Genomic DNA, 57,671 nt, shown 5'->3' with positions numbered 1-57,671 from the left:
ACGCCCCGGTGGGCCTCGGCGCGGGCCCGCTCCAGGTCCGCCAGGCGGATGAGCGCCTCCACCCCGTCGCGCGCGGCACCCACGTCCTCCACGTGCCGCAGCAGCGCCTCGGGGGACGTCAGCCCGTCCTCGCGCGCCCAGCTCCGGTTGAGCACGAAGCCCGCGAAGGGCAGCCCCTTCTCGTGCAGCATGTCCCGGAAGAAGGACGCCTCCGTCAGCGAGGCCCCCTCCGGCGACGTCACCAGCAGGAAGGCCGCGTCCGGCGACGTCAGCCGCGAGCGCAGCCGATCCGCCCTCAGCCGGATGGCCGAGAACAGCCCGCTGAAGGCCCCCATGAAGGTGCGCATCTCCTGCGTGAAGCTCTCGCCGAAGACGCTCCCGAGCACGTTGCCCAGCAGCTGCGACGTCTTGCGCCACAGCCTCCCGCTCCGGCCCTTCTCCTCCGGCAGGAAGAGCGAGACGATTCTGTCGTCCAGGAAGCGCGCCAGCCGGCCCGGTGCCTCCAGGAAGTCCAGCGCGTGGCGGCTCGGCGGCGTGTCCAGGACGATGAGCTCGTAACGGCCCTCGTCCAGGAAGTTGTCCAGCGCCTCCGCCGCGGCGTACTCCTGCATGCCCGCCACCAGGTCCGACAGGAAGCGGTAGAGGCGGTTCTCCAGGATGGTGCGCGCCGCCTCGGGCGAGGGCGACAGCCGCCGCACGAAGCGCTCGAAGACGACGCGTGGATCCAACATCCACACGTCCAGCCGGCCCGTTCCGGGCTCCTGGCCCGCGAAGAGACGCTCGGGGGAAATGGGGGTGGGCTCCGCGCCGCCCTCGGACAGGCCCATGGCCTCGGCGAGCCGTTTGGCGGGGTCGATGGTCAGCACCAGCACCTTGCGGCCCGCGCGCGCCGCCGCCACGCCGAGCGCCGCCGCCGTCGTCGTCTTCCCCACGCCGCCCGCGCCACACAACACGAGGACACGTTTCTCCCGCAGCAGGGACTGGAGGCTCATGAATGGGCTCCGGCGCGCGCGCTCCGGGGCGGAGACGCGGTGGGACGGGTGAGGTACCTGGCGAGCCGCTCCACCAGCTCCGGGCCGCTGCCGGGCAGCTCGGGCAGGGTGAGCAGGGGGGCCGGAAGGTTGCCCGCCAGCCGGGCCTCGGCCTCGCGGGCGCGATCCAACCGCCCCAGCGCGCGCTGTCCCAGGTGGGGCCCGTGCTCATCCAACAAGCGCTCCACCGCGGCGCGTCCGTCCGGTGAGAAGGGATTGTCCGGCATGCGGTTGAGCACGCCCGCGGCGATGGGAATGCGGTGGCGCTGGATGGCGGTGGCCAGCTCCAGCGTCTCACTCACGGGCAGGGGCTCGGGCAGGGTGACGAGCAGGGCCCCGGTGAGCCGTGGATCCCTCAACAACGTGAGCCCCTCGCGCACCGAGCGGCCGATTGGCCCGCCGGGCATGACGGACAGCAGCGTGTCCGGCAGCGCGGCGATGGCCAGCGCGTGGCCAGTGGCCGGCAGATCCAGGAGACACAACGGGTACAGGGGGCTGCCATCCGGGCGCGTGCGGCGCACCAGGTGGAGCATCTGGAAGAGGACGCCCATCTCCCGGAGGGCGGGAGCGGCCTCGAGGAAGCGGCGCAGGGCGCGGGTGCGCATGGCGGCCTCGGCCATGACACGCAGCGGCAAGACGTCCTGGAGGAAGAGGCGCTGGCCCTCCACGGCGGACAGGCGGACGAAGGACAGGCCCGGAGACACCTCGCGCACCTCGGGACCGGAGACGCGCGGGGCGCCCACCAACGCGCCGAGGGCGGAGGGGCTGTCCTGCTCCTCGGAGCCCACCTCCACCTCGGCCAGCAGCACGCGCCGGCCCGCGGCCACCGCCGCGCGCGCCAGGGCCGCCGTGAGTGTCGTCTTGCCCACTCCCCCCTTGCCCGAGACGAGCAGCGCCCTCCGTTCCCACAGTGCGTCGAGCAAGGCCGTCGCCCCTCCCAAGGTGGCTTCTTCCAAGGTGTCGTGCAGGAAGCCAGTCATAACGACCGTTTCCCGCGACGACAAGGGAGGCCACGGGGTGGGAGTCACCCGGCGGGCAGGCCCGGGCGTCCGCGGCCCGTCACTGCATGGGCCAGCGGGCGGCGATCTCCTCGCACGCGCGCTGCACGTCGCACAGCCGGCGCACCCGCGCCTTGGGCGGCAGGAACTCCTTGCCGGCGAACACGTCCACCAGGCGCACCAGCCTCGGCTCGATGGGGCCCAGCGTCGCCAGGTGCTGGTCGGCGAAGGCCTGCAGGAGCGTGGCGATGTACTGCCCGGAGCGCTCGTCCAACGGGTGGTGCTTGGAGAAATACAGCTTCATCACCCCGACCTTGTTGTGGCCGGTGCGGTCCACCGACTGCAGCACCACCTGGGGCCCGACGCGGATGGTGACACCGGCCATCTGCAACGCGGGCGGGTCCTCGCCCACCGCGGTGGCCAACACGCCCTGCAAACCCAGACGCGGGTGCAGCTTGCGGTAGTGCTCGAGCGCCTCGATGCACAAGCGGGCGCGCTGCGTGTCGAAGTCATCCGAGAAGACACTGGTGGCCAGACGGTGCTGGTGCTGGCGGAGGATGGCCTCGTCCTGGCCGCGGCACAGGAAGTCGGTGATGGCGTGCGCGGCCTCGGGGTAGCGCAGGTACTGCGGATCCGGCGGGTGCTTCTGGGACTCGATGAGCCGCTTGCGGAGCGCGGGCGTCGCCGTGAGGTAGCGGCCCAGCTTGTTCACCGACACATGAGGTGACTCCGGAAGTCCGTTCATGAAGTGCCTCCCTGAGAAGTCGAGATGTGAAGACATTAACGGATGGGTCTGACATCTGCCGGGGGCGGAAGTCCGAGGGGAAAAGGCCGTCTCTTGCCCTCGTGGAGGCGCGTGGACATGGGTTGGAGGAGAGGTGCGAAATGAACGGACCATCCATGCCTGGGCCGGCCGCGCCGCCCGTGCTCCTGGAGGCCGGCGCGGCGGTGGGCGGGACGGCCCGGCAGCTGACGAGACTGGGGCAGGGAGACCATGTCTGCCTCGTCTACGAGCGGCCCGAGGAGCATGTGGTGGCGCTGGTGCCGTACATCCGGCAGGGGCTCGAGCGGGGCGAGCGCTGCGTGTACGTGGTGGACGAGCACGGGGTGGGGGAAGTGGCCGCGATGCTGGAGGCGCACGGGGTGGAGGTGGAGCGGGAGCGGGAGCGGGGGGCGCTCGTCTTCCTCACGAAGCGGGAGACGTTCCTGCGCGGAGGGCGGTTCGAGCCGGAGGAGATGATCGCCTATTTCCACCGGGTGGAAGAGGAGTCAGTGGCGGCGGGCTTCTCGGGGGTGTGCGCGACGGGGGAGATGAGCTGGGCGTTGGGGCCGGAGCCGACGCGGGAGGATCTGCTGCGGTACGAGACGCTGCTCAACGACTACCTGCCCGGCAGCCGGGCGATGGCCAACTGCCAGTACCACCGGAGCCGTTTTCCACCGGAGATCATCCAGGACGTGCTGCGCACGCATCCGCGGGTCATCCTGGGGGACGAGGTGCACGAGAACCTCTTCTACGAGACGCCGGAGATGTTGCTGGGGGAGGAGTCGGCGGCGAAGCGGGTGGAGTGGATGGTGCGGCAGCTGAAGCGGGTGCGGGAGTCCGAGCGCGAGCTGGTGCTGATGGGCCTCCGGCTGTCCGAGCAATCGGTGGAGAACCGGAGGCTGTACGAGGAGGCACGTGAGGCGGTGCGGGCGAGGGACGAGTTCCTCTCGGTGGCGTCGCACGAGCTGAAGACGCCGCTGACGCCGTTGAGGCTGAGGCTGCAGGGGTTGAGGCGGGAAGTGGAGGGGAGCGGGGGCGAGGTGGTGCCGCGCGAGCGGGTGGTGAGTGCGGCGCGGGGAGCGGAGCAGCAGTTGCACAGGCTGGCGGTGCTGGTGGACGCGCTGCTGGACGTGTCGAGGCTGACGCAGGGGCGGCTGGTGCTGACGTGGGAGGCGTTGGACGTGGTGGAGGTGGTGCGGGAGGTGGTGGAGCGGTTCGCGCAGCAGGCGGCGAAGATGGGGAGCGAGGTGGAGGTGGTGGCGGATGGGCCGGTGGAGGGGAGGTGGGATCGGCTGAGACTGGAGCAGGTGGTGACGAACCTGCTGTCCAACGCGCTGAAGTATGGGGCGGGCCGGCCCGTGCACGTGGCGGTGGCGGAGGAGCGGGGGCAGGCGGTGCTGGTGGTGCGCGACGAGGGGATAGGCATCGGGCCCGAGCACCAGGAGCGCATCTTCGGCAAGTTCGAGCGGGCGGTATCGGGGCGGCACTACGGAGGGCTGGGGCTGGGGCTCTACATCACGAGGCAGATCGTCCAGGCGTTGGGAGGGACGATCGAGGTGGAGAGCGAGCCAGGACGGGGAGCCACGTTCCGAGTGGTGTTACCGCGAACCTCCTCTCCCTCTCCCCTCGGGAGAGGGTCGGGGTGAGGGTGCCTGTTACCTGGGTTGGCGCCGTGAGGCACAGCGCACGAATTGGGCGGTGCGCCACGAGTCTGGTACGACCCGGTCCTCATGCGAGTCAAACGAATCGTGGCCAACGTGGTGAGCCCGAAGCCAGCGGAAGCCGCGCGCTTCTACCAGGACATCCTCGGGCTCGACCTCCTGATGGACATGGGATGGATCGCGACCTACGGCTCCGAGGAGGAGATGCAGGTTCAAATCAGTTTCATCTCGGAAGGGGGCTCGGGAGCACCGGCGCCAGACCTGTCGATCGAGGTGGACGACCTGGATGCGGTGCTGCGCCGGGTGAAGAAGGCGAAGATTCCCGTGGAGTATGGCCCGTGTGACGAGCCGTGGGGCGTGCGCCGGTTCTTCGTGAGGGATCCGTTCGGCAAGTTGGTGAACATCCTCGTTCACGCCTGAGGACGATCAGGAGTCTGCTGCATCGTCGTCGGCTTCCTTGGGACGCAGGGCCTCGTACAGCTCGGTCATGCGCTGCAGTTGCTCGAGCCGCTCAGTCGGAGTGAGGCGGAGATTCTCCTCGAGCAGGGAGACGTCCACGCCTGCGTCGATGGCCGCATCCCAATCCGGCCCGTAGCTCGGGAATGCCTTCCGGAGGAGTTCACGCGGGTCGTCCATGCCAGAAGTCTAAGCTGGATTCTTCCAGGCCGCAGGTTCGTCGAACCGCGTCCGTCCGCTCGTCAGCCCTTGAGCGCCGGTTGCTGGCCGTACGTCTTGAACTTCTCGATCACCCGCGCCATCTCCTCCGCGTCGAGCAGCACGGGCTCGCCCACCTGCAGGGCTCGCCAGTACATGGCCGCCAGCGTCTCCACCTCCACCGCCAGCTTGAACGCCCCCGCCAGGTCCTTCCCCAGCGCCAGCATCCCGTGGTTCGCCAGCAGGCACGCCTTGCGCCCCTCCAGCGCCTCCACCGCGTGGTGCGACAGCTCCTCCGTGCCGAACGTGGCGTACGGCGCGCACCGGATGTCCGCGCCTCCCGCCGCCGTCACCATGTAGTGGAAGGACGGAATCCCCCGCCGCAGGCACGCCAGCGTCGTGCAGAACATCGAGTGCGCGTGCAGCACCGCCCCCACCTCGGGCCGCCTCGCCAGGATGTCCCGGTGGAAACGCCACTCGGAGGACGGCGCGCGCCTCCCCTCGTGGCTCCCGTCGAAGCGCATCAGCACGATGTCTTCCGGCACCAGCGCGTCGTAGTCCATCCCCGTGGGCGTCAGCAGGAAGCCGTCCTCCACCCGCTGGCTCAGGTTGCCGCTCGTCCCCTGGTTCAGCCCCGACGTGTTCATCCGCCGCGCCGTGGCGATCATCTGCTCACGCAGCGCCAGGTGTCCCACCGTGCTCACGTTCCCGTCTCCTTCACCGGCCGGCGCTCGGGGAAGAGTGACAGCAGGCCCTCGGTGCTGGCCGCGCATACGCCGCGCTCCGTGACGAGCGCCGTCACCAGCCGCGCCGGGGTCACATCGAAGCCGTAGTTGGCCACCGGGCTCCCCTCCGGCGTCACCCGCACCGTCACCACCTCGCCCGAGGGCAGCCGCCCGCTCACGTCCGTCACCTCGCGCCCGTCCCGCTGCTCGATGGGGATGTCCCTCACCCCGTCCTCCAGCGTCCAGTCGATGGTCGGCGACGGCAGCGCCACGTAGAAGGGCACCCCGTTGTCCTTCGCCGCCAGCGCCTTCAGGTACGTGCCAATCTTGTTCGCCACGTCTCCGCGCGCCGTCGTGCGGTCCGTTCCCACGATGCACAGGTCCACCTGCCCGTGCTGCATCAGGTGCCCGCCCATGTTGTCCACGATGACCGTGTGCGGCACACCGTGCTGTCCCAGCTCCCACGCCGTCAGGCTCGCGCCCTGGTTGCGTGGCCGCGTCTCGTCCACCCAGACGTGCACCGGAATGCCGCTGTCGTGCGCCTGGTAGATGGGCGAGAGCGCCGTGCCCCAGTCCACCGTCGCCAGCCAGCCCGCGTTGCAGTGGGTCAGCACGTTCACCCGCCCCTGGCGGCCCTTGCGCTCCCACGCCGAGGCGATCAGCCCCAGCGCGTGCTCGCCGATGGCCCGGTTGATGGCCACATCCTCGTCCGCGATGGCCGCCGCTCTCTGGTACGCCGCCGCCACCCGCTGCCCGGGCCCCAGCGGCCGCAGCGTCCGGCGCATCTCGTCCAGCGCCCAGCGCAGGTTCACCGCCGTGGGCCGCGTCTCCTGCAGCAGCTCGCACGTCCGCTCGAGCGCCCCGTTCGAGGCGTCCGCGCGCAGTCCCAGGCACACCCCGTAGGCCGCCACCGCGCCGATCAGCGGCGCCCCTCGCACCTGCATGGAGCGGATGGCGTGCGCCGCCTCGTCGAGCGTCGTGAGCCGCAGCGTCACCAGGGCGTGCGGCAGGTGCGTCTGATCGATGATTCCCACCGACCAGCCGTCGGCCTCGACCCAGACGGTACGCATCGGCTTTCCGTGGACCTTCATGCGGCGGTGTCTCCTCGCGAGCGGGTGCCCAGGGGGCACGGGACAGTAGAACCCATCCCCTCACCCCGACCCTCTCCCAGAGGGAGAGGGAGGAGGGGAACGGGCGCCCGTTCGGCGGGCGTGTGAGACCCTAACCTCAGCTCCTGACCTGGCGCTTCAGGACCCGGCCGGCCACCGCGTCGAGCCGCTGGACCACGGTGGGATCCATGGCCTCGGGAGCGGTGATGAAGGTGTTCTCGAGCGCCGTCTGGCACCCATGCTGGCACGGGCCCGCGTGCTGGCCGAGCCTCGGCACCACGGCCTTCACCAGCGCGCGCGCCTTGCCCGCGTTGGCCGTCAGCATGTGGACGACCTGCTCCACCGTGACGGCCTCGTGGCCCGGGTGCCAGCAGTCGAAGTCCGTCACCATGGCCACCGTCGCGTAGCAGAGCTCCGCCTCCCGGGCGAGCTTGGCCTCGGGCATGTTCGTCATGCCGATCACGCTGCACCCCCAACTCCGGTACAGCTCGCTCTCGGCGAGCGTGGAGAACTGCGGCCCCTCCATGGCCAGGTACGAGCCGCCGCGCTTCGCCGGAATCCCGAGCCCCTGCATGGCGCCCATCGCCGCGTCTCCCAGCCGCGAGCACACCGGCTTCGCCATGGACACGTGCGCCACGCACCCCGTGCCGAAGAAGCTCTTGGTGCGCGCGAACGTCCGGTCGATGAACTGATCCACCACGACGAAGGTGCCCGGGGGCAGGTCCTCGCGCAGGCTCCCCACCGCCGACACGGACAGCACGTCCGTCACCCCCGCCCGCTTGAGCGCGTCGATGTTGGCGCGGAAGTTGATGTCCGAGGGCGACAGCCGGTGCCCCCGGCCATGCCGCGGGAGGAACACCACCGGCGTGCCCTCGAGCCTGCCGAAACACAGCTCGTCCGAGGGCTCTCCGAAGGGCGAGGCCACCTTGCGCCAGGTGACGTCCTGGAGACCATCGATCTGATAGAGGCCGCTGCCTCCGATGATGCCAATGACGGGAGGGGACGGGTGCGCCATGGGAGCTCCAGGGGAGGGAAGGGACGAGCCCTCACTCTACTCCGTGGAGGCGACAGCGAAGGGCGGCGATCAGCTCGCGGGGACGGCGTACTGGGTACGGATGCGCGTGGCGGCCTGGGTGAGGCCCACTTCCTGGAAGCGCTCGGCGGACCAGGCGGCCGCGGCCGGCATGTTGGGGATGACGACGAAGGGCATGGTCATCCGCGCCACGTGGCGCATGACACTCACCATCATCTGCACCGCGGGAGACTGGCAGACGTACGCCGTGCCCAGCGTCCAGCGGCGCAGCTCCGCCTCGTGCTCGCGCAACCAGTCCGAGTAGCGCTGGCGCAGACACGCCGGGGGCATGTGCACCTCGCGCGCATCCACGATGCACACGTGCGGCTCGCACCGCGCCAGGTACGAGGCCCGCTCGGCCAGGTACGTCTCCAACTCCTGCATCGTCCCGCCCCGGCTCAGCTTCACCACCAGCAGAGGCCACAGCCGGCCATCCACCGTGACAGGTGACACCACATCGCTGGGAAGCGCGAAGGAGATGGGGAAGGACAGAGGCATTCCGTCCTGCGGGGGGTTGGAGTGAAATCGGAGCAAGGGTGGGATGATGTACCGCAATTCGGGAGGAAAGTTGAGTGGAATGCGATGGTAATGGAGGCTCGTCAACACCGCTCGCACGCACGGACAGGAGCCTGAGATGAACTTACGGTGCCAATCATGTGGGGCTGATCTCGTGGTGGCGGAAGAATTGCGCACGACGGTATGCCCCTACTGCGCGGCGCCGTCGGTGGTGGAGCGGCCGCCGAGCGTGGACAGGCCGGAGCCGTCGTTCGCGCTGGGCTTCGCGATGACGCAGCCGTTGGCGGCGGAGCGGGTGAAGCACTGGCTGCGCACGCGCCATCCGTGGAGCCACTCGGGATTGAAGAAGGCGCCGCTGCAGGACGTGCGTGGCATCTACGTGCCGGCGTACCTCTACAGCGCGCTGGCGCAATCGGAGTACAGCGCCTCCATCGGTGAGAACTACACCGAGACGGAGACGTACACGACGACGGAGAACGGGAAGACGGTCACGCGCACGCGCACGGTGACGAAGACGGAGTGGCGCTCGCTGAGCGGGCGGCATGCCGAGTACGTGCCGGACGTGTTGGTGACGGCCTCGCGCGGGCTGTCCAACGTGGAGTTGGAGCACATCGAGCCCTTCGACCTGCGCATGCTGGCGCGCTACGAGCCGGCGATGGTGGCGGGGTGGATCGCGGAGGAGCCGTCGCTGGCGCGCGAGGAGTGTCTGCGGATGGCGCGCGGCGAGGCGATGGAGAAGGTGAAGCAGCGGCTGGACGCGTTCATGCCGGGGGACTCGCACCGGATGCAGGACGTGGACACGCAACTGAGCGAGGAGTCGCTGGAGGTGTGCCTGGTGCCCGTCTGGGTGCTGGCGGCGCGGTATGACCCGGAGAAGCCGCCGCTGCGGGTGGTGGTGAACGGGCAGTCGGGCGAGGTGCACGGTGAGGTGCCCATCTCCTGGGTGAAGGTGGTGCTGACGGTGGTGGCGGTGGCGGTGCTGGCACTGGCCGTATACCTGATGAACCAGGGAGGCCGGTCATGAGCGCGACGGTGGTGGCGGGGTGCCAGCGGTGCGGGAGCGCGCTGGAGCAGGGGGACCTGCGTTGCCCCATCTGCGCGCTGTCGGTGGACGAGTCGAGCACGCGGGGCGTGCAGCTGCAGAAGGTGCAGGCGAAGGTGGTGCGGTGCGTGAACTGCGGGGCCTCGCTGGAGTACTCGGCGGAGCTGAAGGCGCCGCGGTGTGCTTTCTGCGCCTCGGTGATGAAGGTGGAGACGACGGCGGATCCGCTGGAGCAGGCGGAGTCCTTCCTGCCCTTCACGGCGGACGAGGCGGCGGCGCGCGAGGCGCTGGGGCGCTTCCTGGGGGAGAAGCGTTTCTTCCGGCCGTCGGACCTGGCGACGGCGGCGGCGCTGGAGTCGCTGAAGCCCATGTGGTGGCCGGCGTGGGGCTTCACGGCGGGGGCGCGGGTGAGCTGGACGGCGGACTCGGACGCGGGGAGCCGGCGCTCGGCGTGGGCGCCGCACTCGGGCCAGGAGACGATGAGCTTCCAGAACATCCTCGTGTCCGCGTCGAAGGGTTTGTCGGAGCGCGAGTGCGATCAATTGGCGGCGCACTACCAGCTGGGCAGCGAGCAGAAGGCGCCGCGCGGGCCGGAGGACGCGCAGGTGGAGCGCTTCGACGTGACGCGCTCGGGAGCACGCAAGCAGATATTGGCGGCGGTGGAGTCGCTGGCGCGCGAGGAGATGAAGAGCGAGCACGTGCCGGGCAGCCGGGTGCGCAACCTGCACGTGGCGGTGGTGCTCTCCAGTCTGGAGACGAAGCGCTACGCGTTGCCGGCGTACGTGCTGGCCTACCAGTACAAGGGGAAGGTGTACCGGGTGGTGGTGCACGGGCAGGACGCGAATGTGGTGCTGGGGGACGCGCCGCTGTCCTGGGCCAAGGTGGTGCTGGTGGTGGGTGGTGTGCTGCTGGCGCTGGTGCTGCTGGTGCTGATCTTCTCGCGCTGAGGGGAGACTGCCAGGCAGCCGGTTGAGGGCATATCCCCTCTCCCCTCGGGAGAGGGTCGGGGTGAGGGTGCCTGTTCCTGTTCTCAAACCCGTGGCCCCCAAGTGGGGACAGGGGGTTCAACCCAAGATGCGTGGCACCCTCACCCCGTCCCTCTCCCGGAGGGCGAGGGGAAATGGCCGCGTTGGCAGCAGCTGTGCACAGGGGCGCTCCTTCACGGACATGCCTGAAGGGGCTTAGTGTGGGGATACCCGGCGAGGCCGGGCCGGAGAGCACCCATGAAGAGCAGCAAGAAGCGCGGGCCCCTGGCGCGTGTGGCGCGGTGGACGGGACTGCTGGGCGTGGCCGCGCTCACCTCTATCGCCGTCGACGCATGGCCCGCGCTGGGGAAGAAGGCCCAGGGCGAGCGGCGCGCGAAGATGGAGCGCTCGGCGCAGTGGCAGGACGGCCACTTCGAGAACCCCCAGCCGCTCTACAACGACTGGTGGGGCTCGACGAAGGCCATGTTCGCCGCGAGCCCCTACACGGGCCCCTCGGAGCCGTTGCCCACGGTGCCCGGAGATCGCCGCCGCTTCGAGACGCCTCCCGCCACGGGCCTGCGCGTCACGTGGCTCGGCCACTCCTCGGCGCTCATCGAGCTGGATGGCCACCGTATCCTCACGGACCCCGTGTGGAGCGAGCGTGCCTCTCCCTTGAGCTGGGTGGGCCCGAAACGCTGGTACGAGCCGCCCATCGCGCTCGCGGAGCTGCCGCCCGTCGACGCGGTGGTCATCTCCCATGACCACTATGACCACCTCGACTACCCGACCCTGGTGGCGATGAAGGACTGGAACACCACCTTCATCGTGCCGCTCGGCGTGGGGGCGCACCTGGCCTCCTGGGGCGTGCCCGAGTCGCGCATCGTCGAGCTCGACTGGTGGGAGCGCACGCGGGTGCGCGAGCTGGAGGTGGTGGCCACGCCCGCGCGTCACGCGTCGGGGCGCACGGTGCTCGACAAGGACGCGACGCTGTGGGCGGGCTTCGCGCTGCTGGGCCCGAAGCACCGCGCGTACTACTCGGGTGACACGGGACTGTTCCCCGCGATGAAGGACATTGGCGCGCGTCTGGGGCCCTTCGATGTGACGATGATCGAGGTGGGCCAGTACCACAGCGCATGGCCGGACTGGCACATCGGCCCCGAGCAGGCGGTGCTCGCGCACAGGATGGTCCAGGGCCGCGTCCTGCTGCCGGTGCACTGGGGCCTCTTCACGCTCGCGCTCCACGGCTGGACCGAGCCCATCGAGCGCGTGCTCACGGCCGCGGCGCAGGCGGGGGACGCCGTCGTGGTTCCCCGGCCCGGCCAGAGCATCGAGCCCGAGGCTCCGCCCACGCGCGAGCGCTGGTGGCCGGAGGTGCCCTGGGAGACGGCGGCGCAGCACCCCATCGTTTCCACGCGAATGGACTGACATCCACCGGGCTCGAACTCGAGCTGGGAGGGTTCAGGGATGGATGCGCCCCCGCAATGCCATCAATTCCCGGAAACTGATGGCATGAATAGGTGTCCCTGCCCGGAGATCGAGGGCCGTCTTGTTGCGAGAAGCCTGGCCGCTGGAGTTCAATGTCACTCGCACGCAAAGCGGAAGGTGAGTGACACATGGCGAGTGTCTATGAATTGGCCCAGTTCTCCGAGAACGTCTACTCCCCTGGCGCCAGACCCGTTCCAGGTTGGACTTCCGCGCTGGGCAGACTCGGCAACCCCAAGGACGGTTTCTACGCGGAGTACTTCAAGCACACGAAGCGGGCGGAGATCGTCATCAGTTATCGCGGCACGGATCCCGATCAAACGAAGGATCTCGTTTCCGATGTGCAACTGGCGCTTGGCTCCGTTCCGGAACAGTTCGGTCACGCCGAGCGGATGTTCAAGGCGCTCAAGAATCAGCTGAAGGGCCACTCCGTCTATCTGACGGGGCACTCGCTGGGTGGGGGATTGGCGTCCCTGGTCGCGGCGGTCCATGGCGTGCCCGTCGTGACCTTCAACGCGCCCGGAATGAAGAGGGTCCTCCTCTCCATGCAGTCTGGCGCATCACCCGCGTCGATGCTTGCCTCCCCCGGTATCATCCCGATGCATTACGCCACGCTGGGCATGTATCCCGGTTTCCCGGGCCCCCACAAAGTGGTTCAACAGGCCCTGAGCCGACAGCAAGCGGAGAAACTGCTCAAGAGTCTGGATACCTCCAAGATGCTGAACATCCGCGCATCGGATGACCTGGTCAGCGTGGCGACCGGGCCGGCCATTGGCCGGGTGGCGTCCATCAAGGTCTCGGGGTGGAAACCCTCGGCCGCCAAACAGGTGCCGATCACCACCGCCGACTACATCATGTTGACGATCAATCCGGGCTCCCTGGTCGCGAAGACCACCATCAATGAGGCCTCCAAGCTGGGCAACAAGGTGAGCAACGCGGCGGGCTACGTGCTGTACCAGCACGGCATCGACCACATGGTCGCGGCCCTCAAGAAGCTCGGCCAATACCAGATGGATCTCGGCTGGGTCAGGACCTTCTCGAGCGCTTCCACGAAGCCCGGGAGCGCGGCTGTCGCCTCCGTCAAGAGCAGCGCCGGCCGGGCCCGGAGCGGAGCGTAGCGCGTCCTGGGCCGCGGTCTCGGCTCTCCGTCTCAGCTCTCCATGACGGCGCGCCAGGCGTCGCCGTACTCGCCGTCGAGATGGTTCTGCAGCTCCTCCTCGGTGAGCACGCCGGTCTCGAGGGCCGCGTCGATGGCGGCCCTGGCGCCCTCGTAGTCCATGTCGAGCCCGAAGTGGGCGATGGACTCGACGAAGATGTCCAGGGTGCCCTCCTCCTTCATGCGCTCGATGAACCGGCTGGTGTAGGCCGGGTCGTCCTTGTGCTGCTCGCACAGCCGCGCGTACGTGTTCCACAGGTCCGTGCTGCCCGCGTTCAGCTCGTAGTCGCGGTCCGCCTGCAGGCGCGATTCCGCGTCCTCCCCGAAGACGTCCGGCGCGTTCTCCGTCGCGTGGGCGTAGGCGCTCGGGAAGTTGCTCTGCACGAAGGCGCGCCAGCCGTCCTCGGTGGCCGTCGGGTTCGTGCCATCGCCCTGGAGGAGCGGCTTCACGCCCAGCAGGTCCCACGCGAAGTTGGGGTTGTCCTCGGCCAGCTTGTCGATGAACTCCACCGCGTCCTCGCCCTCCATGCCGCAGGCCTTGGCCGCGTCGATGACCGCCCCGCCCAGGCCCGGGGCGTCGAAAATATCCGGGTGGTTCTTCGCCAGCTCCTGGATCTGCTCGGGCGACAGGCCCAGGTCGTCCGCGAGCTGCTGGGGCTGGTTGTCTCCGTGGGCGAGCGTCTTCGCCACGTCCGGGTCCATGCCCATCTCCAGGAGGATGGCCTCGGACTCGTTGTCGAGCCTCTCCTGCTCCTCCTTGCCGACGAGCAGCTCGCCGACGGCGGAGAGCACCAGGCCCACGCCCTCGACGATGTGCCCCACGCCGGGGAGTACGGTGCCCAGGCCCGCGCCCACCACGGCGATGGCGTCACCGAAGGCCCGGATGCCGCCGCCCACGGTCGGGTCATCCACGAAGTCCATGAAGTGGTCCGCGAGGATGACCGCGTTGGCCACCACGCCGAACGCCGGGGCCAGCCGCCCGAGGAACGCCGCCGCCTTCTCGCCCGTCGCCGCGGCCACCCGGCCGGACTCGCCGAGCGTGCGCATGACGTAGGCCGCCAGCTGCGCGCCGCTCCGGCCCGCGCCGGCCAGGTCCTTGACGACGTCGCCCCACTCGCCCCGCTGGGCGTCGGTCACCGCGCTCGCCAGTCCGAAGACGACGCCCGCGCCCGCCAGCGCGGCGCCAATCTTGCTGCTCTCCGCCAGCTGGCGCAGCGGCGCCGGATTGCCCGAGGCGATCGCGTTCTTGATGGTCTCGATGCCCGTCTTGATGGCCGCGCCGCCCTTGCCGAGCGGGACGAGCGGCTCGGTGATCTCCGTCAGCGCCGCCAGCGCGGCCTCGACATCACCGTCATGCTCGGTGAGCAGCTGGCCGGCCACGGTGGAGATGGCCGTCGGGATGACGTCGTCGTTGATCTTCTCCTCGAGGCCCGCGAAGGCGGTGCCCGCCGGCCCGTTCGGATCCTGCGCCTTGGCGGCCCACTCGAGCGCTCCCTTGGCCTCGGGCGAGCCCGCCAGGTCCGTCGCGGCCTCGACGCACTCCTCGGCGATGTCCGGGTTGCCGCGGGCGGCCTCCATCAGCTTCGGATCGTTGAGGGCGGTGTTCAGCTCGCGGGCGGCGGCGGCCTCGGCGGCGTACTCGTCGGGGTAGCGCTCGCGGAACTCCGCGACGTACTGCTGCTTCTGCTCCTCGGTGAGCCCCGGTCCGAGCTTGGCCAGCTCCGAGTTGAGCTGCGCGTTGAGCTCCTCGGTCCTCTTCTGGGCCTCGTCGTAGGCCTCCTGGGCGTTGACCAGGTTCTGGTGGGCCTCCTCGGGAGAGCTCGCGGCGCGGGTGGCCTCGGCGGCGGTGGTGGAGCGGGTGGAGTCGGTCGCGGCGGTCTGCTGGGGACCGCCCGCGTCCTGCACGCCGAGCGGCTCGTTGGCGAAGCGGGCGAGGGTGGTGCTCCCGTCCAGCGGGCCGAAGGGCGACGCCTTCCCCTGGGTGTCGGCGGAATAGGTGTCCGCGATGCCCGTGGCCGTATTGCGAGCGGGGCCGGCGAAGGGCAGCGGCCTGCCGGCGTCGCGAGCGGTGTCATTGGCGTGCTGGATGGCCTTCTGCGCGGCCTTGCCGAGCTCCCGGGCCTGCGTCTCGGCCACGAGGACCTTCTGCTCCAGCTTCGAGCCCTGGACGTTGTTCTGCCCCGCCGGCTGCTTCGCCTGGGAGAAGGACTGGGCCTGGAGCTCCGAGCGGGCCTGCCGGGCCGCGGCCGCCGCTTCCCGGGCCGCGCGCAGGGCCTCCGCCGCCGCCTGCCGGGCCGCCTCCGCCGCTCGCTGCGCGGCCTGCTGCGCCGCGTCGGTCGTCGACTTGCTCGACGTGGAAGCGGTCTGGGGGGCACTGCTGGTGGTGCGGATCGTCATGGGGGGTCGTGCTCCGGAAGGGCGCGGCGGTGGGGAAATTCTCGCCGCTCGGGAATTATCGGACGGACCGGAGGAAGGTTGCTATCCCCCCTGATCGGCCTGGCGCCAAACCCCGAGACGGCGTGAGCGGGGTTGAACCCGCGTGGAGGGGGCATAGGCTGGCGCCCCGTGTCCCCGACCCCTCCGTTGCTGGATGACATGCTCGTGTTCGCCGAGGTGGTGAGCGCGGGAGGCATCACCGCGGCGGCGGCGCGGCTGGGGCTGCGCAAGTCGACGGTGAGCCGCAGACTGGCGGCGCTGGAGGAGCGGCTGGGGACGCGACTGCTCGAGCGCAACACGCGGCGGCTGCGGCTCACGGAATCAGGGCGCGAGTACCATGCCCACTGCGCACGGCTCGTCGCGGAGGCGCGGGCGGTGAACCAAGCCGTCAGCGAGTCACGGGGCACACCCCGGGGCACGCTGCGGGTGGCCACGTTCTCGCTGCTGGGCGAGCTGCTCACCCCGGTGCTCTCTGAGTTCCTCCTGCGCCACCCGCAGGTGCGCGTGCAGTTGTCGCTCGCCCAGGCGCACGTGGACCTCATCGCCGAGGAGTACGACCTGGCGTTGCGCACGGGGCCGCTGATGGACTCGTCCATGGTGGCCAAGCAGCTCGGGCACGTGCGCACCGGGTATTACGCGAGCCCGGCCTACCTCAGCCGGCGTGGCACGCCCCAATCGCCGGAGGCACTCGAGGGCCACGAGTGCGTGCTGATCGCCGAGCCGGGCACGGACGAGGTGTGGTTCTTCACGGGCCCTCGAGGCGCGCACACGGTGCCGGTGAGCGGGCGGTTGCAGGTGCCGAGCGTGCGCGCCGGACATGCGGCGGCGCGAGCGGGACTCGGACTGGTGCGCCTGCCCACGGTGCTCGTCGCGGACGACGTGCGCGCGGGCGTGCTCGTCCCGGTGCTGGAGGCGGTGACGCCGCCGGGCCAGCCCCTCTACGCCGTCTACCCGAGCAGCCGGCAGCTACCGCCCAAGGTGCGCGCCTTCCTGGACATGCTCTCCGAGCGCCGCGCCGCGCTTCCGTGGGAGGCGAGCGCCGCACCACCGGGCGCTTCGAGGTCAGCCTCCCGGGCGCGTTCTTCCTGAACTTGTCCAACAGTTGGACAAGTTGTGGAAGACCGGGCCCGGAGGGGCTCTTCGCGGAACAATCCATTGCGTGGCGGGCTCTCGTCGGCCCGGGCCGTCGCCGTTAAGTCTTTCCGTGAGAGGTGGGGCGAGGGCCATGGAGGCCAGGACGCACCCGCCCGAGAGGGACACGCCATGACCACGGACATCATCGACCTGAGGGACCCGGACTTCCGCCGCGAGGTGTTGGAGGCGGAGGAGCCGGTGCTGGTGGACTTCACGGCGCAGTGGTGCGGACCGTGCCGCGCCATGAAGCCGGCGCTGGAGTCGCTCGCCTCCGAGTTCAAGGGCCGGGTGAAGGTGACGCGGCTCGACGTGGACGACAACCTGGTGACGGCGCAGGAGTACGGTATCCGCTCGATGCCCACCCTGCTCTTCTTCAAGAAGGGCAGGGTGGTGGGCCAGATTGTCGGCGCGGTTCCGCGAGCGAAGCTGGCGAGCGCGTTCCAGCAGGTGCTCTGAGACTAGAGCGGATCACACGGCGTCCGGCACGAGTTGCCGATGAGGGACTTCGTGCCGGCGATGTTGCCGGAGCAGGCCGCGTACTCGCGGACCCGCATGCCCGCCTTGCGCAACACGATGCACTCGCCGCAGGTCCCGTACTCCTCCCAGTAGATGGTCTGCTCACCCGGGAGACAATGGGGCACGGGTTCCACGTGCTGCTCGACGCTGGAGAGGTCCTCGGACGGCAGGACCTCGTCGGCGGACTCGGTTCCACCACAGGCGGCGAGGGTCAGCGACAGGCAGGCGGCGGCGAACAGTTTCGACAGACGCATGAGGGGCTCCTTGCTGTTGAAAGGGGGACTTCGGAGTATGGCCTACGGCTCGGGGTCCTGCCAGGAGGTGCCCGTCCCGGGTGCCCGTGAGGAGTCCTCCCTGCCCAAGATGCTCGCCCGCCTCCAGCGCCGGGCCAGCCGCCGCCGGGAGCGCGCGGCTATGCGTGCAGCCGGCACCAGTGGAGCAGGAGCTCATCGCCCAGCTCGAGTGAGTCGGAGTCCTCCAGTGGCGTCGTCTCGATGTGCGAGGCGCCGCGCCAGGTGCCATTGGTGCTGGCGGTGTCGATGGCCAGCAGGCGCGCGCCCACCTGGACGAGGAGCAGGTGCACGCGGGAGATCTGCCCGAGCCCCGCGAGCAGGATGCCGCAGCGCTCGTAGCGGCCCAGCAGCACGCCCTGCTCCAGACGCTCGAGGGAGACACGGTGCCGCTCCTTCTTGTTCTCGCTCTCGAGCCGCAGCTCGCCCCAGGCGGCTCCGGGGCCCTCGTGTTCGGCGAGCAGCAGCCGCAGCGGGCCCAGGCGGACGATGTTCGTGTAGTCGCCGCGCTCCTCGGCCATCTGGCTCCGGGCGTGGCGGAGGCGGGGGGCTCCGGGGCTTCGCCGGTCGATGAATTGTCGCGGGGGGAGCGCATGCCAGGCCTGCTCGGCGCGCTCGGGCCAGGGCGGCTCGGAGGGGCCGCGGGTGGGGAGGAAGAGGAGCGCGTACTCGCCCACGGAGGCGTAGAGCAGCCCCTGGGCGCTCACGGCCACGTTGGGTTGACCGTCCTCGGTGAGGAAGGGCTGTTCGGTGTTGAGGTCCCACAGCCGGATGACGGGGGCGGTGCCGGGAGCGTCGGACTGCGCGTGCAACACGAGGTGGCGCAGGGACACGTCGCTGGACGTGAGCCGGAGCCCGCATCCGGTGTGCCGGCCGATGACGAGCGAGTGGCCGGACTCGACGATGACGGCCTCGATGACGCGTGCGTGGCTGTCCACGGCCACGGCGAGCACCGCCGGACGCCGGGCGATGTAGGCCAGTCCTCTCAGCCGGTCATGAGCGGAGATGAACGCGTCATGCGCATCGAGTGGAGACAGGCGCGGCAGCAATTCGCCGAGCGCGGCGACGCGTGTCCTCTCATTGTTGTCCGGCATGCGTGAAGCCCCCCCAGCGGAGGATGAGTCTACTTGAGGGGGATGTCGTCCCGGTGAGACAAAGGGCGACTGATGGGAAACGTACGATTTCACTCCTACGAAGAAGTTCGCGAGCGAGCTGAAGAAGCTTTTCGCGGACACCACGCGCGGCTGTCATCGCTGTTGCCGTACGCGGACATCCAGCACGTGGGGAGCACGGCGATTCCGGGAGCGAGGACGAAGGGAGACCTGGACATCCAGGTGCGGGTGCCACCCGGGCGCTTCGCGGAAGCGGAGGCGTTGCTGGCGGAAGCGTACGCGAGGAACGAGGGGAGTGAGCGCACGTCCGGATTCGCGAGCTTTCAGGACGAGACGTTGGAGGTGCCGTTGGGAATCCAGCTCACGGCGATGGGAGGGAGCCACGACTTCTTTTCACGGGCGAGGGACCTGTTGCGCGCGGACGCGGAGCGGCTGGCGGAGTACGACGCGCTGAAGGCGAGGTGGGAAGGCAGGCCGATGGACGCGTACCGGGAGGAGAAGGCGGCGTTCTTCGAGAGGCTGCTGGGCTCGGTGCGGAGCGAGGGCTGACGGCGGTAGGTTCCAGCGGAGGTGCCATGCGGATTCCGGATTTCAAGCTCGAGCGGTACTTCGCGAAGTGGGAGTTCAACGCGCCCTACCTGCTGTGCTCCTCGGACATCGAGGGCTGGCGGATGAGCGAGCTGCTCGCGTTGGCGGACGAGGACGGGCGCGAGCGCTGGGAGCGGTTGTCGCTGGGCTACACCGAGTCCACCGGCCTGCCGGCGCTGCGCGAGGAGATTGCCCGCATGTACCCCGGCCTGGAGCCGCGGCACGTGCTGACGTTCGGCGGGGCGCAGGAGGCCATCTTCGTCCTGACGAACGTGCTGCTGGGGCCGGGAGACCACGCGGTGGTGACGTGGCCGGGCTACCAGTCGCTGTACGAGGTGGCGCGAGCCACGGGCGCCGAGGTGTCGTTGCTGCGGCTGCGCGAGGAGGACGGCTGGACGCTGGACCTGGAGGCGCTGAAGCGCGAGCTGCGGCCCCACACGAAGCTGCTGGTGGTCAACTTCCCGCACAACCCGACCGGAGCCCTCCCCGGCGCGGCGGCGTGGAAGGGCCTCTTCGACCTCGCCGGGGAGCGCGGCATCCACGTGCTGTCGGACGAGGTGTACCGGCTGCTGGAGTATGACCCGAAGGACACCCTGCCCGCGGCGGCGGAGCTGTCGGCGCGCGGCGTGAGCCTGGGCGTCATGTCCAAGGCCTTCGGGCTGGCGGGGCTGCGCGTGGGCTGGCTGGCGAGCCGGGACACCGCCCTGCTGGAGCGCTGCGCGGCCTACAAGGACTACACCACCCTCTGCAACGCCGCCCCGAGCGAGGTGCTCGCCCTCATCGCGCTCCGGGCGAGGGAGCGCGTGCTGGCCCGGAGCCGCGAGCTCCTCTCGCGCAACCTCGCGGTGCTGGATGACTTCTTCGCCCGGCGCGCGGACACCTTCCGCTGGGTGCGCCCGGCCTCGGGAAGCGTGGCGTTCCCGAAGTTGTTGAAGGACATGCCGGTGGCCGGCTTCTGCCAGCGCCTGGTGGAGACCGAGGGCGTGCTGCTTCTGCCCGGCGACGTGTACGACTTTCCGGGCAACCACTTCCGGCTCGGCCTGGGCCGGACGAACATGCCCGACGCGCTCGCGCGGCTGGAGCGTTTCTGCGACGCGCTGGGGCGCTGAGCATCTCCTCCTCGCGCACTCTGTACGTCGCCCGACAGATGGACACGGCCTTGTGGTAGCTGGAGCCCGGGTGTGTGAAGCCGGGGTCCTGCGTCGGGACGCCCATGGTATGGACGGTAGCTGGCCTGGAAGGAGCAAGGGCGAGATGAGCGAGTCGAACACGGAGCGGCCTCAAGACAGGATTCCCACGGGGGTGCCCGGCCTGGACACCGTCCTGCATGGCGGTCTCCTGCGCCGGGGCGTGTACATGCTCCAGGGCCGTCCGGGCGCGGGGAAGACGATCCTCACCAACCAGATGTGCTTCCACCATGCCTCCCTGGGCGGCCGCGTCCTCTACGCCACGCTGCTGGCGGAGACCCACGAGCGCCTGCTCTTCAACCTCGAGCCGCTCACCTTCTTCGACACCTCCCGCATCCCCGAGCAGATTTCGTACCTGAGCGCCTTCGCCACGCTCGAGCAGGGCGGCCTCAAGGGCCTCATCGAGGTGCTCCGGCGCGAGGCCCGGGCGCGCAAGGCCACCCTGCTCGTGGTGGACGGCCTGGTGACGGTGGAGGAGAGCGCCCAGTCGAAGCGGGACTTCAAGAAGTTCATCCACGAGCTTCAAATCCACGCCAACCTCGTTGGCTGCACCATCCTGGTGCTCACCAGCTCCGGCGAGGAGCCGGTGGGGCCCGAGCACACCATGGTGGACGGCGTCATCGAGCTGACGGACAACCGGTGGGGCCGGCGGGCGGAGCGCGAGCTGGAGGTGAAGAAATTCCGGGGCAGCAGCTACCTGCGCGGCGGCCACGCCTTTCAAATCACCGATGATGGCATCGCCGTGTTCCCGCGCATCGAGGCACTCCTGCAGGATCCCTCTCGCGAGGACCCCTGCAAGGCGAACCGGGTCTCCACGGGCATTGCCCAGCTGGACAAGATGCTCCACGCAGGCCTTCCGTGCGCCTCCACCAGCGTCCTCTTCGGCCCCACCGGAGCCGGCAAGACGACGTTCGGGCTGCACTTCCTCGATGAGTGCAGCAAGGCGGAGCCCGGCCTCCTCTTCGGCTTCTACGAGACGCCGCCGCGCCTGCTCCTCAAGGCCCGGGCGTTGGGGCTCGACCTGGACAAGAAGCAGAAGCAGGGCATCTTCGACATGCTGTGGCATCCGCCCACCGAGCGCATCCTCGACTCGCTCGGCAACAAGCTCCTCGAGGCGGTCCGTGAGCGGGGGGTGAAACGGCTCTTCGTCGACGGAGTGGATGGTTTCCGGCAGTCGGCGGCCCACCCCGAGCGCATCAGCCACTTCCTCGCCGCGTTGAACAACGAGCTGCGGGTGATGGGCGTCACCACCCTCTACACCAGCGAGCTGCAGGAGATGTACAGCCAGGAGGTGCGGCTGCCCATCAGCGGCATCTCCAGCCTCGTGGAGAACATCTTCTTCCTGCGCTTCGTGGAGCTGCACTCGAAGCTGCACCGGATGCTGTCCGTGGTGAAGATGCGCGACAGCGACTACGACTCCTCCCTCCAGGAGTACCGCATCACGTCCCGGGGCATCGAGCTGGCCGACACCTTCCAGGGCGCCCACTCAGTCCTCTCGGGGGATGCGAAGCCGCTCACCCCGCCCAGGCGCAAGAAGGGCCTGCTCAAGAAGCGGAGCCGGTAGCCGTGAGGACCCTCCTCGTGGTGGACGATGAGGTAGGCATCACGGAAGCGCTCAACGACTTGTTGAGCGAGGAAGGCTTCCACGTGCTCGTCGCGCCCAACGGCAGGGTGGCCCTGGAGCGCATGGCGGAGAAACGGCCGGACCTCATCCTGCTCGACTACATGATGCCGGTGATGGATGGGCGCGAGGTGCTCCTGGCCCTTCAGCGCGACGAGGCGGCCCGGGACATTCCCGTGCTCCTGATGAGTGCCGTGCCCCGCTCGAGCCTGCCCCTGGAGTGCAAGCCCACCGCCTTCCTGCGCAAGCCCTTCACCATCGACCGGCTGCTCACGGAAGTGGGCCGGTTGCTCGGGGGCCCGGCGAAGCCCTGAGTTCCCGCGGGGAACGCCCGGGAGCGCATTTGAATGATGGACCCGGGGGCGCGGGTCATGGATGCTCGCGAGGCCGTCCCGGGTTGGGAGTAGAGGAGGATGGCACCCATCCGTGAGGGCTTCTTGGACAACAATCAGCACCGCATCGCGCTGTTCCTCGACTTCGAGAACCTGGTGACGAACACCGGGTTCACCGCCGGCAACTTCGATCTGCAACCGGCGATGGACCGGCTGCTGGAGCGGGGCAAGGTGGTGTTCCGCCGGGCCTACTGCGACTGGTCACGCTTCAAGGAGGCCAAGGGCAACCTGCACGAGTTCGGCGTCGAGCTCATCGACGTGCCGCCCTCGACGCGCTCGGGGAAGAACGGGGCGGACATGCGCCTGGTCATCGACGCGTTGGAGCTGTGCTACGCGCGCGAGCACATCGACACGTTCGCCATCGCCTCGGGAGACAGCGACTTCTGCCCGCTGGCGTACAAGCTGCGCGAGAATGGCAAGCAGCTCATCGGGCTCGCGGTGAAGGAGGCGACGAGCCCCCTCTTCGTGAAGGCGTGTGACGAGTTCATCTACCTGCGGCCACGCACGCGCGCGGAGAAGGACAAGGAGAAGCGCGCCCAGGAGCACGAGGAGGCCGGGAAGGGGCGGGGCGGCAAGCACGGCAAGGGGCACGGGGAGCGGCAGGGGAAGGATCAGGCGCACGGGCACAAGGGCAAGGCCGAGGGCTCGAAGACCGAGGTGCCGGAGAGCGTGGTGGAGGTGGTGCAGCGGCTGCTGGCGAGGACGACGGGGACGCTCAATCCGTCTCTCATCAAGGAGGCGCTGGTGCGCAAGGAGCCGGACTTCGACGAGCGCGACCACGGCTTCTCCTCGTTCACCAAGCTGCTGTCGGCGCTGGAGCACGAGGGGGTGCTCAAGCGGGTGCAGCAGGGCCGGCAGTGGTACGTGGTGGCGCCGGACGCGGCGCCGCTGGAGCCCTCGCCGGGCCGCGGCCGGGCCGCGCGTGCGCCCGTGGAGGAGGAGGACGAGGAAGAGGTCTACCCGGATCCGGTGGACGACTTCTGAGTCACGTCTCCAGCACGTCTGAGAGGCTCTTGGCGAGCAGGGCCCGCTCGAACCAGCGGTTGAGCGTGGCCATGCTCCTGCATTTCAGGATGCGTTGGCGGGACTGCTTATCCACACGCAGCCCGCGAAGAGCGAGGAGTCGAAGCACCACCTCCGCCAGTTCTTCCCGCCGTCCCTCCGCCCGGAGCCGCTGACCCTCCGTCCACATCGGTTCCTCCGCCCACTGGTTCTGAGTCACGCCTCCAGCACGTCCGAGATGCTGTTGGCTTGCAGAGCTCGCTCGAACCAGCGGTTGAGCGTGATCATGCTCCTGCATTTCAGGATGCGTTGGCGGGACTGCTTGTCCACACGCAGACCGCGAAGGGTGAGGAGCCGAATCACAGCTTTAGCTTGGTTTTCCCGCCGTCCCTCCATGCGTCCCTCCGCCCGGAGCCGCTGACCCTCCGTCCACATCAGTTCCTCCACTCGCTGTTCCCGCATCAAACAAGCTAACACCGCCGGGTGACTTTTCCAGTCGCCTTCGTCCCACGTTCCCGAAGGTAGTAAACGACTGCCTCCAGTTCCCGTTCTCCCTCTGGCGAAGCGTGGACTTCCCTGAACAGGTCTACCTGCTGCATCAGGCGCTTGTTCAACTCCCGGGTGCTGGGCAAGCGCAGCAACACCAGTGCGAGTCTCACCAGGGGCGGGCAGGCGAGCGTCTCCAGGCCATCGCGGATGGATGCCGCGAAAGCCGCGATGTCGGCCCCCAGCTTCTTCAAGCGCGCCTCATCGGCATGCTGCGCCTGCAGGGCCATGGCTCGAGCACGAGTCGCCTGAAGGGAGGCTTCCAGCCGCTGGCGTCGGTCCTTGAGCTCGTCTACCTCAATGGCGCCCTGTTGGTAGGCATCGACGAGACGGTCTATCTGTCCCTGCAGGTGTCGGCACGCCCCCTCCAGCCGCGCAGTCTCCTGATGTGCAGCCTGAGCGTTCTGCTGGCTCAGCTGCCAGGTCTCTACCTCCTTCTGCAGCATCTGGGGCTGCTTTAGCCACTCGCACAGCGCCTTCCACACCACCGCATCCAGTTCCAGGGCTCGGACGCGTCTGGCGGGGCAGCGCTCGGGGCGGCCCGTGTCCGTCGGCGATTTTCGCCAGCATGCGTAGTAGAAGTATTCGTAGGGGAGGCTGCCGCGGGTCTGGCGGATGCAGGCCATCTTCCAACCGCACTGGCCACACACCACCAGGGTGCGCAGCAGGTACTCATGGCGGACATTGCGCGGGCTGAGCAGCTTGTGGTGCGACAGACGCTCGAGCACCTGGGCCTGTTGCGCCGGCTCCACCAGGGCGGGGACCGGCACCTGCAGCCACTGCGCCTTGGGACGAGCCCGGCTGCTACTCCTGTAGGTCTTGCGGTACGCCCCCGGGTGACGGGGCCGTGTGGGCTCCACTGGCTCGCGTCTGCCGTAGGTCGCCAGGCCCGCGTAGGCCGGATTGGTGAGCGTCTTGTACACCGTCGACTGGCACCACAGGCGCGCCTTGCGTGGGCGGATGCCTTGGGCATTGAGGCGTTTGGCGACCTGGCGCGCACTCAGGTCTTCCTCCAGCACCCACTGATACATCTGCTGCACATTCGCCGCCTCCACCTCGTCCTGGACAATGACTCCCTGAGGCAGTTGGGACGTGTGCACCAGCCGATAGCCATACGGCGCAATGTTGAAGGGCAGCATCTGCCCGTTTCTGACCTTGTGCAGGCGCCCGCGGCGGGTGCGCTCCAGAATCTTGGTGCGCTCGTACTCGGCAATCACGCCCTGCATCTGCACCAGCAGCAGGTCCTCGGGGTTGTCGCTGATGGGCCTCTCCAGGAAATGCACCTGCACACCTCGCTTGCCCAACTCCTCCAGGAGAATCTGCTGGTGGACGTAGTTGCGTGCCAGTCTGTCCGGAGCACACACCAGCACCAGGTCGAGCAGGCCGTCAGCGGCTGCGTCCCGCAGTGCATCCAGGCCGGGCCTGTCCAGGCGTGAGCCGCTGTAGCCCTCGTCCACGTAGTGATGCTCGGCGGGCACCAGCACCCCCATGCTCTCAGCGGCCTTCTCCAGAACCGCCACTTGCGAGGCTACCGTCCTGTCCTCCTGCTGGCGCGTCGTCGACACGCGCGCATACAGCGCCGTCCTCTGCGTCATGACCCACCTCCTGGGCGTGCTCCACGCCCCTTGCCTCCTGGCCGCATGGTGCGGCCCCGGGGCCTATCGCGCTTGCCGATGAGGCGCCGCGGGCTGCTTCCAGCAGCAACTTGATGGCCCTGCTCAGCCGCTCCTCGCCGTCCGGGGCTGGACGCGCATTCCACTTCACCTTCCAAACACGCTTGCCCATCCAACTCGCTTGGGGACCCCTGTCGCTGAGAGCAGAGGCTGCCTGGCCGATTGGCTACGCGCGAAGAAGATGGGCGCCTGGCGCGCTTGAAGACCCGGCGGTGGAGCGAGAAGCGGATGAGGTTTTTCTGGTTTGCGTCTTCGCGACGTCCACGCGGGATTGGTGCTCGACGAGGATGAAGGCTCGCCGCGAGCCGCCGCGCAGCCGGACCGAGAAGAGCAGGTCACTCCGGCTCTCCCGGATGGCGGTGTCCACGATGGTGGGCGACTGACTTCGCAGGGTGGACCAGTCCACCCGGGCGGCGAACCCCGGGGGCAGCAGCGTGTGCAGCAAGGCCGCCGCCCGCTCGGGGTGCTCCAGCACGTAGCGGATGAAGCGGTCGTGAGGTCCGGACATGGCCCTCGGCTCTGAGCACGAGCCGGGCCAATGCCACTGGAGAGGGAATCACGGTCCGGGCACCGTCCACGCGGATGGAAACCGTCTCCGCGCGAATCGTCCGGACACGTGCGCGGCTACTTGCCCTTCTTCTCCGTGCGCTTCTTCTCGTGGGCCTCGATGCGGTTCTTGAAGTCGTCCATCAGGTCGTTGGGAATGGGAATCGAGAGGTTGTACTGGGCGATCTTCCAGGTGCTCCCATCCTTCACGAGCACGCCCGAGCCGCGCGCCGGGCCCATGTTGGGCGTGGAGAGCGCCTCGTCGAACCAGGCCACCGCGCCGTCCTTCGAGAAGCTCACGTGGCGCGACACGGCGGTGAAGCTCCAGGCCTTGCCCTTGGAGAAGTAGGGCTTCGCCCAGGCGCGGAACTCATCGCGCGTCCAGCGCTCGGTGCCGTCCGTGCCGAGGTAGACGGCGTCGGGGGTGAAGTAGCCGAAGTAGCGGGCCTCGTCCGCCTGGGCGGCGGCCTTGTGCCAGTCGTCGAGCACGGCGTTCACGGCGGCCGTGTGCGTGGCGGGAGTTCCCGTCGCGAGCGTGGCGGTCAGCAGGGCGAGGCACAGCAGGGTCAGGGTGGGCATGTCGGGCTCGGAGTTGGACAACGTGTGGTGTTGCCAGACTTGTCCAACAGTTGGACAAGTTCATGAAGAATGCGCCCGGGAGGCGGATACACCCACCCCTGAATTCGTTCACTGCTCGAGCGAGCGCGGCATCGGTGGGGACGCCATGGAGGCCGTGAAGCACCTGCCCTGGTGCTCGTAGAGGTCTTCCGGGCATGGTGCCTTCAGCTCGTGCGGCACCCAGCAGGCGCCGATGAGCTCCACCTCGATGCGGGGCTTGCAGGGCGGGCGCCGCTGCCCTTTGTAGGGCTTTTGCGGAAGAGGACGGGCGAGCACGCCCCCATCCTGCTCGGTGTTCCAGATGGAACCGCTCGTGGGGAAAGGCTCGATGTCCGTTGGTACCTCCTGTGGGATGGACGCGGACGGGGTGCTCGCCCAGGGCTCCGAGCTGTCGGGTGGCGGGGATACGGATGCCAGGTGGAGCAGGGCGAAGGCCAGGGCGCCCACCGCGGCGGCTCCCGCCAGTGCCAGTCCCCGGCGCCACACGGGGACTGGCTCCTTGTCCTCGGGGAGGGCCCGGGACATGAGTCCCACTGCGTCGCGCACTTCCTCGAACAGGGACACCAGCGCCTCCGCGGAATACCTGTCGGGAGCGGTGGCCCAGCGCGAGTCCTCCACCTCCAGGGCCACGTAGCCCGGTGAGGCCGAGGAGGTGCACCGCACCCGCCAGTCCTTCAGCGGTGCCGTCTCGTCCCCGGTGGAGGGCACGAGCACCAGGGCCTTCGCCCCGCTCGTCTCGTGCGTGGCCCGGTAGAGCCCACCCAGGCCGTGCGCGTCCTGATCCACCTGCTCGTGGAGCTGGTACGGCCCCATCTGCTCCAGCTCCTCCCCACTCGACTCGGACTTCTTCCCCTCGTCCACGCGTGCTCCTCGCTGGCCTCCGCACCCGCACGAGGCCCGAGGTCCCTGTCTGCACCGGGCCGGGACACCGCTCCAGGAGCTACACGGTGGCACCTGCGAATCCTACTGACCGGGTGATAGCACCCGGCATACCTGGAGCGTCTTGCCCTTGGCCCTGTCGGGGAAGGTGCGTTGGTGCGTCCCTTGTCGCCGTGTGCCCGGGTGGGGGATCGTGATGGGGCTGTCCAGGAAGGAGACCCTCCATGGCCCCGAATCTTTCGTCTCAGACGGCTGGGCGCGTCGCACCCGTGCCCTCGAAGCAGACCGCCCGGGATGTCATCAACATCGTGGTCATGGTGGGCGGCACCGTGGATCCGATCAACAGCGATCCCAAGGCCCGCTCCGCCAGCTACCGCAATCCCAAGGTTCCGCCGCCCCCGGATCCGAAGAAGGACAACGATCCGGACTGGTACTGGGGGCTCAACAAGCCGCTCCGCGAGGAACTGGAGAAACTCCAGAAGAAGTACCGCAACCTGCACCTCTTCGTCGCCCATGGGTGGACCGGCGATAACTCGCCCACCAACCGGCGCATCGCCGGGGCCTACCTCGCGGACCGGTTGTGTGGAGCCAATGGAGAGAAGGCCTACTACCAGGGCTACCTCCACAGCGAGGTGTCCATCCACCTCATCGGCCACTCCCACGGCGGCAACGTCATCAACGAGTTCACCCACCGGGCGGCCACCTCCAAGCAGTGGCCCAAGAAGTGGAAGATTCGCAGCATCACCTATCTGTCCACGCCGTTCTTCAAGCGGCTGCACCCGGTGGACACCGGCGCCTTCCACAAGGAATGCCGCATCCTCAATGTCTACTGCAAGTACGACCTGACCCAGCGTGTCATCGCCGACTTCTCTCTCTTCCCTCTCAATGATGTGCTCAAGCAGGTCCGCGCCTCCGAGCTCATGGAGCGCATCGCCGAGGTGAAGTTCGACACGGGGCTCCTCCAGAGCGCCATGCTGTCCGTGGATGTTCAGCTCACCGGACGCAAGTGGTACGTGCCCGACCCCAAGGTGCTGATGGACGCGGAAGAGGGCAAGAAGCTCTACGACGGAGTGCTCGCCACCTTGAAGCAGGTCCACGCCGTGTTCGACAAGGCGCGGGAGATCATCGACAGGTTCAACCAGGGCATCGACTACCCGGTTCCCAAGGAACTGGACGCGAAGCTGACGAAGCATCGCCAGGTGATGAGCAACACGCTCGCCTCGAAGTTCCGCTTCCGGTTGGACCAGATCGAGCACGGGCTGGACAAGACGGAGAAGGCCTTCCAGGCCCGCCGCAAGAGCGGCAAGTTCCCGCATCAAGGTTTCTTCGAGGACCTGCACGTCACCGCCTTCCTCCTGCCGCTGGTCCAGTTCCTCTCGGTGGATCGCGCCAGTCTGAGGGGGCCGCTGTGGGATCTCGTGTATGAGTTGCTCAAGGATCAGGTCCATGAGTTCGACAACACGGAGACCACCCCCGCCGCCCAGCTCCGGGGGACGCCGTTCGCGGCCCGCATCGTGGATCTGCCCATTACGGAAAAGGACACGTTCTTCGGCCTGGGCAAGGATGCCGCCTTCAACAAGTTCATCTCGCGGCTGGAGGGCATCGAGGATCGCTTGACGGAGTCCCTCTCCCAACACGCGGTGATGGATCTGCTCTTCACGCTCATCGCCCAGATGGAGCCACTGAGGACCGCGGTGTCGAAATGGGCGAGCGCGGTGGACTGGTACGAGGGGATGTTGCGCAGCCAGGCCTGGGTGAAGTCGAAGCTGGGAACCCAGACGGATCAGGACAAGCTGGTGCTGCGGTTCGTGCAGATGCTGGAGAGCTATGCGCTCATCTTCAAGGAGCGCGACTGTGGGCCGATGCAGGTGAATGACCCCCGGTTGAAGCAGGAGGAGGGCGAGCCTCTCGTGGGCAGCATTCCCTACTTCGCCATCAAGGCGCACTCCACCAGCCGAAAGGACTTGTATCCGAAGGTGAAGGCAGCCCTGGAGGGCCAGTTCGATACCTTGCCGCGGGCGGGACGCTGAGAGGAGGCGTGCGGCTCACCGGGGGCGGGTGGGAATGCACCGCCCCACGGAGCCCTTCGCGCACTTGCTGTAGTCAGTCCAGGTGGCGCCCGACAGCCGCGCCTCCGTGAGGTCCGCCCCGTCCAGGTTGGACAACTCCAGGTTGGCGTCGCGCAGATCGGCGCCTCGGAGGATGGCTCCCTCGAAGTTGCAATTCGCCAGCGTGGCGGCTCGCAGGTTGGCTCCCGAAAGGTCCGCGCGCATGAGAAGCGCGCCTCCGGCGGGGACGTCGTAGAGATACCTCTTCTCGGAGCGGCGGTAGGGCCCGTCCGGCCCGTGCAGGCTACTGTCCTCCAGGTTGATGCCGCGCAGGTTGGCCCCCTCGAAGTTGGCGGACTCGCGGGTGACGGCGTTGCGCAGATCCACCCCTTCCAGGTTGGCTCCCTGGAACTGTGTGCTCCACAACCGGGTATCGTCGAGCCGAGCCCCGCGCAGGTCCGCTTGCCTCGCATCTGCTCCCTCCAGGCCGGCGGCTGTGAGGTCGGCGTTGCGTAGGCTCGCGCGGGACAGCTTCGCGCCCAACAGTCTTGCCCCCTTGAGGCGAGCGCCCTCGAGGTTCGCTCCTTCCAGCGAGGCGTCCGTGAGATCGCACCCCTCGCACTCGCGTGTCTCCAGCAGGCGCCGGACGGTCTTCTCGCGCTCGCTGAGGCACCCGGAGAGGGTGGGGCCCAGCAGGAGGACGAGGGGGAGGAGCCGTCCGAGGCGCATCGGGTGTCGCATGGCTCGGAGTCTACCCCGAGGGCTCACTTCTCGCGCAGCAGCAGCCCGCGAGAGAGGAGGCGTGCCGCTCACCGGGGGCGGGTGGGAAGGCACTGCCCCACGGAGCCCTTGCCACACTTGCTGTAGTCGGTCCAGGTGGCGCCGGACAGCCGCGCCTCCGTGAGGTCCGCTCCGTCCAGGTTGGCCTGTTCCAGATTGGCGTCGCGCAGATCGGCGCCTCGGAGGATGGCTCCTTCGAGGTTGCACTTCGCCAGGACCGAGAACCGGAGCTTCGCTCCGGTGAGGTCCGCGCGCATGAGAAGCGCGCCTCCGGCGGGGACGTCGTAGAGATACCTCTTCTGCGAGCGGCGATAAGGCCCGTCCGGACCGGTCAGGCCACTCTCCTCCAGGTTGATGCCGCGCAGGTTGGCTCCCTCGAAGTTGGCGGACTCCTGGAAGAGGGTGTTGCGCAGATCAACCCCTTCCAGGTTGGCCCCCTGGAACTGTGTGTGCCCCAACCGGGTATCTTCGAGCCGAACCCCGCGCAGGTCCGCCTGCCGTGCATCCGTGCTTTCGAGAAAGGCGCCGGTGAGGTCGGCATTGCGCAGGCGCGCGCGAGCCAGCTTCGCCCCCGACAGCTTCGCCCCCTTGAGGCGAGCGCCCTCGAGGTCCGCTCCCTCCAGCGAGGCGTCCGTGAGATCGCACCCCTCGCACTCGCGCGTTTCCAGCAGGCGCCGGACGGTCTTCTCGCGCTCGCTGAGGCACCCGGAGAGGGTGGGGCCCATCAGGAGGACGAGCGGGAGGAGCCGGCCGAGGCGCATCGGGTGTTGCATGGCCCCGGAGTCTACCCCGAGGGCTCACTTCTCGCGCAGCACCATCAGCCCGCGCGAGGTGTCCACCACGTAGATGTAGCCATCGCCGGGGATGCGGATGCCCATGGCACCATCGAAGTAGTCCCCCCGGCCCGGGTCGCTCTCGCGCCACGTGTTGTAGTACGCCACCTGGGTGGGTTGCGTGGGGTTGGAGACGTCCAGCACGCGCACCCCTTCCTGGTACCAGGCGACGTAGAGCTTCTTGCCCACCAGCAGCATGTTGTGGATGGAGATGGGGGCCCGGAGCTGGAACGAGCCAATCTTCACGATGTTCGCCGGGTCCGTGATGTCGAGCACCCGCAGGTGCTCGCCGGCGCCCTCGCCCCCCATGAAGGAGATGGTGCGGCCCGCGAAGGTGCCCACCGCGTTGTGGTGGCTGTACTGCCAGGGGTAGCTGAAGTTGCCGAGCGTGCGCAGGTCATTCGGGTTGCTCACGTCGACGATCTCGTAGCCCATGTCCGCGTAGTTCACGTAGAGCCGGTCCCCGATGGCGAACACGTCGTGCGGGTAGTACGGCAGGTGGGTCGCGTAGCGGTTGAGCTCCACGGGCGCCAGCGGCGTGGTGATGTCGAAGAGGGCGATGCTCGAGTTGGCCGTGGCGTAGAGCCGGTTGCCGTCGACGAAGACGGTGTGCGTGTAGAGTCTGTCGCCGGGCGCGCTGAGCACGAACCGCGGGTCCGCCGGGTTGCTGATGTCGAAGACGTTCACGCCCTTGGTCGAACTGGCCACGTAGAGCGCGTCCCCCTTGGCCCACACGCCATTCCAGTAGTTGTCGCCCGGCAGTTGGATCGTCTTCACCTTCACGGGCGCGGCCTTGTTGCTCACGTCGAAGACGGTGAGGCCGCCGGGCTTCGAGGCCACCATGGTGACGGAGACGACATAGGCGTGGCCCTTGGTGACGTAGATGTCCACCGGGTAGCCGATGTCCACGCGGCTCTCGGAGACGAGCTCCAGGCCCGAGGCCTCGCTCTCCCCGGCGCGCCAGGTCAGCCGGTCGGACTTGACGGTGGACGTGGAGACGAGCCTGCCGTTGCGGCAGAAGGCGTAGCAGCCGGTGAACTCGGGCGCCTGGGGCGACTCACAGGTGACGAGCGCCGTGCGGCGCGTGCCCCCATCCGCGAGGGAGACGTGGTTCGAGTACAGGCGGACGTTGCCCTCCCGCTCCTCGGTCATGGGCAGGTTGCCGAGGAGGGGGGTTCCACCATCGGTGGGGAGTTTGAACGGGATGGCGTTGATGAAAGGGGGGTCGCCCGCGGCCGGGCCCTCATCGCGGGAGGTCAGCAGGTAATGGCCCTCGGTGCCCGCGTTCACGAGCGAGTCCGTGTCGCACGCCGAGAGGTCGAACGTGCTCAGGTCGCAGGCGCCATTGCCGGGAACGAAGGTGCAGGCCGAGAGGCGGCCCAGGCCGCTCCAGTTGCCCGTCTCCTCGAGCGGAACGTAGCTCCCATCCCACTCGTAGCCGGTGGAAGCGTCGGGCCCTCCGGTGGACGCGTCCGGAGGGTCCGTGGGGCCCGAGGGCGGCGGGCAGCCGAGGAGGGTGAGGGCACTGGCGAGAAGGATCGTCCGGCGGGAGTGGGTCCAATTCATGGCGCGCGGCTCCGTATCGAGAAGAGACGCGCCATGCTTCCGGGAGGCATTTGCCCCATGCAAACCAGGGCTTCATCCGGCAAGTGTCAAGCTTTCCCCCTCGCCTTCTGTTGGCTCACTTCTCGCGCAGCAGCAGCAGCCCGCGCGAGGTGTCCACCACGTAGATGAACCCATCACCGGGCACGCGGATGCCCATGGCGCCGTCGAAGTAGGCCCCCCGGCCCGGGTCGCTCTCGCGCCAGGTGTTGTAGTACGCCACCTGGGTGGGTTGCGTGGGGTTGGAGACGTCCAGCACGCGCACCCCTTCCTGGTACCAGGCGACGTAGAGCTTCTTGCCCACCAGCAGCATGTTGTGGATGGAGATGGGGGCGCGGAGCCGGAACGAGCCGATCTTCACGATGTTCGCGGGGTCCGTGATGTCGAGCACGCGCAGGTGCTCGCCGGGGCCCTCGCCACCCTCGAAGGCGAGGGTGCGGCCGGCGAAGGTGCCCACCGCGTTGTGGTGGCTGTATTGCCAGGGGTACGTGAACGAGCCGAGTGTGCGCAGGTCATTCGGGTTGCTCGCGTCCACCACCATGTAGCCGCGGAAGGCGTAGTTGACGTAGAGCTGGTCCCCCACGGCGAACATGTCGTGCGGCTGCCCGGGGAAGGGCGCGTAGCGGTTGAGCTCCACGGGCTCCAGGGGCCTGGTGACATCGAAGAGCAGCACGCCCGAGTTCGACGCGGCGTAGAGCCGGTTGCCCTCGACGAAGACGGTGTGGACGTTGATGGCACTGCTTCCGCCAGGCAGGTTGCGGATGAGCTTCGGGTCCGCCGGGTCGCTGATGTCGAAGACGTTCACGCCCTTGTTGGCGCTGGCCACGTAGAGCGCGTCCCCCTTGGCCCACACGCCGTTCCAGTAGGTGTCTCCCGGTATCTGGACCGTCTTCACCTTCACGGGCGCGGCCTTGTTGCTCACGTCGAAGACGGTGAGGCCGCCGGGCTTCGAGGTCACCATGGTGACGGAGACGACATAGGCGTGGCCCTTGGTGACGTAGATGTCCGCCGGGTAGCCGATGTCCACGTAGCTCTCGGAGACGAGCTCCAGGCCCGAGGCCTCGCTCTCCCCGGCGCGCCAGGCCACCCGGTCGGACTTGACGGTGGACGCGGCGAGGAGCTTGCCGTTGCGGCAGAAGGCGTAGCAGCCGGTGAATTCGGGCGCCTGGGGCGCCTCACAGGTGACGAGCGCCGAGCGGCGCGTGCCCCCATCCGCGAAGGCGGTGTGGTTCGTGTACAGGCGGACGTTGCCCTCCCGTTGCTCGGTCAGGTGCAGGCTACCGAGGTTCGGGGTTCCCCCATCGTTGGGGAAGTTGAACTGCATGACGTTGGTGGCGAGGTAGCCGCCGGCCGGGTCCTCATCCCGGGCGGTCAGCATGTACTGGCCCCCGGTGCCCGCGTTCACGAGCGAGTCCGTGTTGCACGCCGAGAGGTCGAACGTGCTCAGGTCGCAGGCGCCATTGCTGGGAACGAAGGTGCAGGCCGAGAGGCGGCCCGGGTCGCTCCAGTTGCCCGTCTCCTTGAGCGGAACGTAGCTCCCATCCCACTCGTAGGCGGTGGAAGCGTCGGGCTCTCCGGTGGACGCGTCCGGAGGGTCCGTGGGGCCCGAGGATGGGCAGCCGAGGAGGGTGAGGGCACTGGCGAGAAGGATCGTCCGGCGGGAGTGGGTCCAATTCATGGCGCGCGGCTCCGTATCGAGAAGAGACGCGCCATGCTTCCGGGAGGCATTTGCCCGATGCAAACCAGGGCTTCATCCGGCAAGTGTCAAGCCGCCTCCCGCGCCTTCTGTTGGCTCACGGCTCGCGCAGGATGAGCAGTCCGCGCCAGGTGTCCACCAGGTAGATGAACCCATCACCGGGCACGCGGATGCCCATGGCGCCGTCGAAGTAGGCCCCCCGGCCCGGGTCGCTCTCGCGCCAGGTGTTGTAGTACGCCACCTGGGTGGGCCGCGTGGGGTTGGAGACGTCCAGCACGCGCACGCCCTCCTGGTACCAGGCGACGTAGAGCTTCTTGCCCACCAGCAGCATGTTGTGGATGGAGATCTCGGGGCGGAGCTGGAACGAGCCGATCTTCACGATGTTCGCCGGGTCGGTGATGTCGAGCACGCGCAGGTGCTCGCTGGGGCCCTCGCCGCCCTCGAAGGCGATGGTGCGGCCGGCGAAGGTGCCCACCGCGTTGTGGTGGCTGTACTGCATGGGGTACGTGTACTTGCCGAGCGTGCGCAGGTCATCCGGGTTGCTCGCGTCCACCACCATGAATCCGCGGTTGGCGTAGTTGACGTAGAGCCGGTCCCCCCTGGCGAACATGTCGTGCGGCAGCCCGCTGTGGGGCGCGTAGCGGTTGAGCTCCCTGGGCTCCAGGGGCGTGGTGACGTCGAAGAGCAGCACGCCCGAGGACGACGCGGCGTAGAGCCGGTTGCCGTCGACGAAGACGGTGTGGACGTTGATGGCGGTGCTGCCGCCAGGCAGGTTGCGGATGAGCTTCGGGTCCGCCGGGTTGCTGATGTCGAAGACGTTCACGCCCTTGGTGGAGCTGGCCACGTAGAGCGCGTCGCCCTTGGCCCACACGCCGTTCCAGTAGGTGTCTCCCGGTATCTGGACCGTCTTCACCTTCACGGGCGCGGCCTTGTTGCTCACGTCGAAGACGGTGAGGCCTCCTTCCTTGCCCAGGCTGATGGTGGACACCACATAGGCGTGGCCCTTGGTGACGTAGATGTCCGACGGGTAGCCCGTGTCCACGTGGCTCTCGGAGACGAGCTCCATGGCCGAGGACTCGGACTCACCGGCGTGCCACTTCAGCCGCTCGGCCTTGAAGGTCTCCATCACGAGGAGTCTCCCGTTGCGGCAGAAGGCAGTGCAGCCGGTGAAGGCGGGCGCCTGGGGAGCCTCGCAGGTGGCGAGTAGCGTGCCGAACCAGCCCCCATCCGGGAAGGTGCGCCTGGACGCGTAGAAGCGCGCGTTCCCGTCCCGCTCCTCCTGGGTGATGGGCTCGGCGTTGAGGTACTGGGTGCCGCCGTCACTCCTGAGCACGAGGCTCGCGGTGAAGAGGGAGGGGGGCTCGTCCACGGAGCGGGTGGTCAGCATGTACTGGCCATCCGTGCCCGCGTTCGCGAGCGAGTCCTTGTCGCACGCCGAGAGGTCGAAGACGCTGAAGTCGTTGCAGGGGCCGCCGTAGTCGGCGGTGGTGAAGGTGCAGGACGACAGGGAGCCCGGGTCCGGCCATGGATTGCCCGTCTCCTCGAGCGGGACGTAACCCCCATCCCACTCGTCGCTGGCGTCGGGAGTGGAGGCGTCGGGAGTGGAGGCGTCCGGCGTGCCGGGTGTGGGCGATGGACAACCCAGAAGCGTGACGGCGCAGACGAGCAGGGGGGCCCAGGAGAGGCGATTCCAGGTCATGCGGACAGCTCCCGTGGTGAGGGGGTCTCACATGGTCCGGGATATGTGCTCTCCCGCGCAATCGGGCGAGCCATCTGGCCCGTGTCGATCCGGGCCCTTTCCCGGTCCCTCTCTTTCTTGCTCTTTGTGAAAGGCTGACGGACTGCACGTCCTGGCTGGAAATGATGGGTTGATTCCTGTTATTCTTCTAATTTCCGTCATTGCGGGAATCCTCTTCTCATTGCCCTGGAGTGGCAGTCCATGCTGCGTCGTTCTTCTTTGTTGTTTTCCGCGCTCCTGTTGTTCCAGGCGTGCAACCCGGTGACCGAGGAGTCGCCGGCCGCCGCACCCGAACCCGTGGCCGCCGCCGAGCAGAAGCTGGCGGTGCCGGGCTTCGCCGAGCTGCACCACCACATGTTCGCCGAGGAAGCCTTCGGCGGCGGCTGGTTCCACGGCAGTCACACGGGCACGCTGGTGAGCTGTGACGGAGGCGCGCCCGAGAGTGACCATGCCCGCGTGCGCATGGACCTGAGCAACATGCTCAACCTGTGCCCCAACTCGGGGTCGGTGAATCTGGGCGGCGTGCCGCTGCTGTCGGCGCTCTTCGGTGTGGGCGGGGCGGTGGCCTCGGAGTTCATCGGGAAGATCGAGGGGACGGAGGGAGACACGGGCCTGCACCTGGGCCGCAAGGAGCTGAACACGCAGTGGCCGCGCTGGGACACCATCGCCCACCAGCAGGCGTGGGAGGGCTGGCTGCGGCAGGCGCACCAGGGAGGTATGTCGCTGGTGACGGTGTCGCTGGTGAGCAATGGCTTCCTGTGCAGCGCCCTGCCCTACCAGAACCTCAACCGCCCCTGCGACGAGATGGCGGACGTCGAGGTGCAGCTGCAGATGGCGCGTGACTTCGACGCGCGCACGGACTGGGCGGAGATCGCCCTGTCGCCCGCGCACGCGCGGCAGATCATCGGGGCCGGCAAGCTGGCCATGGTGCTCTCCATCGAGGTGAGCAAGCTGTTCGGCACGAAGGACTGGCGCTCGGAGCTCAACCGCTTCTACTCGCTGGGGGTGCGCTCGCTGCAGCCGGTGCACCAGCTGGACAACCGCTTCGGCGGCGCGGCGCTGCACAACGTCATCTTCCAGGCCGCGCAGTTCCTGGAGAACTGCTACATCGACTACGACTGCGGTGCCACGGGCAACGGCTTCACGCTGGGCTTCGACGTGGACGCCAACTGCCGCAACACCAAGGGCCTGACGGCGGAAGGCAAGGCGCTGGTGCAGGAGATGATGGCCAAGGGCATGCTCGTGGACATCGCGCACATGTCCGAGCGCGCCGTGCAGGACACCTTCGCGCTGGCGCAGGCCAATACCTATTACCCGCTGTACGTCTCGCACGGCCACTTCCGCGAGGTGATGAACCCGGAGCTGGCGAAGACGGAGAAGACGACGCCGGCGTGGGTGGTGCGCTACCTGCGGCAGACGGGCGGCATCTTCGGCCTGCGCACGGCGCATGACGAGACGCGGACGTACACGCGGACATCCGTGGCCAACAGCTGCCAGGGCTCGACGCGCTCGCTGGCGCAGGCATACGAGTTCGGCCGGCAGGGCCTGAAGGTGCCCATGGCGTTTGGCGCGGACTTCAACGGCTTCATCCAGCAGACGCGGCCGCGCTTCGGCGACCACGGGGCGTGCTCGGCGGGCTTCAAGGCCGAGGCGGACGCGCAGGCCAACCAGCAGCGCCTGACGGGGCCGGCGCGCCTGGGCACGGACTTCGACGTGTACGGCCTGGCGCACGTGGGCCTGCTGCCGGACGTGGTGCGCGACCTCAAGCAGTTGGGCGTCAACACCACGGGCCTCGAGGGCTCCTCGGAGTCCTTCCTGCGCACGTGGGAGCGCGGCCTGTCCGTGCGCTCGGGCATGGCGGACGCGGCGGCGGACATCGACACCAGCGGCGTGGAGGCCTACGTGGAGAAGTCCACCCGCGAGGCACAGTACCCCACGGTGTGCGGCAAGGCGTACGCGCCGGACTCCAAGCTGCTGGGCCAGACGTGCCGCTTCAACGAGGAGTGCGTCAGCGACAAGTGCACCTCGCTGGATTGCGGCAACATCAAGGGCACCTGCATCTGCGATGGGGACAACGACTGCGCCAGCGGCCAGTACTGCGGATGGGGTCTCAACACCGGCATCTGCCAGAACAAGAAGGCGCGTGGCGCGCTCTGCGCGGAGAACCGCGAGTGCCTCTCGGGCACCTGCCGCTGGACGTTCACGTGTGGCTGAGCCGGTCATGAGCGGCTTGAAGGACAAGGTCGTCATTGTCACGGGCGCCAGCTCGGGCATCGGCTGGGCCACGGCCCTCTCGCTCGCGTCCGAGGGCGCCCGGGTCGTCGCCAGCGCGCGGCGCGAGGCCCGGGGCCAGGCGCTCCTCGCCCTCATCCGCGAACGGGGGGGCGAGGCCACCTGGGTCACCGCCGACATGCAGTCCGAGCGTGACGTCCAGGCACTCGTCCAGGCCGCCGTCTCCACTTACGGCCGGCTGGATGGGGCCTTCAACAACGCCGGGAGCAGCCTCACCCGGCCGCTCCTGGAGATGACCAACGCGGACTACGACGCCGTCATGAACACCAACCTGCGCGGCGTCTTCTGGTGCATGAAGTACCAGCTCCAGGCCATGCTCGCGGGCGGCGGAGGCTCCATCGTCAACTGTGCCTCCGTGAGTGCCTCGCGCGCCCTGCCCGGGCTCTCGGCCTACAGCGCTTCCAAGGCGGGGCTCGTCGCCCTCACGCGGAGCGCCGCCGTCGAGCTCGCGCAGAAGGGCATTCGCGTCAACGCGGTGAGCCCCGGCGTCGTCGAGTCGGAGATGGCCACCGAGGGCTGGCGTCTCCACGAGCGCATGGGGCGCACCTTCGCCGCCTCGCTCCACCCGATGAACCGCGTGGGTACTCCCGAGGAAGTGGCCTCCCTCGTGGCCTTCCTCCTCGGCGACAAGGCCTCCTTCATCACCGGTCAGGACATCGCCGTGGACGGGGGCTTCTGCGCGGCCAGCGTCGCCGCCACCCTCATGGCCCGCGGCCGCTGACGTGCCCCGCCCCCGGCCCCGCCACCCGCTCCTTCCGGGCGGCGGGGTCCCCGGCCTCCTTTCTCATATTCTCGCAAGACGCACCGCGTCTACATCGTCTGCTTTTGTGCGCTATTGTGGACTTGCGGTAAAATTCCGTTCACTGGTTGTCTTGTCCGTCCTGGATTGGTACAACTTCTGGAAAGCAAGCCACTGCTTCGGATGCGTGGGGCTCCGTTCTTCCCGTTTTTGAACGGTGACGGCCTCCGTCCGCTGCCGTGTTGACTGGATTCATGTGGGTGTAGCACCTGCCTGTTTGACGGGAGACGTGTATCGTGGCCTCCGCATCCATCGAAGGCGTCGGATTCCGCAACCTCATCGAGCTGGTGCGAGAGCGCGCCGAGCGCCATCCAGACCGGAAGGCGTACCTCTTCCTGGAGGATGGAGAGAGCGAGTCGCAGGCGCTGACGTTCGGTGAGCTGCAGCAGCGCGTGCTGGCGGTGGCGGCGCGGTTGCAGGCGCTCGGAGCGGCGGAGCAGCGCGCGCTGTTGCTGTATCAGCCGGGCCTGGATTTCATCATCGCGTTCCTCGGCTGCGTGTGCGCGCGGGTGGTGGCGGTGCCGGCGTATCCCCCGCGCAACAACCAGAACCTCAACCGGCTGCGGACCGTCATCGAGGACGCGGGCGCGGGTTGGGTCCTCACCACGTCCTCGCTGATGTCCAACCTGGGGACGCAGTTCCAGCGCGTTCCGGAGCTGGGCTCGCTGCGCTGGCTGTCCACGGACGACATTCCCACGCAGGAGCGGGAGGCCTGGAGGGCGCCGGAGGTGAGCGGCGACACGCTCGCGTTCCTCCAGTACACCTCGGGCTCCACGGGCACGCCCAAGGGCGTGATGGTGTCCCACGGGAACGTGCTGCACAACGAGCGGATGATCGAGCTCACCTTCGGGCACAGCGAGCGCACCATCTTCGCCGGTTGGTTGCCGCTGTTCCACGACATGGGGCTCATCGGCAACGTGCTGCAGCCGCTCTACCTGGGCATCAAGTCCGTGCTGATGCCGCCCGCAGCCTTCATCCAGAAGCCCGCGCGGTGGCTGCACGCCATCTCCCGCTACCGGGCCACGACGAGCGGCGGGCCCAACTTCGCGTATGACCTGTGCGCCCGCAAGGTGTCTCCCGAGCAGCGGGTGGGGTTGGATTTGAGCAGTTGGGAGGTGGCGTTCAACGGCGCCGAGCCCGTGCGCGCCAGCACGTTCGTGCGCTTCACGGAGACCTTCAAGGACTACGGTCTGAAGCCCTCGGCGTTCTACCCGTGCTACGGCATGGCCGAGACCACGCTGGTCGTCTCCGGCGGTTCCGCGGCCAGGCCCATCATCCGCAACGTGGAGGCGACGGCGCTGGAGGAGGGGCGGGTGGTGGAGGTGGATGGTGGGCCCGCGGGTCCCGGGGGCGACGGCACGCGCGCGCTCGTGAGCTGCGGCCGGAGCTGGCTGGAGACGGTGCGGGTGGTGGACCCCACCACGTGCACGGCATGCCCCGAGGACCGGGTGGGCGAGGTCTGGGTCTCCAGTGGCAGCGTGGCCCAGGGCTACTGGAACCGGCCGCAACAGACGGAGGAGTCCTTCCGGGCGCGCCTGGCGGACACCGGCGAGGGCCCCTTCCTGCGCACCGGGGACCTGGGGTTCTTCCGTGGCGAGGAGCTCGTCATCACCGGCCGCTTGAAGGACGTCATCATCATCCGCGGCCGCAATCACTATCCGCAGGACATCGAGCAGACGGTGGAGGAGTGCCACCCGGCGCTCAAGGCCAGCGGCGGGGCCGCGTTCTGCGTCGAGGTGGAGGACGAGGAGCGGCTCGTCATCCTCCAGGAGGTCGAGCGCAGCTACCTGCGCAACCTGGACGTGGCGGACGTGACCGCCAGCATCCGGCAGGCCGTCGCGGAGCAGCACGAGCTCCACGTCCACGCCGTGGTGCTCATCAAGACGAGCAGCATCCTCAAGACCTCCAGCGGGAAGATTCAGCGGCAGGCCTGCCGCAAGGCCTTCCTCGAGGGGACCCTGAGCGCCGTGGGGCAGTGGGTGGAGAACCTCCACGCCGAGCAGCGCGCGGCCCCGGCGGTGCAGCAGGGCGTGTACACCGAGGAGGCCATCCAGAACTGGCTGCTCGGCCGCATGGCCCAGTACCTCGGTGTCAACGCGGAGGAGATCGACGTGAAGGATCCCTTCGCCCGCTACGGCCTGGACTCGGCGGTGGCGGTGAGCCTCACGGGCGAGCTGGCCGGGTGGTTGGGCCGGGAGTTCGAGCCCACCCTGTTCTGGGAGCACCCCAGCGCGGAAGTGCTGGCCCGTCACCTGGTCAATGAACTGAAGCAGTGAGCCCTGACGCGGCCGGCCGCGAGGCCTGGCCGTGAGGAGGAGCATCCGTGGAGCTGTTGGACCAGCCCGCCGTGAACGGTGGAGCCGGGAGCGGTGTGCCGCGCGCTCCCGTCAAACTCAACCTCTTCGACCCCGCCTTCCATGCGGACCCGTATGAGGTCTACGCCCGCCTCCGCGAGGAGGATCCGGTCCACCGGACCATCATGGGCGCCTGGGTCATCACCCGCTACGCGGATGTGAAGACGCTGCTGCGGGACAACACCTTCGGCGTCTTCGACATCCCCACGCGCATCGAGCGCAAGAGCCCGTTCCTCGAGAAGAAGAACATGGGCGAGCTGCGCACGCTCGCCCAGGCCATGCGCCGCTGGCTCATGCTGTGCGATCCGCCCGACCACACGCGCCTGCGCAGCCTGGTCAACCGCTCCTTCACCCCGGGGGCCGTCGAGTCCCTGCGCCCGCGCGTGCAGGAGATGGTGGACCGGTTGCTGGCCCGCGTGCGCCATACCGGCAGGATGGACATCGTCAACGACCTGGCCTGCCCGCTGGCCGTGACGATGATCGCCAGCATGCTCGGGGTGCCCGAGGAGGCACATGCCTCGGTGACGCGCTGGGCCGATGGCCTGTCGCGCGTGTTGGATCCGCTGCGCTCGCTCGAGCAGTACGCCGAGATGAACAACGTGGCGCAGGAGTTCCTCGCCTACTTCCGGGAGCTCTTCGCCGAGCGCCGGCGCCACCCGCGCGAGGACCTCATCAGCAGCCTCATCGCCGTCACGGACCAGGGCGACAAGCTCACCGAGGATGAGATGCTCTCGGTGTGCATGCTGCTGTTCATCGCGGGCGAGAAGACGACGGTGAACCTCATCGGCAACGGCACCCTGGCGCTGCTCAGGAACCGGGGCGAGATGGAGCGGCTGCGGGAGGACCCCTCCCTCATCCGCGGCGCCATCGACGAGATGCTCCGCTACGACAGCCCGGTGCAGCTCAACACGCGCGTGCCCAAGAAGGACGTCACCCTGCACGGGAAGACGATTCCCGCGGGGGATTTGATCTACTTCTCGCTGGGCTCGGCCAACCGCGACCCCACCCAGTTCCCCGACCCGGACCGGTTCGACATCACGCGCCGCGAGAAGGGCCACCTCGCCTTCTCCGGTGGCATCCACTACTGCCTGGGCGCGGCGCTGGCCCTCGTCGAGGGGCAGGTCGCCTTCAGCACGCTCGTGCGCGAGTTCCCCGACATGGCGCTCGTGCCCGGGGAAATCGACTGGCAGAAGGAAATCATCTTCCGCGGTCCGCAGACGCTCCCCGTCACGTTCAGCCCCTGACGGGCCCGTGAGCCGGGGGGCTCCACCACCACAGCCAGCGCAACCGACGAGACCATGATGAACCGCGAGCCCATAGCGATCATCGGCCTGGGATGCCGTTTTCCGGGTGCGAGGGATCCACGGGCCTTCTGGAAGCTCCTCCGTGACGGCGTGGATGCGATCTCCCCGGTGCCCCCCGAGCGGTGGGACATCGAGGCCTTCTACGATCCGGACCCCTCGGCGGAGGGGAAGATGAGCACCCGCTGGGGCGGGTTCCTGGAGCAGGTGGAGCAGTTCGATCCCCAGTTCTTCGGCATCGCCCCGCGTGAGGTGACCTCCATGGATCCCCAGCAGCGGTTGCTGCTGGAGGTGACGTGGGAGGCGCTCGAGGACGCGGGCCATGCCCCGGAACGCCTGGCGGGCTCGAAGACGGGCGTCTTCGTGGGGATGTCCAGCTACGACTACTACACGCTGTTGTGCAGGAACACGCGCAACATCGATGCGCACGTCGGGACGGGCAACACCAACTGCATCGCCGCCAACCGCATCTCGTACCTGCTCGACTTCCAGGGGCCCAGCCTGGTGGTGGACACGGCGTGCTCCTCCTCGCTCGTGGCGGTGCACCTGGCCTGCAAGAGCCTGTGGAGCGGGGATGCGGCCCTGGCCGTCGCGGGCGGCGTGCAGCTCGTGTTGTCCCCCTGGGTGACGGTGGGGTACTCGAAGTCGGGGTTCATGGCACCGGATGGCCGGTGCAAGGCCTTCGATGCGCAGGCCAACGGCTACGTGCGCAGCGAGGGCGCGGGTATCGTCGTCCTCAAGCCCTTGTCCAAGGCGCTGGCGGATGGAGATCGCATCTACGCCCTCGTCCGGGGCGGCGCGGTCAATCAGGATGGGCGCAGCAACGGGCTCACGGCGCCCAACCCCGCGGCGCAGGAAGCGGTGCTGCGGCAGGCGTACGAGGACGCGCGCATCTCCCCCGCCCAGGTGCAGTACATCGAGGCACACGGCACGGGGACGAAGCTCGGAGACCCCATCGAGGTGAAGTCGCTCGCCGCGGTGGTGGGCCCGGGGCGCTCCGAGAGCGACGTGTGTGCGCTGGGCTCGGTGAAGACGAACATCGGCCACCTGGAGGCCGCGGCGGGCATCGCGGGCCTCATCAAGGTGGCCCTGTCGCTCTCGCACCGGCAGCTCCCGCCGAGCCTGCACTTCAAGACGCCCAACCCCTACATCCACTTCGACAAGATTCCGCTGCGCGTCCAGCAGTCGCTGCAACCCTGGCCCGAGGTGAAGGGCCCCGTCCTGGCCGGGGTGAGCTCGTTCGGCTTCGGCGGCACCAACGCCCACCTGGTGCTGGAGGGGGCCCCGGCGGTGGCCGTGGACGAGGAGCTGGATGCCGAGCGGCCCCGGCACCTCCTCACCGCGAGCGCGAAGAGCGAGGCCGCGCTGCGCGCCCTGGCCCGCCACTACCAGGAGCACCTCGGGGAGCATCCGGAGCAGGCGCTCGGTGACCTCTGCTACAGCGCGAACACGGGGCGCTCGGGCTTCCCCCACCGGCTGGCGGTGGTGGCCGGCTCCCCGGCGGAGCTGCGCGAGCGGCTGGACGGCTTCGCCAGCGGCCAGACGGTGCCCGGCACGGCCTCCGCCCAGGTGAACCGCCGCAAGCGCCCGAAGGTGGCGTTCCTGTTCACCGGCCAGGGCGCGCAATACCCCGGCATGGGGCGCCAGCTCTACGAGACGCAGCCCACCTTCCGGGACGCGCTCGACCGGTGCGACAAGATTCTCCGCCCGCTGCTGGGCCAGCGCCTGCTGAAGGTGCTCTACCCGGAGCCGGGAGAGCACTCGCCCCTGGACGAGACGGCCTATACACAGCCGGCCCTGTTCGCCCTGGAGTACGCGCTCGCCGAGCTGTGGAAGTCCTGGGGTGTGGAGCCGGCGGCGGTGCTGGGACACAGCGTGGGCGAGCTCGCCGCGGCCTGTGTCGCGGGCGTGTTCCGGCTGGAGGACGGCCTGCGGCTCATCGCCGAGCGGGCGCGGCTGATGCAGGCGCTCCCCCGGGAGGGGGCCATGGCGGCCATCCTCGCCCCCGCGTCGCGGGTGGCCGCCGCGCTGGAGCGGTATGCCGGGGTGCTCGACATCGCGGCGCTCAACGGGCCCGAGAGCACCGTCATCTCCGGCCGGAAGGAGGCACTCGACACTGTCGTCGCCGCGCTCGAGGCCGAGGGCGTGCGCAGCCAGCCGCTCCGCGTCTCCCATGCGTTCCACTCCCCGCTGATGGAGCCGATGCTGGATGGGCTGGAGCGGGTGGCGGCGGAGCTGCGCGTCCAGGCGCCCAAGGTGCCCTTCATCTCCAACGTGACGGGCGAGGCGCTGGCCGCGGGCCAGGTCCCCGACGCCGCCTACTGGCGCAAGCACACGCGCGCGCCCGTGCGCTTCCTGGACGGAATCCGCGCCCTGCACGCGCTGGGGTGCGAGCTGTTCCTGGAGATCGGCCCGAAACCCATCCTCACGCACCTGGGCTCGCGGTGTCTGCCCGAGGTCCAGGCCGGCTGGCTGCCCTCGCTGACGGAGAAGCGGGGCGATTGGGACGTGATGCTCGACACCCTGTCCGCGCTGTACGTGGGCGGGGTGGAGGTGGACTGGAAGGGTTTCGACCGGGACTACCCGCGCCAGCGCGTGTCCCTGCCCACCTATCCCTTCGAGCGCAAGCACTACTGGTTCAAGGAAGAGGCACCCCAGGTGATTGAACGAGTGTCAGCAACGGCCGTGTCCAAGCCCCAGGCGGCGGAGCCCGCGAAGCCCAGGCGGCTCGAGTCCATCGTGGCCGCGGTGCGCAAGATGGTGGCGGATCTGCTCAAGGCCGCTCCTTCCGAGATCGACACCCAGGCCTCCTTCCTGGAGATGGGCGCCGACTCCATCTCGCTCATCGAGGCCATCCGGCTCATCGAGACCGACTACAAGCTCAAGCTCTCGGTCCGGCAGCTCTTCGAGGAGATGACCACCATCGAGGCGCTGGCGGCCCACATCGAGCGCAACCTCCCGCCGGAGCAGGCCCTGCCCCAGGCCGCGGCGCCCGCTCCGGCCGCCGCCGTGCCTCCTCCGGCCGCCGAGCCCGTCCGGCTGCCCGCGGCCCCCCCCGCCGCGACGGGGCTCGTGGCCCTGGAGTCCCTGAAGCCCCGGCCCGAGCAGGCCGTGGCCGCGTGCTCCGTGTCCCGCGCGCCCGCCTCGAATGGGGTGAAGGCCACCAACGTCTTGCGGCCCACCCACGGGGCCTCGGGTGCCCAGGTCCTCCAGCCCGCGCCCGCCGCGCGGCCCCAGCCCGTGCTCCCGGCCGCTCCCGAGGGCTCGCTCGAGCGGCTCTTCTCGCAGCAGCTGGAGATCGTCTCCAAGCAGCTCGACCTGCTCCGGGACCGGGGCGCGCCGCCGGTCTCGCTCCCGGCGCCGGCCCCCGTGGATGAAGAGGTTCCCGCGCCTCCGCCCGAAGCCGCCGCACAGCCCGTCGCGCCGCCCGCGCCGGCACCGCGCGCCGAGCCCGTCGAGGCTCCTCGTCCCGCCGCTCCGTCCGTGCACGCGCCCGTGGCCGTGTCCGGTGACGCCAGCAGCGAGCTGAACCAGCGGCAGCAGCAGCACCTGCGGACGTTCATGGAGCGGTTCGGCCGGCGGACGCGGGGCTCGAAGGAGTGGGCCCAGAAGCACCGGCCCGCGCTGGCGGACAACCGGGCCCTGGCCGGCTTCCGCATGCCCATCAAGGAGATCAGCTATCCCATCGTGGGCTCGCGCTACGAGGGCTCGCGCATCTGGGATGTCGATGGCAACGAGTACGTCGACACGGCGATGGGCTTCGGGACGCACTTGTTCGGCCATGGGGCGCCGTTCATCAAGCAGGCCATCGCGCGGCAACTGGAGCGCGGGTTCGGCGTGGGCCCCCAGCCGGAGCGCGCGGGACAGCTCGCCGAGCTGTTCGTGGAGCTGACGGGCACCGAGCGCGTGACGTTCTGCCAGTCGGGCACCGAGTCCGTCATGACGGCGCTGCGCCTGGCGCGCACCGCGACGGGGCGGCAGAAGATCGCCCTCTTCAAGGGCTCGTTCCATGGCCACTTCGACGGGGTGCTCGCGCGGGGCAACGAGCAGGAGGCGGTGCCCGTGGCCCCGGGTGTCTCCCAGGGCGCGGTCCGGGACGTGGTGGTGCTCGACTATGGCGAGCAGAGCGCCATCGACTACCTGAAGCAGCACGTGCACGAGCTGGCCGCCGTGCTGGTGGAGCCGGTGCAGAGCCGCCGCCCGGAGCTGCAGCCGCGCGAGTTCCTGCGGCAGGTGCGCGAGCTCACCCTGGCATCGGGGACGGCGCTCATCTTCGATGAGATCATCACGGGCTTCCGGATCCACCCGGGAGGCGCGCAGGCGTACTTCGGCATCCAGGCGGACCTCGCGACGTACGGGAAGATTCCCGGCGGAGGCATGCCGCTGGCGGCGGTGGCGGGCAAGCGGCGCTTCATGAACGGCATCGACGGCGGCCAGTGGCGCTACGGGGACGACTCGTACCCGGAGGCCGAGCGCACGTTCTTCGCCGGTACCTTCAACAAGCCGCCTCTCTCGCTGGCGACGGCGCTGGCGGTGCTCCAGCACCTGAAGGAGCAGGGGCCCCGGCTCCAGGAGGAGCTGAACGCGCGCACCGCCCGCCTGGCCGCGACGCTCAACGCCTTCTTCGAGGCGCAGCGCGTGCCGATGCAGGTGGTGCACTTCGGCTCGCTCTACCGCTTCGTGCTCAAGGGCAACCTGGACCTGTTCTTCTTCCACATGGTCGAGCGGGGCGTTTACGTGTGGGAGGGGCGTACGTGCTTCCTCTCCACGGCGCATAGCGAGGCGGACGTCGAGTTCATCATCCAGACGGTGAAGGACAGCGTGGAGGAGCTGCGCCAGGGGGGCTTCCTGCCCGGGGGCGGTGGGCCCTCGAAGGGCGAGCCGCGAGCCGCCAGTGCGCCGCCCCCCAGCGCTCCCGTCCAGGCGCGTGCGGGCAACGGCGTCCAGGCGCCCGCGCAGCGCACGGAGTTATGGCGGCGGCTCAAGAGCGCGTCCTCGGAGCGGACCGTCACGCGGGAGGGCACGCGCGACGGGGCCATGGACTTCAGCCTCTACTTCTTCGGCAAGTACGAGGCCGCGTACCGGGAAGACAAGTATGACCTGCTGCTGGAGAGCACGCGTTACGCCGACGCGCACGGCTTCTCCGCGGTCTGGGTGCCCGAGCGGCACTTCCACCCCTTCGGTGGTTTCTCGCCTAACCCGTCCGTCGTCTGCGCGGCGCTGGCCCGGGAGACGAAGCACCTGCAGCTGCGTGCCGGCAGCGTCGTCGTACCGCTGCACCACCCGCTGCGCGTGGTGGAGGAGTGGGCCGTGGTGGACAACCTGTCCAAGGGACGGGTGGGGCTGTCGTTCGCCTCCGGCTGGCATCCGGATGACTTCGTGTTCGCGCCGGACTCCTTCGGCCACCACCGCGAGCTGATGTTCGAGGGCATCGAGAAGATCCGCCACCTGTGGCGCGGCGGCTCCCTGCGGGCGCGCAATGGAGGCCAGAAGGAGATCGACGTCAGCAGCTTCCCGCTGCCCAGGCAGGCGGAGCTCCCCTTCTGGGTGACGATCGTCAACAACCCGGAGACGTACATCCGCGCGGGGGAGATCGGCGCCAACGTGCTGACCAACCTGATGGGCCAGTCGCTCGAGGACCTCGAGCGCAACATCGCCCTCTACCGGCAGGCGCTGGGGGACAACGGGCATGATCCGGCCTCCGGCAAGGTGACGTGCTTGATGCACACCTTCGTCGGGGAGGACCTGGAGACGGTGCGGCGCACGGCCCGGCAGCCCTTCTGCGACTACCTGGCGGCCCATGTCTCGCTCTTCCAGAACCTGGCGAAGAGCCAGGGCCTGAGCGTCAACGTGGACACGCTGACCCCGGACGACAAGCAATACATGTTGTCCAAGGCCTATGACCGGTACGTGCAGACGAGCGCGCTGATCGGCACGCCGGACACGTGCGCGAAGATCCTTGAGAACATGAGGGCCATCGGCGTGGACGAGGTGGCCTGCTTCCTGGACTTCGGGGTGGATGCCCGGTCCGTGATGGAGGCCATGCCCTCGCTGGTGAATCTCAAGGACCGGTTCCGCCGGGACGGTGGCGGTGGCCCGGCCCCCAAGCCGGGACGGAGCGAGGACACGACGGAGCCGTCTGGGGATGTCACGCTCGCGCTGACCGAGTCCCAGCAGGAGTTCCTCATCGTCGCGCAGATGACGGCGGACGACAGCTCCATGGGGGGGCACCAGGCCATCGCCCTGAAGCTGTCGGGGCTGCTGCGCATGGATGCGTTACAGACAGCGGTCCAGCAGGTGGTGGACCGGCACGAGGCGCTGCGCACCACCATCAGCGCCGACGGGGACAGCCAGCGCGTCCACCGCTCGGTGAAGGTGGATGTCCCGCTGGTGGATTTCTCGCACGTGGAGGAGAGCGCCCGCGAGCGGGAGGTGCTCCGGTGGTTCGACGAACAGAGCGAGAGCGGTTTCGACCTGGTGAACGGGCCGCTGTTCCGCGCGCAGGTGCTCCGGTTGCACGCCGAGCTGCACGTGTTGAGCCTGGCCACGCACCACATCTTCTGCGACGGGCAGTCCATGGCCGTCATCGTCGAGGAGCTCGCGGCGCTCTACTCGGCGGCGTGCCAGGGGGAGCGCCGGGAACTGCCCGCGCCGATGCAGTTCCGCCACTTCGTCGAGCGGCAGAACCAACAGCTCCAGGGGGAGTCCCTCGCGGGGCACGAGGCGTACTGGCTTGAGCGGTTCTCCGGACGGATTCCCGTGTTGCAGCTCCCCTTCGACCGGCCGCGCCCGCCGGTCAAGTCGTTCCAGGCGAACCGGCTGACGGACAGGATTGGCGCGGAGCTGGCCTCGGCGCTGAAGAAGGTGGGCCAGCGCTACGGCGCCACGCCCTTCATGACGCTCTTCGCCGCGTACGTGTGCCTGCTGCACCGGATGTCCGGGCAGGGGGACATCATCGTTGGCGTTCCGTCCTCGGGCCGGACGGTGGAGGGCAGCGCGGGCATGGTGGGCCATTGCGCCAACCTGCTGCCCATCCGGACGGACGTCAGCGGGGAGCTGCGCTTCTCGGAGCAGCTGGCGGCCGTGAAGAGCGTGCTGCTCGACGGTTACGAGCACCAGGCGTACCGCTTTGCGACCCTCCTGGAGAAGCTGCGCATCCCGAGGGACCCGAGCGTGTCGCCCCTCGTCACGGTGGCCTTCAACCTGGATCGCCCGGTCTCCGCGCCCCGGATGTCCGGGCTGGAGACAGACTGGGTCCCCCGGCCCATCAGCTTCGCGGTGGCCGAGCTGGGCTTGAGCATCGTCGAGCTGCGCGGTGAGCTGAGCCTCGATTGGGACTACAACACGGACCTGTTCGACGCCGCGACGATCCGCCGGACGATGGGCCACTTCCGCCGCTTGCTGGAGGGCATCGCCGCGAACCCGGAGCAGCGGCTGGGCGAGTTGCCCCTGCTCTCGGAGGAGGAGCGCGGGCTCTTCTCGCAGTGGAACCGCACCGGGGCTCCGAAGCATGGGCGGGCCTGTGTGCATCACCTGTTCGAGGCGCAGGTGCGGCGCACGCCCGGCGCGCCAGCGCTGAGCTTCGGCGGAGTGACGCTGAGCTATGGCGAGTTGAACGCGCGGGCCAATCAGGTCGCGCACCACCTGCGCTCGCTCGGGGTGGGGCGCGAGTCGCTCGTGGGCATCTGCGTCGAGCGCTCCGTGGAGATGGTCGTGGGTCTGCTGGGCATCCTCAAGTCCGGCGCGGCCTATGTGCCGTTGGATCCCTCCTTCCCCGCGGAGCGGCTGGCCTACATGGTCGAGCACTCGCGGCTGTCCCTGCTCCTGGCGCGGGAGGAGACCGTGGGAGTGCTGCCCCGGAGCGGGGCGCGGGTGCTCCGATTGGACACGGAGCGCGAGGCCCTGGCGCGTCAGCCCACCTCGGACCTGGAGGGGGGCGCCACCGCGGAGGAGCTGGCGTATGTGATGTACACCTCAGGCTCGACGGGGACGCCCAAGGGCATCCAGGTCCTGCATGGGGCGGTGACCAACCTGCTCGAGTCGATGCGGGACCTGTTCTCTCCATCGGAGCGGGACGTGCTGCTGGCGGTGACGACGATGTCGTTCGACATCGCGGCGCTCGAGCTGTACCTGCCGCTGATGGTGGGCGCGCGGCTGGTGGTGGGGGAGCGCGAGACGGTGTCGGACGGCGAGCGGTTGAAGCAGGAGCTGGAGCGCGTGCGCCCCACCCTGATGCAGGCGACGCCCGCGACGTGGCGGATGCTCATCGAGACCGGGTGGCGGGGTGACCCGGGGCTGACGCTCCTGTGCGGTGGCGAGGCGCTGCACCGGGAGCTGGCCGGGCAGCTGCTCACGCGGGGCAAGCAGCTCTGGAATCTGTACGGTCCCACGGAGACGACGATCTGGTCTTCCGCGTACCGGGTGGAACCGGGGGAGCGGGGCTCGCGGCGCGAGGATGCCGCGGAGCCGATTGGCCGGCCGATCGCGAACACGCAGTTGTACGTGCTGAATCCTCAGCTCCAGCAGGTCCCCGTGGGGGTCACCGGAGAGCTCTACATCGGCGGCCTGGGCGTGGCCCGGGGCTACCAGGCCCAGCCCGCGCTGACGGCGGAGAAGTTCCTCCCGGATGCGTTCAGCGGTGAGCCGGGCGCGCGCCTCTACAAGACGGGGGACCTGGTCCGTTACCTGCCGGATGGAGCCATCGAGTACCTCGGCCGCACGGACCACCAGGTGAAGATTCGCGGGTTCCGCGTCGAGCTGGGTGCCATCGAGGCCGCGCTGGCGCAGCACCCGGCTCTTGCCAACGTCTCGGTCATCGCGCGCGAGGTGGCGCCCGGGGACACGCGCCTGTTCGGCTACGTGGTCTTCCAGCGCGAGCAGTCCGTGCCCACGGAGGCGCTCCACCGGTTCCTCGAGGACAAGCTGCCCGGGTACATGATTCCCGGGCAGCTCACCGCGCTGGAGTCACTGCCGTTGACGCCCAACGGCAAGGTGGACCGCAACGCGCTGAAGGCCCTGGACGTGGGGCGGCCGGAGGCGCGGGTCCACGTCGCGCCGCGCAATCCGCTGGAGGCGGAGCTGGCGAGGCTGTGGGAGGAGGTTCTCGACGTCAGGCCCGTTGGAGTGACGGACAACTTCTTCCACCTCGGGGGCAACTCGCTGCTCGGCGTGCGCCTCATGACGAGGATCCGCCGCAACCTCGGGCAGGAGGTGCCGCTGTCGCTCCTCATCGAGGAGCCGACCATCGTCCACCTGGCCCAGTTCATCTACGAGAAGAGCCTCTGGGCGCAGGCCTCGGTGGCGCAGGGGAGGCCGTCGCTCGTGAAGGTGCGTCCGGAGGGCAAGCGCCCCCCGTTGTTCTTCGCGGCGCAGCTCGGCGGCATCTACCCGTCCAACGTGGTGGTGGGCCTGCTGGAGATGGCGCGGAGGCTGGACCCCGAGCAGCCCTTCTACGGCCTGCAGGCGCCCGCGCTCGCGCCGGAACTGGTGGAGGCGGGAACGCGGGGCGGTACGCTCGCCCTGGAGGGGTGGAGCTACGACTGGAAGAACTTCGAGCGCGTGGTGGCCGGCTGTGTCCAGGCCATCCAGGAGCTCCAGCCCGAGGGGCCGTACTACCTGGGAGGCTTCTGCTCCGGCAGCCTGCTCGTGTTCGAGATCGCCAGACACCTGCTGGCGAAGAATCAGCGGGTCGCCCGGCTCGTGTTGTTGGATCCGCCCATCGGTGGCGACGCCGTCCCGCCCGGGCCGGCGCGGTATGACCCCGAGCTCGCGAACCTGGTGTGGTTCATCGGCCGGGACGTGGGTTGGGAGGCGGGCTGGGATTTGAACGAGCTCTACCGTGAGCTGGAGCCTCTCGGCGCCGACGCACGCTGGACGTTGGCCCTGCGCAAGCTGAGGGAAGCCCAGGCGGTCCCGGCCAGCACGGATGAGAATGATCTGCGGCGGCTCTTCGGGGCGAAGCGGAACAACGAAGAGGTGATGAGCCGGATCCTCGAGCACTACCAGCCGCCGAGCTACCCTCACCCTGTCACCGTCCTGATCTCCGACCACACGCGGGAGGACTACACGGAGGAGGCACTCCAGGCGGCACTGGCGCGCGTGCGCCAGCACCTCACGGGGCAGCTGGAGGTCCATGTCGTCCCCGGAGACCACGGCAGCTTGTTCCACCCGCCGAATGTCCAGGTGCTGGTGGAGCACGTCGGCAAATGCCTGGCCGGGAGCGGTCAGTCGGGCAGTGCGCCCCGGTTGCGCGTGGCGGGGACCTGAGCCCGCCGGAAGCGGCGTTTGATCACCGCGAGGCGTCGGGACGGAATCGCCGCTCGATGCGCGAGCGCAGCAGCTCGAGGACTTCCTTCTCGGAGGTACCGGCCTCGGGCGCCAGCTTCAGGGTGATGGCGCCCCGGGTGACGAGCGCCTCGGGCTCGAGCGCCTTGCCGCGCTGCTCGAGCCGCAGGTGCGCGGGCGCCAGCTCCACGCCGTAGGGCTGGAGGTACAGGTCCACGAAGCGCTGGAGGAGCTGGGCGGTGGTGAGGGTGTCGCGCTCCTCGGGGAGGAGCTGGAAGCCGATGGTGGTGCCGGCGAGCCGCACGCCCTGCTCGACGATGGTGCCGAGCCGCAGCGAATGGGGCAGCAGCGCTTCCTGGCCCTCGGAGCGGCTGTAGAGCCAGTAGCTCTTCTGCACGTGGGCGCACAGCGGGCACAGCATGCCGTTGAGCTCGTCGAGCCCGCGGGTGCGCAAGAGGTGCTGGAGGAGCACCTCCTCGCCACAGCGCTTGCACTGCTCCTGGGGGCCGAGGACGGCGAGCACGGAGCGGCCGCGCTCGGCCACGTCCTCGCGCTGGAGGGCCAGGGGCACGGCGGCGAGCAGCTCGGCGTCGCGCAGTTGGAGGCCGAAGCGGACCTCCTTCTTCATCACGCGCATGCCGAGCTCCAGGTGGCGCGGCAGCCGCGTGAGGGCCTGGTCGTAGGTGGGCGCCTCGGGCATGTCCAGCTCGCGCAGCAGCTCGTAGCGCTCGGCCCAGGCCTCGGTGGTGTCGAGCCCCGGAGGCGGACGGCCGGCGGCCTCGGCGAAGAAGGCCATGAGGGTGAGGGCCACCTGCCAGGGCTCCTGGGAGACGGCGTCCTCGAGGCGGCGGGCGAGCTCGCGCGCGGCGGGGGTGGCACGCTGGCGCTCGAGGCGGAGCACGCCCTGGCGCACCAGGGGGCTCTCCTGGACAGGGTCGAAGGCGCGGAGCTTCCGCCCCTTCACGTTCTCGGCGAGCGTGGACATGCGCTTGTTCCTCAAGGAAGTCAGTGTGCGCGCGGCGCGCTCGAGCTGGCGCATGCGGGCGCGGGCATCCTGGGCGAGCCCTTGCAGCTCCTCGTCCATCTCCGCGCGCGTCTCGGCGAGGTAGTCCCGGCCCTCGGCCTCGCGGCCCTTCGCTTCTTCATGGAGGCGGGCGGTGGCGGTGGCGCGGAGGCTCTCGCGCTGCTGGCGCAGGGAGTGGACGGCGGTGGAGAGGATGCGGATGCGGCGCTCGAGGTGGGCGAGGCGCTCGTCGTCGGTGAGGTTGCCGGGAGCGGTGTCACCGGCGCCCACCTTGGCGGCGATGAGCTCGAGGGTGGTGCGGTCACCGGCCTCGTAGGCCACGTTGACGCGGGCCATGAGGGCGTCGAGCCGCGTGCGCTCCTCGTCCGACTGGGCGAGGTCCGGGTGGAGCAGCCGGGCCAGACGGCGGTGGAGCCGCTTGAGGGCCACGGCCTCGTCCTCGCGCTCGGCCTGGAGCTCTTCCTCGGAGGGGGAGTCGTCCTCGGGGCGCTCCTCGTCCTCGAAGGTGTCCTCGTCCTCGTCGTCGTCGAAGGTGGCGCGCTTCGAGGGTTCCTCGGGGGACTGGCGCGCGGAGGTGCGGGGTGGAGCGGAGCGCTCGGGGGGCTTGCGTGGATCAGCGGAGGGGAGGGCGGGCTGCTCGAGGAGGCGGGTGAGGGCGGAGGCGGCGTCCTGGAGGTTGCGGAGCCGGCGCAGGAGACGTTCGGAGCGGCTGACCTCCTCGAAGGAGGCGGAGAGGGAGTCCTCGTAGGCGCGGGAGAAGCGCTCCAGCTCGAGGGCGAGGGAGTCGAGCTCGGTGTCGAGGGAGTCGATTTCAGCGAGGAGCTCCTGGAGGCGGAGCTCGGCGCGGCGCAGGGGCGACTCCTCGGGGGGAGGCGCGACGCGGAGCAGGGCCGACTCGGGAGCGAGCGGTGCTGTCGACGAGGAGGACATGGCGCGGGGGAACCAGGGTAGCGCGAGGGCGGGGTGATCGCCCGTAAATGTCCTGAGCGCAAGTAGACGCCTGCCCGCCCTGGGGGCGGGCGGTTACAGCTCGGGCCGGAGCGGGCCGAGTCCCATCGGGTCCCAGGTGTATTTCTCGGTGGGGATCAGCTTCATGTTCGTGAACTGGTGCCGCTCCACGAAGCGGACGAAGCGCTCGGAGACGATGGGACTGCCGGGCATGCCGCGGGCGAAGAAGACATCCTCGCCACGCCACTGCTCCAGGGTGAATCCGTGAATGGCGGGAACGTTGGTCTCCCGGCACCAGTCGCAATCGATGGGCTTGTGGCGCCGGATGCGGCTCCTGGCTTCATCCACCGCCGCGCCGCCGAAGACGGGGACAGTGTGGAAGTAGGGAGGTGGGATCTTGGGGGCGCTGCGCCGCCGGGTGCGCACGCGAACGATTTCCACCGGGTCGAAGTCAGACAGCCCGGTCAGTCCCTCGGCGCGGAAGGCCTCCACGAAGCGGGCGGAGAGGAGGTGGCCACTCCCGGGTCCCTTGATGTAGTCCCCGAACGCCGTGCCATACAGCGTCAGCTCGCCGCGCCGTGGTGGCAGCCACGCTCGCATCCCAATGAAGGAGCCGCAGAGATGGCACCGTGGGGCCTCGCCAGCCTCGCCAATGGTCCTTCCACTCCTCTCGAAGTCCGTGTCGTGACTGGAGTCCATGGCGTTCTTGAGCACGAAGAAGCGGGGAGGGGCGTCAGAAGCCAAGGGGGAACCTCTTGAGCATGTCGGGGCGGCTGTAGATGGAGCGCAGGTAGGCCTCGAACTGGCTGGCCGTCACGGACCTGTACTGATCGAGCCATTCGACGACTTCCGCGTCTACCTTCCGGTGCCATTCCTGATAGCCGCAATGCGCCTTCTCGTCCACGGCCCGGGTGACGAAGCGGGGATCCCGGGGCTCGTAGACGCCCATGAGCGTGGGATGGTCATCCAGCGCCTTGAAGATGGGCTTGGAGATGATGTGGTGCAGCTGGCCCGTGCAGGCGGGTGGCTCGGGCGCCTCGGAAGCTGCCTCGGCGGAGGCCCCTGCTGCCTTGGCCGCCTGTTCGTCTTCCGCGACCTTCAGTGCCCGAAGGGCCTGGGCGATCTCAGCGGCCTTCCGGGTGTCCAGGGCCGCGCAGCCCGTGGGCCTGCCCTGCTTGCAATCACAGATGGCGGTGGAGTCAACCGGCAGGCAGGGTAACTGCGTCGCGACGATCAGCAGAAGAACCGAGAGCATGCGCCCGAAGTTACCAACATGCTCTCAGTTGGAGCCGGGTCCGTTCAGCCGCGCGGGCGCTGTGCCCCCGTCAGCCCCGGCAGTCCGTGGAAGAAGGTGGTGACCAGCGTCGAGGCGAGCACGTCCGCCTCCGTTCCCTGGAACCCCGCGCAGGTGATCTTCAGGCTCACGATGCCGTGCACGCCCGCCCAGAACACCTCGGCGAGCTGCCGCGTGTCCGCGTCCTCCGCCAGCCGCCCCGCTGACTTCAGCTCCTCGAGCGGCTGCACCAGGAACGCGAAGGCCCGTGCTCCCGCGTCATCCTGCCCCTCGCCGAACAGCGCCGTGGTGAGCTTCGGATCCTCCATGAAGATGAGCCGGTACGTCTCCGGCTGCTCCAGTCCGAAACGCACGTAGGCCCTCGCCGCCGCCGTCAGCCGCTCCATCGGCTCTTCCACTTGCCCCGCGGGTGCCAGGTACTCCAGCAACTGCTGGAAGCCGCGCACGCTCAGCTCCCGGGCAATCTCCTCCCGGTTCTCGAAGTGCAGGTAAAGCGTCGCCGGCGCGTACTCGATGGCCTCGGCCAGCTTGCGCATGGACAGCGCGGCGAACCCCTCGCGCACCACCATCTCCCGCGCCGCCTTCAATATCCGCTCGCGCAGTTCCGCCCGCTGCCGCTCCTTCCGCTCCGAAATCCCCATACCCCCACTGTAGGACTTGACTCCGTGAACGGCAATCACTACATGAACGGTGTTCACTGAACGGTGTTCACAAAGTGCCCGGCGTTCCGGGCGGAGGGTAGGAACATGAGCAAGCAGGGACAGGTGGCGTTGTTCGGTGCCTCGGGCTCCATCGGGCACAGCGTGGTTCAGGCACTGCGGGCGCAGGGGCGCGGCTACAGGGTGGTGGGCCGTTCCCGTTCGTCCCTGCAGCGGGAGTTCGGCGCGGATCCGCGGGCGGAGCTCGTCACCTGGAACCCGGATGACCCTTCCTCGGTGCGCGAGGCGGCACGAGGCGTCTCCAC

46 protein-coding genes (2 of these 46 running past the window's edge) are annotated in these 57,671 nt (G+C 69.0%); 20 read left to right on the top strand and 26 right to left on the bottom strand.

What is annotated here, in order from left to right; genetic code table 11:
- The 3 genes from BO221_RS35170 to BO221_RS35160 all read right to left on the bottom strand — a co-directional run.
- Positions 1–992 carry the 5' portion of an ArsA-related P-loop ATPase gene (locus tag BO221_RS35170; protein ID WP_073565243.1) on the bottom strand. The gene continues 124 nt to the left of window position 1, outside the view, so the window shows 992 of its 1,116 coding nt (coding positions 1–992); its start codon is at positions 990–992; the stop codon falls past the left edge of the window.
- Positions 989–1,954, bottom strand: coding sequence for an ArsA-related P-loop ATPase (locus tag BO221_RS35165; RefSeq protein WP_073565512.1), 966 nt, complete (start codon positions 1,952–1,954; stop codon positions 989–991). The genes BO221_RS35170 and BO221_RS35165 overlap by 4 nt, the downstream gene beginning before the upstream one ends.
- 136 nt (positions 1,955–2,090) lie before the next feature.
- Positions 2,091–2,774 carry a hypothetical protein gene (locus tag BO221_RS35160; protein ID WP_073565242.1) on the bottom strand — a complete coding sequence of 228 codons (684 nt, stop codon included), beginning with the start codon at positions 2,772–2,774 and terminating at the stop codon, positions 2,091–2,093.
- A gap of 140 nt (positions 2,775–2,914) precedes the next feature.
- Here BO221_RS35160 and BO221_RS35155 point away from each other — a divergent pair, with 140 nt between their 5' ends.
- Both BO221_RS35155 and BO221_RS35150 read left to right on the top strand, forming a co-directional pair.
- Entirely contained in the window at positions 2,915–4,438 is a 1,524-nt protein-coding gene (locus BO221_RS35155; protein ID WP_233166390.1) for an MEDS domain-containing protein, read from the top strand.
- An 84-nt stretch (positions 4,439–4,522) separates the two neighbouring features.
- Complete coding sequence (locus BO221_RS35150) at positions 4,523–4,873, top strand: VOC family protein (RefSeq protein WP_073565240.1); 351 nt, start codon at positions 4,523–4,525, stop codon at positions 4,871–4,873.
- 6 nt (positions 4,874–4,879) lie between these two features.
- On the opposite strand, the gene BO221_RS35145 is transcribed toward BO221_RS35150, so the two are convergent.
- The 5 genes from BO221_RS35145 to BO221_RS35125 all read right to left on the bottom strand — a co-directional run bounded on the left by BO221_RS35145 (position 4,880) and on the right by BO221_RS35125 (position 8,511).
- Positions 4,880–5,089 carry a hypothetical protein gene (locus BO221_RS35145; RefSeq protein ID WP_073565239.1) on the bottom strand — a complete coding sequence of 70 codons (210 nt, stop codon included), beginning with the start codon at positions 5,087–5,089 and terminating at the stop codon, positions 4,880–4,882.
- Between the two features lie 62 nt (positions 5,090–5,151).
- On the bottom strand, positions 5,152–5,775 hold the full coding sequence (locus BO221_RS35140; RefSeq protein WP_073565511.1) for a class II aldolase/adducin family protein: 624 nt from the start codon (positions 5,773–5,775) through the stop codon (positions 5,152–5,154).
- A gap of 32 nt (positions 5,776–5,807) precedes the next feature.
- Positions 5,808–6,923 (bottom strand): S-methyl-5-thioribose-1-phosphate isomerase, encoded by a 1,116-nt coding sequence (mtnA, locus tag BO221_RS35135; RefSeq protein WP_073565238.1) that lies wholly within the window; start codon positions 6,921–6,923, stop codon positions 5,808–5,810.
- Positions 6,924–7,059: 136 nt separating this feature from the next.
- The gene (locus tag BO221_RS35130) at positions 7,060–7,956 is read right to left on the bottom strand and encodes an S-methyl-5'-thioadenosine phosphorylase (protein ID WP_073565237.1); all 897 of its coding nucleotides are present in this window, start codon (positions 7,954–7,956) and stop codon (positions 7,060–7,062) included.
- 69 nt (positions 7,957–8,025) lie between these two features.
- Positions 8,026–8,511 carry a hypothetical protein gene (locus tag BO221_RS35125; protein WP_073565236.1) on the bottom strand — a complete coding sequence of 162 codons (486 nt, stop codon included), beginning with the start codon at positions 8,509–8,511 and terminating at the stop codon, positions 8,026–8,028.
- 187 nt (positions 8,512–8,698) lie between these two features.
- On the opposite strand from BO221_RS35125, the gene BO221_RS35120 reads away from it, so the two are divergent.
- The 4 genes from BO221_RS35120 (at position 8,699) to BO221_RS35105 (ending at position 13,136) form a co-directional block, all read left to right on the top strand.
- Complete coding sequence (locus BO221_RS35120; protein ID WP_233166389.1) at positions 8,699–9,553, top strand: hypothetical protein; 855 nt, start codon at positions 8,699–8,701, stop codon at positions 9,551–9,553.
- Positions 9,550–10,518: a hypothetical protein gene (locus BO221_RS35115; RefSeq protein ID WP_073565234.1), complete on the top strand. Its 969-nt coding sequence runs from the start codon at positions 9,550–9,552 to the stop codon at positions 10,516–10,518. The genes BO221_RS35120 and BO221_RS35115 overlap by 4 nt, the downstream gene beginning before the upstream one ends.
- 276 nt (positions 10,519–10,794) lie before the next feature.
- Positions 10,795–11,961: an MBL fold metallo-hydrolase gene (locus tag BO221_RS35110; protein WP_083681841.1), complete on the top strand. Its 1,167-nt coding sequence runs from the start codon at positions 10,795–10,797 to the stop codon at positions 11,959–11,961.
- A gap of 188 nt (positions 11,962–12,149) precedes the next feature.
- Positions 12,150–13,136 carry an Mbeg1-like protein gene (locus BO221_RS35105; RefSeq protein WP_073565233.1) on the top strand — a complete coding sequence of 329 codons (987 nt, stop codon included), beginning with the start codon at positions 12,150–12,152 and terminating at the stop codon, positions 13,134–13,136.
- A gap of 32 nt (positions 13,137–13,168) precedes the next feature.
- Here BO221_RS35105 and BO221_RS35100 read toward each other — a convergent pair whose 3' ends face one another.
- Positions 13,169–15,571, bottom strand: coding sequence for a hypothetical protein (locus BO221_RS35100; protein ID WP_233166388.1), 2,403 nt, complete (start codon positions 15,569–15,571; stop codon positions 13,169–13,171).
- Between the two features lie 168 nt (positions 15,572–15,739).
- Between BO221_RS35100 and BO221_RS35095 the strand changes: the two genes are divergently transcribed.
- Complete coding sequence (locus tag BO221_RS35095; protein ID WP_143195869.1) at positions 15,740–16,699, top strand: LysR family transcriptional regulator; 960 nt, start codon at positions 15,740–15,742, stop codon at positions 16,697–16,699.
- A gap of 174 nt (positions 16,700–16,873) precedes the next feature.
- On the top strand, positions 16,874–17,200 hold the full coding sequence (trxA, locus tag BO221_RS35090; RefSeq protein WP_073565232.1) for a thioredoxin: 327 nt from the start codon (positions 16,874–16,876) through the stop codon (positions 17,198–17,200).
- Between the two features lie 2 nt (positions 17,201–17,202).
- On the opposite strand, the gene BO221_RS35085 is transcribed toward trxA, so the two are convergent.
- Complete coding sequence (locus BO221_RS35085) at positions 17,203–17,514, bottom strand: hypothetical protein (protein WP_073565231.1); 312 nt, start codon at positions 17,512–17,514, stop codon at positions 17,203–17,205.
- Positions 17,515–17,672: 158 nt separating this feature from the next.
- Entirely contained in the window at positions 17,673–18,644 is a 972-nt protein-coding gene (locus BO221_RS35080; RefSeq protein ID WP_073565230.1) for an FHA domain-containing protein, read from the bottom strand.
- Between the two features lie 72 nt (positions 18,645–18,716).
- Between BO221_RS35080 and BO221_RS35075 the strand changes: the two genes are divergently transcribed.
- From BO221_RS35075 to BO221_RS35055, 5 genes are all read left to right on the top strand, one after another.
- The gene (locus tag BO221_RS35075) at positions 18,717–19,211 is read left to right on the top strand and encodes a GrpB family protein (RefSeq protein ID WP_073565229.1); all 495 of its coding nucleotides are present in this window, start codon (positions 18,717–18,719) and stop codon (positions 19,209–19,211) included.
- A gap of 26 nt (positions 19,212–19,237) precedes the next feature.
- Complete coding sequence (locus tag BO221_RS35070) at positions 19,238–20,359, top strand: aminotransferase class I/II-fold pyridoxal phosphate-dependent enzyme (protein WP_073565228.1); 1,122 nt, start codon at positions 19,238–19,240, stop codon at positions 20,357–20,359.
- A 145-nt stretch (positions 20,360–20,504) separates the two neighbouring features.
- Positions 20,505–22,001 carry an ATPase domain-containing protein gene (locus tag BO221_RS35065; protein WP_073565227.1) on the top strand — a complete coding sequence of 499 codons (1,497 nt, stop codon included), beginning with the start codon at positions 20,505–20,507 and terminating at the stop codon, positions 21,999–22,001.
- A 2-nt stretch (positions 22,002–22,003) separates the two neighbouring features.
- Positions 22,004–22,372, top strand: a complete 369-nt coding sequence (locus BO221_RS35060; protein ID WP_073565226.1) for a response regulator — start codon at positions 22,004–22,006, stop codon at positions 22,370–22,372.
- A gap of 99 nt (positions 22,373–22,471) precedes the next feature.
- Positions 22,472–23,434: an NYN domain-containing protein gene (locus BO221_RS35055; protein WP_073565225.1), complete on the top strand. Its 963-nt coding sequence runs from the start codon at positions 22,472–22,474 to the stop codon at positions 23,432–23,434.
- A gap of 1 nt (position 23,435) precedes the next feature.
- On the opposite strand, the gene BO221_RS35050 is transcribed toward BO221_RS35055, so the two are convergent.
- The 6 genes from BO221_RS35050 to BO221_RS35030 form a co-directional block, all read right to left on the bottom strand.
- Complete coding sequence (locus BO221_RS35050; protein ID WP_073565224.1) at positions 23,436–23,642, bottom strand: hypothetical protein; 207 nt, start codon at positions 23,640–23,642, stop codon at positions 23,436–23,438.
- A 26-nt stretch (positions 23,643–23,668) separates the two neighbouring features.
- The gene (locus BO221_RS54205) at positions 23,669–23,899 is read right to left on the bottom strand and encodes a hypothetical protein (RefSeq protein ID WP_143195868.1); all 231 of its coding nucleotides are present in this window, start codon (positions 23,897–23,899) and stop codon (positions 23,669–23,671) included.
- Positions 23,900–23,922: 23 nt separating this feature from the next.
- Positions 23,923–25,593 carry a recombinase family protein gene (locus BO221_RS35045; RefSeq protein ID WP_073565223.1) on the bottom strand — a complete coding sequence of 557 codons (1,671 nt, stop codon included), beginning with the start codon at positions 25,591–25,593 and terminating at the stop codon, positions 23,923–23,925.
- A gap of 244 nt (positions 25,594–25,837) precedes the next feature.
- The gene (locus BO221_RS35040; RefSeq protein WP_073565222.1) at positions 25,838–26,179 is read right to left on the bottom strand and encodes an Rpn family recombination-promoting nuclease/putative transposase; all 342 of its coding nucleotides are present in this window, start codon (positions 26,177–26,179) and stop codon (positions 25,838–25,840) included.
- A 116-nt stretch (positions 26,180–26,295) separates the two neighbouring features.
- Positions 26,296–26,796, bottom strand: a complete 501-nt coding sequence (locus BO221_RS35035) for a nuclear transport factor 2 family protein (protein ID WP_073565507.1) — start codon at positions 26,794–26,796, stop codon at positions 26,296–26,298.
- Between the two features lie 108 nt (positions 26,797–26,904).
- Positions 26,905–27,696, bottom strand: coding sequence for a hypothetical protein (locus BO221_RS35030; RefSeq protein WP_073565221.1), 792 nt, complete (start codon positions 27,694–27,696; stop codon positions 26,905–26,907).
- A gap of 242 nt (positions 27,697–27,938) precedes the next feature.
- Between BO221_RS35030 and BO221_RS35025 the strand changes: the two genes are divergently transcribed.
- Positions 27,939–29,744, top strand: a complete 1,806-nt coding sequence (locus tag BO221_RS35025; RefSeq protein ID WP_073565220.1) for a hypothetical protein — start codon at positions 27,939–27,941, stop codon at positions 29,742–29,744.
- 15 nt (positions 29,745–29,759) lie between these two features.
- Here BO221_RS35025 and BO221_RS35020 read toward each other — a convergent pair whose 3' ends face one another.
- The 5 genes from BO221_RS35020 to BO221_RS35000 form a co-directional block, all read right to left on the bottom strand.
- Positions 29,760–30,503, bottom strand: coding sequence for a pentapeptide repeat-containing protein (locus BO221_RS35020; RefSeq protein WP_083681837.1), 744 nt, complete (start codon positions 30,501–30,503; stop codon positions 29,760–29,762).
- A gap of 68 nt (positions 30,504–30,571) precedes the next feature.
- A complete protein-coding gene (locus BO221_RS35015; RefSeq protein WP_083681834.1) occupies positions 30,572–31,315 on the bottom strand; it encodes a pentapeptide repeat-containing protein in 744 nt (247 codons plus the stop codon).
- Between the two features lie 24 nt (positions 31,316–31,339).
- Positions 31,340–32,941 carry an LVIVD repeat-containing protein gene (locus tag BO221_RS35010; RefSeq protein ID WP_073565217.1) on the bottom strand — a complete coding sequence of 534 codons (1,602 nt, stop codon included), beginning with the start codon at positions 32,939–32,941 and terminating at the stop codon, positions 31,340–31,342.
- A gap of 115 nt (positions 32,942–33,056) precedes the next feature.
- Entirely contained in the window at positions 33,057–34,655 is a 1,599-nt protein-coding gene (locus BO221_RS35005) for an LVIVD repeat-containing protein (RefSeq protein ID WP_073565216.1), read from the bottom strand.
- A 115-nt stretch (positions 34,656–34,770) separates the two neighbouring features.
- The gene (locus tag BO221_RS35000; RefSeq protein ID WP_073565215.1) at positions 34,771–36,372 is read right to left on the bottom strand and encodes an LVIVD repeat-containing protein; all 1,602 of its coding nucleotides are present in this window, start codon (positions 36,370–36,372) and stop codon (positions 34,771–34,773) included.
- A gap of 240 nt (positions 36,373–36,612) precedes the next feature.
- Between BO221_RS35000 and BO221_RS34995 the strand changes: the two genes are divergently transcribed.
- The 5 genes from BO221_RS34995 (at position 36,613) to BO221_RS34975 (ending at position 53,423) form a co-directional block, all read left to right on the top strand.
- The gene (locus BO221_RS34995; protein WP_073565214.1) at positions 36,613–38,625 is read left to right on the top strand and encodes a membrane dipeptidase; all 2,013 of its coding nucleotides are present in this window, start codon (positions 36,613–36,615) and stop codon (positions 38,623–38,625) included.
- Positions 38,626–38,632: 7 nt separating this feature from the next.
- Positions 38,633–39,424, top strand: coding sequence for an SDR family NAD(P)-dependent oxidoreductase (locus BO221_RS34990; protein WP_073565213.1), 792 nt, complete (start codon positions 38,633–38,635; stop codon positions 39,422–39,424).
- A 314-nt stretch (positions 39,425–39,738) separates the two neighbouring features.
- Positions 39,739–41,778 (top strand): AMP-binding protein, encoded by a 2,040-nt coding sequence (locus BO221_RS34985; protein WP_073565212.1) that lies wholly within the window; start codon positions 39,739–39,741, stop codon positions 41,776–41,778.
- A 47-nt stretch (positions 41,779–41,825) separates the two neighbouring features.
- Positions 41,826–43,100, top strand: a complete 1,275-nt coding sequence (locus BO221_RS34980; RefSeq protein WP_083681832.1) for a cytochrome P450 — start codon at positions 41,826–41,828, stop codon at positions 43,098–43,100.
- Positions 43,101–43,157: 57 nt separating this feature from the next.
- The gene (locus tag BO221_RS34975; protein ID WP_073565211.1) at positions 43,158–53,423 is read left to right on the top strand and encodes a hybrid non-ribosomal peptide synthetase/type I polyketide synthase; all 10,266 of its coding nucleotides are present in this window, start codon (positions 43,158–43,160) and stop codon (positions 53,421–53,423) included.
- Positions 53,424–53,445: 22 nt separating this feature from the next.
- Here the strand turns inward: BO221_RS34975 and BO221_RS34970 are convergent, their stop codons facing one another.
- The 4 genes from BO221_RS34970 to BO221_RS34955 form a co-directional block, all read right to left on the bottom strand.
- Positions 53,446–55,395, bottom strand: a complete 1,950-nt coding sequence (locus BO221_RS34970) for a hypothetical protein (RefSeq protein WP_073565210.1) — start codon at positions 55,393–55,395, stop codon at positions 53,446–53,448.
- 93 nt (positions 55,396–55,488) lie between these two features.
- On the bottom strand, positions 55,489–56,157 hold the full coding sequence (locus BO221_RS56580; protein WP_073565209.1) for a hypothetical protein: 669 nt from the start codon (positions 56,155–56,157) through the stop codon (positions 55,489–55,491).
- A complete protein-coding gene (locus tag BO221_RS34960) occupies positions 56,147–56,668 on the bottom strand; it encodes a Wall-associated protein precursor (protein ID WP_073565208.1) in 522 nt (173 codons plus the stop codon). The genes BO221_RS56580 and BO221_RS34960 overlap by 11 nt, the downstream gene beginning before the upstream one ends.
- A 44-nt stretch (positions 56,669–56,712) precedes the next feature.
- Positions 56,713–57,348, bottom strand: a complete 636-nt coding sequence (locus tag BO221_RS34955; protein WP_198956249.1) for a TetR/AcrR family transcriptional regulator — start codon at positions 57,346–57,348, stop codon at positions 56,713–56,715.
- Between the two features lie 105 nt (positions 57,349–57,453).
- Here BO221_RS34955 and BO221_RS34950 point away from each other — a divergent pair, with 105 nt between their 5' ends.
- A protein-coding gene (locus BO221_RS34950; protein ID WP_073565206.1) for an NAD-dependent epimerase/dehydratase family protein crosses the window boundary here: on the top strand, positions 57,454–57,671 show its 5' end (the start). 769 nt of this gene lie beyond the right edge of the window; the window shows 218 of its 987 coding nt (coding positions 1–218); the start codon lies at positions 57,454–57,456; its stop codon lies beyond the right edge, outside the window.

The sequence above is a fragment of the Archangium sp. Cb G35 genome (assembly GCF_001896145.1).
GTDB classification, from domain to species: domain Bacteria; phylum Myxococcota; class Myxococcia; order Myxococcales; family Myxococcaceae; genus Archangium; species Archangium violaceum.
The sequence above is the reverse complement of the archived record's forward strand: the minus strand, read 5'-3'. Positions and strand labels throughout refer to the sequence as shown.

Coding starts and splice junctions, on each gene's coding strand:
- BO221_RS35160 (WP_073565242.1), bottom strand. CDS start 2,774: ATGAACGGACTTCCGGAGTCACCTCATGTGTCGGTGAACAAGCTGGGC.
- BO221_RS35155 (WP_233166390.1), top strand. CDS start 2,915: ATGAACGGACCATCCATGCCTGGGCCGGCCGCGCCGCCCGTGCTCCTG.
- BO221_RS35150 (WP_073565240.1), top strand. CDS start 4,523: ATGCGAGTCAAACGAATCGTGGCCAACGTGGTGAGCCCGAAGCCAGCG.
- BO221_RS35145 (WP_073565239.1), bottom strand. CDS start 5,089: ATGGACGACCCGCGTGAACTCCTCCGGAAGGCATTCCCGAGCTACGGG.
- BO221_RS35140 (WP_073565511.1), bottom strand. CDS start 5,775: ATGATCGCCACGGCGCGGCGGATGAACACGTCGGGGCTGAACCAGGGG.
- mtnA (WP_073565238.1), bottom strand. CDS start 6,923: ATGAAGGTCCACGGAAAGCCGATGCGTACCGTCTGGGTCGAGGCCGAC.
- BO221_RS35130 (WP_073565237.1), bottom strand. CDS start 7,956: ATGGCGCACCCGTCCCCTCCCGTCATTGGCATCATCGGAGGCAGCGGC.
- BO221_RS35125 (WP_073565236.1), bottom strand. CDS start 8,511: ATGCCTCTGTCCTTCCCCATCTCCTTCGCGCTTCCCAGCGATGTGGTG.
- BO221_RS35115 (WP_073565234.1), top strand. CDS start 9,550: ATGAGCGCGACGGTGGTGGCGGGGTGCCAGCGGTGCGGGAGCGCGCTG.
- BO221_RS35110 (WP_083681841.1), top strand. CDS start 10,795: ATGAAGAGCAGCAAGAAGCGCGGGCCCCTGGCGCGTGTGGCGCGGTGG.
- BO221_RS35105 (WP_073565233.1), top strand. CDS start 12,150: ATGGCGAGTGTCTATGAATTGGCCCAGTTCTCCGAGAACGTCTACTCC.
- BO221_RS35100 (WP_233166388.1), bottom strand. CDS start 15,571: ATGACGATCCGCACCACCAGCAGTGCCCCCCAGACCGCTTCCACGTCG.
- trxA (WP_073565232.1), top strand. CDS start 16,874: ATGACCACGGACATCATCGACCTGAGGGACCCGGACTTCCGCCGCGAG.
- BO221_RS35085 (WP_073565231.1), bottom strand. CDS start 17,514: ATGCGTCTGTCGAAACTGTTCGCCGCCGCCTGCCTGTCGCTGACCCTC.
- BO221_RS35080 (WP_073565230.1), bottom strand. CDS start 18,644: ATGCCGGACAACAATGAGAGGACACGCGTCGCCGCGCTCGGCGAATTG.
- BO221_RS35075 (WP_073565229.1), top strand. CDS start 18,717: ATGGGAAACGTACGATTTCACTCCTACGAAGAAGTTCGCGAGCGAGCT.
- BO221_RS35070 (WP_073565228.1), top strand. CDS start 19,238: ATGCGGATTCCGGATTTCAAGCTCGAGCGGTACTTCGCGAAGTGGGAG.
- BO221_RS35065 (WP_073565227.1), top strand. CDS start 20,505: ATGAGCGAGTCGAACACGGAGCGGCCTCAAGACAGGATTCCCACGGGG.
- BO221_RS35055 (WP_073565225.1), top strand. CDS start 22,472: ATGGCACCCATCCGTGAGGGCTTCTTGGACAACAATCAGCACCGCATC.
- BO221_RS35050 (WP_073565224.1), bottom strand. CDS start 23,642: ATGTGGACGGAGGGTCAGCGGCTCCGGGCGGAGGGACGGCGGGAAGAA.
- BO221_RS35045 (WP_073565223.1), bottom strand. CDS start 25,593: ATGACGCAGAGGACGGCGCTGTATGCGCGCGTGTCGACGACGCGCCAG.
- BO221_RS35040 (WP_073565222.1), bottom strand. CDS start 26,179: ATGTCCGGACCTCACGACCGCTTCATCCGCTACGTGCTGGAGCACCCC.
- BO221_RS35035 (WP_073565507.1), bottom strand. CDS start 26,796: ATGCCCACCCTGACCCTGCTGTGCCTCGCCCTGCTGACCGCCACGCTC.
- BO221_RS35025 (WP_073565220.1), top strand. CDS start 27,939: ATGGCCCCGAATCTTTCGTCTCAGACGGCTGGGCGCGTCGCACCCGTG.
- BO221_RS35020 (WP_083681837.1), bottom strand. CDS start 30,503: ATGCGACACCCGATGCGCCTCGGACGGCTCCTCCCCCTCGTCCTCCTG.
- BO221_RS35015 (WP_083681834.1), bottom strand. CDS start 31,315: ATGCAACACCCGATGCGCCTCGGCCGGCTCCTCCCGCTCGTCCTCCTG.
- BO221_RS35010 (WP_073565217.1), bottom strand. CDS start 32,941: ATGAATTGGACCCACTCCCGCCGGACGATCCTTCTCGCCAGTGCCCTC.
- BO221_RS35005 (WP_073565216.1), bottom strand. CDS start 34,655: ATGAATTGGACCCACTCCCGCCGGACGATCCTTCTCGCCAGTGCCCTC.
- BO221_RS35000 (WP_073565215.1), bottom strand. CDS start 36,372: ATGACCTGGAATCGCCTCTCCTGGGCCCCCCTGCTCGTCTGCGCCGTC.
- BO221_RS34995 (WP_073565214.1), top strand. CDS start 36,613: ATGCTGCGTCGTTCTTCTTTGTTGTTTTCCGCGCTCCTGTTGTTCCAG.
- BO221_RS34990 (WP_073565213.1), top strand. CDS start 38,633: ATGAGCGGCTTGAAGGACAAGGTCGTCATTGTCACGGGCGCCAGCTCG.
- BO221_RS34975 (WP_073565211.1), top strand. CDS start 43,158: ATGAACCGCGAGCCCATAGCGATCATCGGCCTGGGATGCCGTTTTCCG.
- BO221_RS34970 (WP_073565210.1), bottom strand. CDS start 55,395: ATGTCCTCCTCGTCGACAGCACCGCTCGCTCCCGAGTCGGCCCTGCTC.
- BO221_RS34960 (WP_073565208.1), bottom strand. CDS start 56,668: ATGCTCTCGGTTCTTCTGCTGATCGTCGCGACGCAGTTACCCTGCCTG.
- BO221_RS34955 (WP_198956249.1), bottom strand. CDS start 57,348: ATGGGGATTTCGGAGCGGAAGGAGCGGCAGCGGGCGGAACTGCGCGAG.